This is a genomic window from Bariatricus sp. TF06-38A (assembly GCF_027690675.1).
GTDB classification, from domain to species: domain Bacteria; phylum Bacillota; class Clostridia; order Lachnospirales; family Lachnospiraceae; genus Allocoprococcus; species Allocoprococcus comes.
The window spans coordinates 173,015-230,685 of record NZ_JAQFCE010000002.1 but is presented as its reverse complement, the minus strand read 5'-3'; the positions used below and the strand labels follow the sequence as shown (position 1 = coordinate 230,685).

General features: G+C 43.6%; 58 protein-coding genes, 1 tRNA gene and 1 other RNA gene (2 of these 60 running past the window's edge). 7 read left to right on the top strand and 53 right to left on the bottom strand.

Features of this window, described 5'->3' with window-relative positions; translation table 11 throughout:
- From PG418_RS03295 to PG418_RS03285, 3 genes are all read right to left on the bottom strand, one after another.
- Positions 1–28, bottom strand: partial view of an alanyl-tRNA editing protein gene (locus tag PG418_RS03295; protein ID WP_055155608.1) — the 5' end (the start) only. 1,118 nt of this gene lie to the left of the window's left edge; the window shows 28 of its 1,146 coding nt (coding positions 1–28); the start codon lies at positions 26–28; its stop codon lies beyond the left edge, outside the window.
- 51 nt (positions 29–79) lie between these two features.
- Positions 80–1,846 carry an arginine--tRNA ligase gene (argS, locus tag PG418_RS03290; RefSeq protein WP_055155681.1) on the bottom strand — a complete coding sequence of 589 codons (1,767 nt, stop codon included), beginning with the start codon at positions 1,844–1,846 and terminating at the stop codon, positions 80–82.
- A 252-nt stretch (positions 1,847–2,098) separates the two neighbouring features.
- Complete coding sequence (locus PG418_RS03285) at positions 2,099–2,722, bottom strand: hypothetical protein (RefSeq protein ID WP_195412866.1); 624 nt, start codon at positions 2,720–2,722, stop codon at positions 2,099–2,101.
- Between the two features lie 258 nt (positions 2,723–2,980).
- Here PG418_RS03285 and PG418_RS03280 point away from each other — a divergent pair.
- Positions 2,981–3,052 (top strand) — tRNA-Arg (locus tag PG418_RS03280).
- A 19-nt stretch (positions 3,053–3,071) separates the two neighbouring features.
- On the opposite strand, the gene PG418_RS03275 is transcribed toward PG418_RS03280, so the two are convergent.
- From PG418_RS03275 to PG418_RS03205, 15 genes are all read right to left on the bottom strand, one after another.
- Positions 3,072–3,236: a hypothetical protein gene (locus PG418_RS03275; protein WP_498837046.1), complete on the bottom strand. Its 165-nt coding sequence runs from the start codon at positions 3,234–3,236 to the stop codon at positions 3,072–3,074.
- Between the two features lie 92 nt (positions 3,237–3,328).
- Positions 3,329–5,071 carry an FtsX-like permease family protein gene (locus tag PG418_RS03270; protein ID WP_498837045.1) on the bottom strand — a complete coding sequence of 581 codons (1,743 nt, stop codon included), beginning with the start codon at positions 5,069–5,071 and terminating at the stop codon, positions 3,329–3,331.
- The gene (locus tag PG418_RS03265) at positions 5,043–5,519 is read right to left on the bottom strand and encodes a hypothetical protein (protein ID WP_498837044.1); all 477 of its coding nucleotides are present in this window, start codon (positions 5,517–5,519) and stop codon (positions 5,043–5,045) included. Before PG418_RS03265 ends, PG418_RS03270 begins: the two co-directional genes overlap by 29 nt.
- Complete coding sequence (locus PG418_RS03260) at positions 5,516–6,181, bottom strand: ABC transporter ATP-binding protein (protein WP_117556084.1); 666 nt, start codon at positions 6,179–6,181, stop codon at positions 5,516–5,518. The genes PG418_RS03265 and PG418_RS03260 overlap by 4 nt, the downstream gene beginning before the upstream one ends.
- A gap of 69 nt (positions 6,182–6,250) precedes the next feature.
- On the bottom strand, positions 6,251–7,411 hold the full coding sequence (locus PG418_RS03255) for a sensor histidine kinase (RefSeq protein WP_498837043.1): 1,161 nt from the start codon (positions 7,409–7,411) through the stop codon (positions 6,251–6,253).
- A complete protein-coding gene (locus PG418_RS03250) occupies positions 7,398–8,111 on the bottom strand; it encodes a response regulator transcription factor (protein ID WP_498837042.1) in 714 nt (237 codons plus the stop codon). Before PG418_RS03250 ends, PG418_RS03255 begins: the two co-directional genes overlap by 14 nt.
- Positions 8,112–8,458: 347 nt before the next feature.
- Positions 8,459–8,836 (bottom strand): PBECR2 nuclease fold domain-containing protein, encoded by a 378-nt coding sequence (locus PG418_RS03245; RefSeq protein ID WP_055155615.1) that lies wholly within the window; start codon positions 8,834–8,836, stop codon positions 8,459–8,461.
- A gap of 15 nt (positions 8,837–8,851) precedes the next feature.
- On the bottom strand, positions 8,852–9,685 hold the full coding sequence (locus tag PG418_RS03240; protein ID WP_008375058.1) for a DUF5688 family protein: 834 nt from the start codon (positions 9,683–9,685) through the stop codon (positions 8,852–8,854).
- 251 nt (positions 9,686–9,936) lie between these two features.
- Complete coding sequence (efp, locus tag PG418_RS03235) at positions 9,937–10,494, bottom strand: elongation factor P (protein ID WP_022220387.1); 558 nt, start codon at positions 10,492–10,494, stop codon at positions 9,937–9,939.
- Positions 10,495–10,636: 142 nt separating this feature from the next.
- Complete coding sequence (locus PG418_RS03230) at positions 10,637–11,644, bottom strand: TRAP transporter substrate-binding protein (RefSeq protein ID WP_055297273.1); 1,008 nt, start codon at positions 11,642–11,644, stop codon at positions 10,637–10,639.
- Positions 11,645–11,655: 11 nt separating this feature from the next.
- Positions 11,656–12,945, bottom strand: coding sequence for a TRAP transporter large permease (locus PG418_RS03225; RefSeq protein ID WP_498837041.1), 1,290 nt, complete (start codon positions 12,943–12,945; stop codon positions 11,656–11,658).
- Positions 12,930–13,445 (bottom strand): TRAP transporter small permease, encoded by a 516-nt coding sequence (locus PG418_RS03220; RefSeq protein WP_022220386.1) that lies wholly within the window; start codon positions 13,443–13,445, stop codon positions 12,930–12,932. Before PG418_RS03220 ends, PG418_RS03225 begins: the two co-directional genes overlap by 16 nt.
- 283 nt (positions 13,446–13,728) lie before the next feature.
- Entirely contained in the window at positions 13,729–14,493 is a 765-nt protein-coding gene (gene aroD, locus PG418_RS03215; RefSeq protein WP_498837040.1) for a type I 3-dehydroquinate dehydratase, read from the bottom strand.
- 19 nt (positions 14,494–14,512) lie between these two features.
- Positions 14,513–15,727 (bottom strand): MFS transporter, encoded by a 1,215-nt coding sequence (locus PG418_RS03210; RefSeq protein ID WP_173687769.1) that lies wholly within the window; start codon positions 15,725–15,727, stop codon positions 14,513–14,515.
- A 72-nt stretch (positions 15,728–15,799) separates the two neighbouring features.
- The gene (locus PG418_RS03205) at positions 15,800–16,678 is read right to left on the bottom strand and encodes a shikimate dehydrogenase (protein WP_008375048.1); all 879 of its coding nucleotides are present in this window, start codon (positions 16,676–16,678) and stop codon (positions 15,800–15,802) included.
- Between the two features lie 223 nt (positions 16,679–16,901).
- Between PG418_RS03205 and PG418_RS03200 the strand changes: the two genes are divergently transcribed.
- Complete coding sequence (locus PG418_RS03200) at positions 16,902–17,786, top strand: LysR family transcriptional regulator (RefSeq protein ID WP_055297277.1); 885 nt, start codon at positions 16,902–16,904, stop codon at positions 17,784–17,786.
- Here the strand turns inward: PG418_RS03200 and PG418_RS03195 are convergent.
- Positions 17,783–18,673 (bottom strand): LysR family transcriptional regulator, encoded by an 891-nt coding sequence (locus tag PG418_RS03195; RefSeq protein WP_022220385.1) that lies wholly within the window; start codon positions 18,671–18,673, stop codon positions 17,783–17,785. The two genes, PG418_RS03200 and PG418_RS03195, sit on opposite strands and share 4 nt — an antisense overlap.
- 396 nt (positions 18,674–19,069) lie before the next feature.
- Between PG418_RS03195 and PG418_RS03190 the strand changes: the two genes are divergently transcribed.
- Positions 19,070–21,070, top strand: coding sequence for an oxidoreductase (locus PG418_RS03190; protein WP_498837039.1), 2,001 nt, complete (start codon positions 19,070–19,072; stop codon positions 21,068–21,070).
- 225 nt (positions 21,071–21,295) lie between these two features.
- Here PG418_RS03190 and PG418_RS03185 read toward each other — a convergent pair whose 3' ends face one another.
- The 14 genes from PG418_RS03185 to PG418_RS03120 form a co-directional block, all read right to left on the bottom strand.
- Positions 21,296–21,811 carry a YqeG family HAD IIIA-type phosphatase gene (locus PG418_RS03185; RefSeq protein ID WP_008375043.1) on the bottom strand — a complete coding sequence of 172 codons (516 nt, stop codon included), beginning with the start codon at positions 21,809–21,811 and terminating at the stop codon, positions 21,296–21,298.
- Positions 21,804–22,595: a shikimate kinase gene (locus PG418_RS03180; protein WP_498837038.1), complete on the bottom strand. Its 792-nt coding sequence runs from the start codon at positions 22,593–22,595 to the stop codon at positions 21,804–21,806. The genes PG418_RS03185 and PG418_RS03180 overlap by 8 nt, the downstream gene beginning before the upstream one ends.
- A 106-nt stretch (positions 22,596–22,701) precedes the next feature.
- Entirely contained in the window at positions 22,702–23,430 is a 729-nt protein-coding gene (locus PG418_RS03175) for a peptidoglycan recognition protein family protein (RefSeq protein ID WP_055260590.1), read from the bottom strand.
- 434 nt (positions 23,431–23,864) lie between these two features.
- Complete coding sequence (gene guaB / locus PG418_RS03170) at positions 23,865–25,319, bottom strand: IMP dehydrogenase (protein ID WP_055155624.1); 1,455 nt, start codon at positions 25,317–25,319, stop codon at positions 23,865–23,867.
- 207 nt (positions 25,320–25,526) lie between these two features.
- Positions 25,527–26,018, bottom strand: coding sequence for a DUF6106 family protein (locus PG418_RS03165; RefSeq protein ID WP_055155625.1), 492 nt, complete (start codon positions 26,016–26,018; stop codon positions 25,527–25,529).
- A 100-nt stretch (positions 26,019–26,118) separates the two neighbouring features.
- Positions 26,119–27,744 (bottom strand): chaperonin GroEL, encoded by a 1,626-nt coding sequence (groL, locus tag PG418_RS03160; protein WP_008375030.1) that lies wholly within the window; start codon positions 27,742–27,744, stop codon positions 26,119–26,121.
- An 83-nt stretch (positions 27,745–27,827) separates the two neighbouring features.
- On the bottom strand, positions 27,828–28,112 hold the full coding sequence (locus PG418_RS03155) for a co-chaperone GroES (RefSeq protein WP_022220380.1): 285 nt from the start codon (positions 28,110–28,112) through the stop codon (positions 27,828–27,830).
- A 118-nt stretch (positions 28,113–28,230) separates the two neighbouring features.
- Positions 28,231–28,536: a hypothetical protein gene (locus PG418_RS03150; RefSeq protein WP_008375025.1), complete on the bottom strand. Its 306-nt coding sequence runs from the start codon at positions 28,534–28,536 to the stop codon at positions 28,231–28,233.
- 87 nt (positions 28,537–28,623) lie between these two features.
- Entirely contained in the window at positions 28,624–29,406 is a 783-nt protein-coding gene (gene codY, locus PG418_RS03145) for a GTP-sensing pleiotropic transcriptional regulator CodY (protein WP_022220379.1), read from the bottom strand.
- Between the two features lie 154 nt (positions 29,407–29,560).
- A complete protein-coding gene (gene topA / locus PG418_RS03140; RefSeq protein WP_055246879.1) occupies positions 29,561–31,648 on the bottom strand; it encodes a type I DNA topoisomerase in 2,088 nt (695 codons plus the stop codon).
- A gap of 32 nt (positions 31,649–31,680) precedes the next feature.
- Complete coding sequence (dprA, locus tag PG418_RS03135) at positions 31,681–32,778, bottom strand: DNA-processing protein DprA (RefSeq protein ID WP_346997181.1); 1,098 nt, start codon at positions 32,776–32,778, stop codon at positions 31,681–31,683.
- Between the two features lie 5 nt (positions 32,779–32,783).
- Positions 32,784–34,310, bottom strand: a complete 1,527-nt coding sequence (locus PG418_RS03130) for a YifB family Mg chelatase-like AAA ATPase (protein WP_055260589.1) — start codon at positions 34,308–34,310, stop codon at positions 32,784–32,786.
- A 342-nt stretch (positions 34,311–34,652) separates the two neighbouring features.
- Positions 34,653–35,387 carry a type 1 glutamine amidotransferase gene (locus tag PG418_RS03125; protein ID WP_207738557.1) on the bottom strand — a complete coding sequence of 245 codons (735 nt, stop codon included), beginning with the start codon at positions 35,385–35,387 and terminating at the stop codon, positions 34,653–34,655.
- A gap of 10 nt (positions 35,388–35,397) precedes the next feature.
- Positions 35,398–36,768, bottom strand: coding sequence for a Mur ligase family protein (locus PG418_RS03120; RefSeq protein WP_070098607.1), 1,371 nt, complete (start codon positions 36,766–36,768; stop codon positions 35,398–35,400).
- 182 nt (positions 36,769–36,950) lie between these two features.
- On the opposite strand from PG418_RS03120, the gene sigK reads away from it, so the two are divergent.
- Entirely contained in the window at positions 36,951–37,583 is a 633-nt protein-coding gene (gene sigK / locus PG418_RS03115; protein ID WP_055260587.1) for an RNA polymerase sporulation sigma factor SigK, read from the top strand.
- Positions 37,584–37,657: 74 nt separating this feature from the next.
- On the opposite strand, the gene PG418_RS03110 is transcribed toward sigK, so the two are convergent.
- From PG418_RS03110 to mtaB, 8 genes are all read right to left on the bottom strand, one after another.
- Entirely contained in the window at positions 37,658–38,569 is a 912-nt protein-coding gene (locus tag PG418_RS03110) for a CPBP family intramembrane glutamic endopeptidase (protein ID WP_349123056.1), read from the bottom strand.
- Entirely contained in the window at positions 38,562–39,797 is a 1,236-nt protein-coding gene (locus PG418_RS03105) for a peptidase U32 family protein (protein ID WP_008375008.1), read from the bottom strand. The genes PG418_RS03110 and PG418_RS03105 overlap by 8 nt, the downstream gene beginning before the upstream one ends.
- A 36-nt stretch (positions 39,798–39,833) precedes the next feature.
- Positions 39,834–40,481 (bottom strand): O-methyltransferase, encoded by a 648-nt coding sequence (locus PG418_RS03100; protein ID WP_195368403.1) that lies wholly within the window; start codon positions 40,479–40,481, stop codon positions 39,834–39,836.
- Between the two features lie 154 nt (positions 40,482–40,635).
- Positions 40,636–42,300 (bottom strand): ribonuclease J, encoded by a 1,665-nt coding sequence (locus tag PG418_RS03095; protein ID WP_022220372.1) that lies wholly within the window; start codon positions 42,298–42,300, stop codon positions 40,636–40,638.
- A 122-nt stretch (positions 42,301–42,422) separates the two neighbouring features.
- Positions 42,423–42,689, bottom strand: coding sequence for a DUF1292 domain-containing protein (locus tag PG418_RS03090; RefSeq protein WP_349123055.1), 267 nt, complete (start codon positions 42,687–42,689; stop codon positions 42,423–42,425).
- Between the two features lie 39 nt (positions 42,690–42,728).
- The gene (gene ruvX / locus PG418_RS03085; RefSeq protein WP_349123072.1) at positions 42,729–43,157 is read right to left on the bottom strand and encodes a Holliday junction resolvase RuvX; all 429 of its coding nucleotides are present in this window, start codon (positions 43,155–43,157) and stop codon (positions 42,729–42,731) included.
- A 12-nt stretch (positions 43,158–43,169) separates the two neighbouring features.
- The gene (locus tag PG418_RS03080; protein WP_008374998.1) at positions 43,170–43,427 is read right to left on the bottom strand and encodes an IreB family regulatory phosphoprotein; all 258 of its coding nucleotides are present in this window, start codon (positions 43,425–43,427) and stop codon (positions 43,170–43,172) included.
- 51 nt (positions 43,428–43,478) lie between these two features.
- The gene (gene mtaB / locus PG418_RS03075) at positions 43,479–44,804 is read right to left on the bottom strand and encodes a tRNA (N(6)-L-threonylcarbamoyladenosine(37)-C(2))-methylthiotransferase MtaB (protein WP_349123054.1); all 1,326 of its coding nucleotides are present in this window, start codon (positions 44,802–44,804) and stop codon (positions 43,479–43,481) included.
- Positions 44,805–44,938: 134 nt separating this feature from the next.
- On the opposite strand from mtaB, the gene PG418_RS03070 reads away from it, so the two are divergent.
- Positions 44,939–45,172, top strand: a complete 234-nt coding sequence (locus PG418_RS03070; protein ID WP_008374994.1) for an HPr family phosphocarrier protein — start codon at positions 44,939–44,941, stop codon at positions 45,170–45,172.
- Positions 45,173–45,264: 92 nt separating this feature from the next.
- On the opposite strand, the gene thiI is transcribed toward PG418_RS03070, so the two are convergent.
- The 6 genes from thiI to pheA are packed head-to-tail and all read right to left on the bottom strand — an operon-like array spanning position 45,265 to position 51,849.
- On the bottom strand, positions 45,265–46,446 hold the full coding sequence (gene thiI, locus PG418_RS03065) for a tRNA uracil 4-sulfurtransferase ThiI (protein WP_055155635.1): 1,182 nt from the start codon (positions 46,444–46,446) through the stop codon (positions 45,265–45,267).
- 9 nt (positions 46,447–46,455) lie between these two features.
- The gene (locus PG418_RS03060) at positions 46,456–47,613 is read right to left on the bottom strand and encodes a cysteine desulfurase family protein (protein ID WP_349123053.1); all 1,158 of its coding nucleotides are present in this window, start codon (positions 47,611–47,613) and stop codon (positions 46,456–46,458) included.
- 59 nt (positions 47,614–47,672) lie between these two features.
- A complete protein-coding gene (locus PG418_RS03055; RefSeq protein ID WP_349123052.1) occupies positions 47,673–48,410 on the bottom strand; it encodes a 16S rRNA (uracil(1498)-N(3))-methyltransferase in 738 nt (245 codons plus the stop codon).
- 19 nt (positions 48,411–48,429) lie between these two features.
- Entirely contained in the window at positions 48,430–49,392 is a 963-nt protein-coding gene (gene prmA / locus PG418_RS03050) for a 50S ribosomal protein L11 methyltransferase (RefSeq protein WP_008374985.1), read from the bottom strand.
- Positions 49,393–49,405: 13 nt separating this feature from the next.
- Positions 49,406–50,695, bottom strand: a complete 1,290-nt coding sequence (locus PG418_RS03045) for an ATP-binding protein (protein WP_022220371.1) — start codon at positions 50,693–50,695, stop codon at positions 49,406–49,408.
- Between the two features lie 23 nt (positions 50,696–50,718).
- Positions 50,719–51,849: a prephenate dehydratase gene (pheA, locus tag PG418_RS03040; protein ID WP_055155638.1), complete on the bottom strand. Its 1,131-nt coding sequence runs from the start codon at positions 51,847–51,849 to the stop codon at positions 50,719–50,721.
- 217 nt (positions 51,850–52,066) lie between these two features.
- On the opposite strand from pheA, the gene pyrB reads away from it, so the two are divergent.
- Positions 52,067–52,987: an aspartate carbamoyltransferase gene (gene pyrB / locus PG418_RS03035; protein WP_022220369.1), complete on the top strand. Its 921-nt coding sequence runs from the start codon at positions 52,067–52,069 to the stop codon at positions 52,985–52,987.
- Positions 52,988–53,001: 14 nt separating this feature from the next.
- On the top strand, positions 53,002–53,448 hold the full coding sequence (locus PG418_RS03030; RefSeq protein ID WP_008374977.1) for an aspartate carbamoyltransferase regulatory subunit: 447 nt from the start codon (positions 53,002–53,004) through the stop codon (positions 53,446–53,448).
- Positions 53,449–53,840: 392 nt separating this feature from the next.
- Here the strand turns inward: PG418_RS03030 and PG418_RS03025 are convergent, their stop codons facing one another.
- The 6 genes from PG418_RS03025 to spoIVA all read right to left on the bottom strand — a co-directional run.
- A complete protein-coding gene (locus PG418_RS03025; RefSeq protein ID WP_195250119.1) occupies positions 53,841–54,770 on the bottom strand; it encodes a hypothetical protein in 930 nt (309 codons plus the stop codon).
- A 229-nt stretch (positions 54,771–54,999) separates the two neighbouring features.
- Positions 55,000–55,347, bottom strand: an RNA gene (gene rnpB, locus PG418_RS03020) — RNase P RNA component class A.
- A 46-nt stretch (positions 55,348–55,393) separates the two neighbouring features.
- Positions 55,394–55,867: a ribonuclease HI gene (gene rnhA / locus PG418_RS03015; protein ID WP_117834045.1), complete on the bottom strand. Its 474-nt coding sequence runs from the start codon at positions 55,865–55,867 to the stop codon at positions 55,394–55,396.
- 11 nt (positions 55,868–55,878) lie between these two features.
- Entirely contained in the window at positions 55,879–56,568 is a 690-nt protein-coding gene (locus tag PG418_RS03010; protein WP_195255250.1) for an MBL fold metallo-hydrolase, read from the bottom strand.
- An 8-nt stretch (positions 56,569–56,576) separates the two neighbouring features.
- Positions 56,577–57,062, bottom strand: a complete 486-nt coding sequence (locus PG418_RS03005) for a MogA/MoaB family molybdenum cofactor biosynthesis protein (RefSeq protein WP_117834041.1) — start codon at positions 57,060–57,062, stop codon at positions 56,577–56,579.
- 164 nt (positions 57,063–57,226) lie between these two features.
- Positions 57,227–57,671, bottom strand: the final stretch of a protein-coding gene (gene spoIVA / locus PG418_RS03000; RefSeq protein ID WP_498837037.1) for a stage IV sporulation protein A. The gene runs 1,028 nt beyond the window's last position; only the last 445 of its 1,473 coding nucleotides appear in the window; the start codon falls outside the window, past its right edge; it ends in the stop codon at positions 57,227–57,229.

The window sequence follows — 57,671 nt, the reverse complement described above, 5'->3', positions numbered from 1 at the left end:
TGTCTGTGTAAAACAATTTCTCTGTCATATGTCCTCGCCTCTTTATCGTATTGTCATTACTTCTGATGCTTCTGCCTTTTTACATTCTTTCCGGTGCTTCAAATCCAAGCAGATCGATGCAGGTTGTCAAAATGTCTCTTGTCAGTGTAAGAAGGGCAATGTAGCTCTTCTGCTTCTGTTCATCCTCTTCTGCCAGGATCTTTGTCTCATGGTAGAAACGGTTAAATGCATTTGCAAGATCATAAATATATGCGCAGATCTTGTGTGGTGCAAGTTCTTCGTATACATTCTCCATCACACTGCCAAACTTCGCAGCTTCCAGCATCAGAGCCTTTTCGCTCTCACTTGTAGCCGAAAGGATCTTGATATCGTCCATACTCTTTCCTGATTCTTTGTACTTGTTCAGGATTGATTTGATACGAACGATGGTGTACAGGATGTACGGACCTGTATTTCCTTCAAAAGAAGTGAATCTGTCTACATCGAATACATAGTCTTTTGCTGCCTGGTTGGAGAGGTCTCCGTATTTGATCGCAGCCATTCCGACCATCTTCGCTGTTGCTTTTGCCTCTTCTTCCGATACGGTACGGTTCTCTGTGATCTTTTCATACATCTTTTCTGTGATCTCGCGGATCAGGTTCTCAAGACGCATAACGCCGCCTTCTCTGGTCTTGAACGGTTTTCCGTCTTTTCCGTTCATCGTACCAAATCCAAGGAAAGTAAGTTTTGTATCCTCTTTTACAATGCCGGTCTTCTTCGCGCAGCGGAATACCTGTACAAAATGCAGTTCCTGACGTTTGTCAACTACATAGATGACTTCGTTCGGCTGGAACAGTTCTTCACGCTCTACCAGTGTCGCAAGGTCTGTGGTATCATAAAGTGCTGCACCGTCGGACTTCAGGATCATACACGGTGGGATCTCTTTGGTATCGGTCTCTTCTTTGACATCTACCACGAGTGCTCCATTATCAATATGCGCATAGCCTTCCTTCTTCAGTCTTTCCACCATATCCGGGATGTATTTCTGTGCGTCAGATTCCCCTTTCCAGAGGTCAAATTCAACATTCAGGTTCGCATAGTTTTTCTTCAAGTCTGTCACAGACACATTCATAATGTGATCCCAGATTGCACGGTAACCGCGCTTTCCGCTCTGCAGCTGGAAGGTCGCATCCAGTGCTTCTTCTCTGTAATCATCATGCTCTTTTGCATAAGCGGACGCTGCCGGATAAATTTCCTCCAGGTCACTGATGGTAAATGGTGCTTCTTTTGGATATTCTCCGGTGAAATTATCATCAAAATACGGAAGATCCGGCTGGCGTTTCTTCAGTTCTGTGATAATCAGTCCCATCTGATATCCCCAGTCTCCAAGGTGGATATCACCAACCACTTTATTGCCCATAAAACGGGTGATTCTCTTTACGCTTTCTCCGATGATCGCGGAGCGGAGATGCCCAACGTGAAGCGGTTTTGCCACATTCGGTCCGCCGTAATCAATGACGATTGTCTTTGGATTTTCTACTTCTTCCGCGCCGAGCTTTTCGTCTGCTTCCATCTGGTTCAGATAATCTGCGACTGCTGCCGGGTTGGTCTTCAGGTTGATGAAACCTGGCTTAACTGCTTCTGCTCCGCTGATATATCCGTTCTCCGGAATCTTTGCCACAACTTCTTCTGCGATCATGATCGGTGCTTTGTGGTACTTTTTTGCACCTGCCATCGCACCATTGCACTGATATTCACATAAATCCGGGCGGTTGGAAAGTGTAACACGCGCCAGTTCTTTCTCGTATCCGGCATCTGCAAATGCCTGTTCCATTTCTTCTGTAATCAGATCCAGGATCTTCTTCATAGTATCGATCGTTCCTCTCTTTTTCATCATAAACGTTAGCGCAGACTCTTTGCCTGCGCCGCTTTATTTATTATATCTGAATCCTTATGTAAGCGCAATAGAAAATCGCAATCCGGAGACTGGATGTTGCCTGAAATTCTGCATTCTTTATGAATTTTTAGCAAGACAGCATCCACTTCTGCTGACGCACAACATTTTTTCATAGACTTTACCGCTTTTTTCAGACGTTACTGGCTCGCTGTATTTACAGTGTTACTGATCCACTGCATTTTTCAGATCTTCCACCGCCTGTGCGAGCATTGCATCTGAACCAAGTGCCTGTTCATAATCCGCTTCTACCTGTGCAAACAGCTCCTGCACATCTGTCTGTGCGGAAACTTCTTCAATTATCGTCTGAATCTGCTCGTCAGAGATCTCTGCCTGAATATCGAATTTTCCATCTTTGTCCTTGACCGCATATAAGGTTTCAAGTCCCGGTACTTCAGTGTAAATTCCACGGATCTTCATATTGTACCGTACATACAGGATCCTGCTGCCTTTTGCTTTGCCGTCTTTCGTGTAAATCGCAATCCCATCGTATGCTTCGGCATAGGCTTCTTTTCCGGAAAGTTCCTGATAGTATGCTTCTACTGCACCCGCAAGCTCTTCGTCCCGGTTCTCCAGAAGTGGATTGGTTTCCATCGCTGCGTACCCGGTATTTACTTTTGGCTCTTCTGTAACAACTGCACTTACTTCTTTTACCTCATCTTTTTTCTCTTTCGTAAGAAAAACGGTGACTCCCGCCGTCATAAAGCAGACCAGCAGATACACAAGACCAGTGTAGAAAATCTGCTTCTTTTGGCCTGTAAGGACGGGCATCCTTTTTTCTTCCGACATGGCATTTCCTCCTTTGCCACCTATCATACGCAATGCCCGCTTTTGCGTCAATAGCGAAGGAAGACTTGTTTTGACTGGTTTTGTCGAAGCGATTATTTATTCTTTTTCTGCATTAAAATTGCTTTATGCTGATGCCCACTCTGTGTATCAAATCACTTTCAAATGGTATTTCGGCTGCTATTTTGTTCATCCCGTTTTACTTGTCCTGTTCGAAATTTCTTCTTGATTTTTTTCTGGGCAAGTGCTATATTAGTAAATGTCCTTGTAGCTCAGTGGATAGAGCACCGCCCTCCGGAGGCGGGTGCGTCAGTTCGATTCTGATCAGGGACGTGAAAAGACTGTGAAGCTTTTATGGCTTGACAGTCTTTTTTATTGCCACTAATCCAATTCCCACCTGAATCCGTTCTTTTGCTTCTATACGCTTTGCCTGAATCAGCAGAACACCAATAATGAGCAACACGATTCCAACCGGATTGGAAATACACTTAAATCCCCATTCCGATAAATCCGTCATTATTCTCCGGTGCAAACCATTTGAACGGCATTAGAATAACGCTGATTATGCAGCAATATAGGATATAGGTTTTCTTCATCTTGAAGCCTCCTCTATATCAGTCGGCAAGCACCCCATAACGTAAGAACTCCAATCACTCCTGCGCATCCCGTCATCCAAAGAACTTCTATCCGATGCATTTTCTTCAGGAACTTTTCTTCCATTCCAAGCGACTGTAAGATTTCCCCTTCTCTTTTTTCTTCCTGCTTCTCCGCAAGAAACATCTGATACAAAACTATGGAAATCAGAATCATGTAAAACACTGCAAAAATGCTGTACATTCCTATAAAGGAATATAATTCCTGACGTATTTTCTTATACTCTTCATGGTTATTCTGCACATTTACAGCTGTTCCCTGTTTTAAAATACTTAGAATATGCCCTTCCGTATCATACGCATCCGCATCATCCGATACCAGAATTTTTACAATCTGATCATATTCCATAATTCTGTTTTTCCCAAATTTCTTCCAGAAATTCTTTCCAACAATCATCGATATACCAGATCCACCTATCTGTGGATTCCGCACATCTTCTTCCTTCATGCCACGTAAAATCGCTGTTACTGGAATCGGATTTTCGTTTCTACTTCCATTCTCATTCAATGTATAAACCGGAAGTTCATCACCAACCTGTACCGTATCTTCTGATATTCCTTGTCCGTCCGGGCTGAATGCGCTCAGATATTTTCCGTCATATTCCTGCAACTCTGTAAGATCCAGAATGCAAAAATCTCCCTGTTCAAATTCTTCTTTTGTCAGGCTGCCTTCATCCAGATTTCTCAGAAAACGCTGTATATCCTGCCATCTGTCTATTGTAAGCAAAGACAATCTTACTTTCTCAATAGATATCTTTTCCTTTATTGATGTCTCATTCAGATATGCCACCAATGTTTCGACTACTTTCTGAAAATACTCGCTTTCAGCATATTCTGACAGATCAATCCAGAACTCCTCTTTTTCATTGTTATGATATTGTTCTACAGAAGTTACTCCGGCAACCTGTTCCAGTTTATCAACTGTCTGCCTGGAAATTCCCGGAGAATTCGTAATCTCCATTGTACTCAAATAGTATCCATTTCCTGTCAGCCTTTGATATACTTTCAGTTCTTCCTGTCTGGTTGATATTTCCATCTTTCCAAATCCCACGATCAGCAAAGCACTTGCCAGAAGAACAATTTCTACACTCTTACGCACACGATGCATCTGCCATTTATGAAGTAAAACTCTTCCTGGCGTGAACCGGACGATCTTCCTGTACTTTCCCCTTCTTTTCTGAACTTTCTTCTTTTTTTCTTTCAGAAGTATGCGAAGCTGTACTGCACTGAGTCCATAACTTGCAGCAATACATAAGATACTGAAGCCAGTTCCAAAAAGGACTCCTTCCCATGCAATCGCCTGTGGTAATGTCTGCTCGGTTATCTTTTCAAAAGCAGGGATAACCAGCTGGTAAATCCCAATCCCTGCAAGATTTCCAACAAAAACAGCTCCTGCACCAAACAGAACTGCTTCCCAGAAAATAATCTGGTACATCTGCCCTCTTCTCATTCCAAGTGCATCCAGGAACCTCCAGAACTGTTCTCTTGAGATAATCGAACGCGATACCGTAAGAAACAGGATACAGATCGACGCACCACCAATCAGCAAACGGATATTTTCCAGAAAATCCATATACGGAAGACTTACATCAGAAAGTTTGTCCTGTTCCATATTGTCATCCATGCCGCAGGTAAATTCTTCGCTGTCTTTCAGATCTTTATAAACACTTTCACTGCCTTCTTTCGCTTTTACAAGCATATGCATATCCAAGTGAGCGAAGTGTACTGTATTCCATTACGATCTCATGCTCATTTTCCGGCAGGCGTCCTTCTTTCATTTCCAGTCTGCCAAGCTTCCACGCCGTCTCGTCCATTGTCCCGATATTCATCTGACGGTTTTCCAGATAATCTCCGGCGATCGCCCCATAGATACTTATTTTCCCGGTCTGTGCAAGAAATGGATTCTCTTCTGCTACTTTTACCGAGCTTTCATCCATATCCAAAAATACCTGTTCCCACTCCCCATATACTGCTTTACGATTCTCGATATATGCGGCTTTCAGTCCTTCCGACATCTGGAAGCCAATCTGGACCAGTGTGCAGGTAAGAAGCAGGACGAAGACAATAAGGATGCTGTATTTCTTCTGGCTGCGGATTCTTTTTATACTGAGTTCCCGTTCAATTCCATGTTTTTTCTCTCTTTTCATCGCAATGCACCATCTTCCATATACACAATCCTGTCCGCATAATTGGCACTGTCCATATCATGTGTCACCATGACAATTGTCTGACGGTAAAGTTCTCTGGATGCGCAGATCAGCTTCATGATCTCCTGTCCGGTCTGGTAGTCCAGATTCCCGGTCGGTTCATCCGCAAGGATCACTCCCGGCTTTGCCGCCATTGCACGGGCAATTGCCACTCTCTGCTGTTCTCCACCGGATAACTGATCGGGGTAATCTCCGTTCCTGTCCCATAATCCGACCTTTTCAAGAAGCTGTCGGATATAAGCTTTATCCGGTACCGTATGCGCGATATAAAGCGGCATGCATACATTATCCCAGATCGTATACTCCGGCAGTAACTGATACTGTTGGAAAATAAACCCGATTTTCTTCTGCCGGATCTTGCAGATCTTCTTTTGGGAAAGCCCGTTAATCTGTATTCCATTCAGGAAGACTGCTCCGGTATCTGGCTTTTCCAGTGTTCCTGCAATCTTAAGAAAAGTAGATTTCCCGGATCCGCTTCGTCCCATCACTGCCACAAATTCACCGCTTTTCACTTCAAAAGAAAACTCCTTTAATGCTGTGATTTTCTTTTCACCAAGGGTATAGCTTTTGCTTACCTTGTCCAGTCTGATTACGGTTTTCATCTTCTGCCACCTCCTTCATTTGTTAGTCTTACTATATCAGATCAGTCTTTCGATTCACTTACCCTAATCTTACGAAATCGTAAGATTTATTTCTTCCTGTGCATGATCTTTTGCGATCATCTTCGGCAGTATAAACTGGAAGGTTGTCGCCCCCTCCAAGCCGCTTCGATCCACAACCTTCAGTGTTCCCTGATGGAGCGTGACAATTTCCCTTGCCAGATGCAGACCAATTCCGATTCCACTTCCCTGTTCCATCTGGTAGAAACGGTCAAAAATCAGCTCTCTTTTCTCTTCTTCAATCCGTTTTCCCCGATTGGTGATATACAGCTTATAATAGTCCGTATCTTCTTTCAGCAGAATCTGAATCAGGCTTCCTGTATCTGCATATTCTACGGCATTTTTCAGTACATTTTCCATTGCCTCTTTCAGCCAGAATCCGTCGCAGGAAAGCAGGCATTCTTTTGGAACATCCATTTCAAATCCAACTCCTTTTTCTTCCGCTAAAGGCTGTGTTCTGTCTATACATTCTTCGATCAGTCCGGTCAGATTTTCTTTTTTCCGCTTCATCCAGATTTTCCCGGAATCAATCTGCGCAAGCCTAAGAAGCACGATCGTCATATCGGACATCCATTGCACCTTTTTCACACAGTCTTCCAGCTTCTGATACCGTTTTTCATCCTCTTCTGTCACAAGAAGCACCTCCAGATTCAGAAGTGTTCCCGCAATCGGTGTTTTTAGCTGATGGGAAATATTTTCCATGTAAGTTCCCATTTTCTGCCGGTCACGATGCAGAAATTCTTTTTCTTCCGCCAGCTTTGCTTCCAGTTCCCTGTCTTTTTCTGCCAATTGATTATCCAGTGCTTTTTTCCGTCTTTTCTCCATGTGCAGTTCTGTCAGCAGACCAACAATGCAGATGATGCCGATCGCAGCCACAAACACACCTATTCCGTAACTTCGGATTCTCTTTTCCAGCCAGATTTTTCCTGTCTCTTCATACCCTTCCTCTTTCAATGCCTCGCAGCCCTTCTGATATGCTTCTTCATCCGGTTCTGTAAAGGCAGAAACCGTTCTGTCTTTTTCTGTCTGTCCGATCCAGGAAACAACCTGTCTTTCATAATTTTCTGCAAGAATATTCTGGTATCCATAAAAAGCCAGCAATATCAAAAGAAAAATCAGAGTCCATTTTCCCGGTATTCTCCATTTCTCCGTCTTTCTCTCAGATCTCATCATACACATCCTCAGCTTTCAGCGTCCATGCATAACCGACTCCACGCTTTGTCTCAATCGGATCCTGCTCATTTTCTGCAGTCAGCTTCTTTCTCAGCCGGTTCATATGTACAGACAAGGTATTGTCATCGATATAATTTTCATTGAAATCCCAGATAGTGTCCAACAGGAACTCCCTCGCAACAAGATTCGGTGCGTTTGCAAGAAGGCTGCACAGAATCTGATATTCGGTCCTTGTAAGATCGATTCGGACACCATCCTTCTGCAAAATCTGCTTCTGCAAATCCAGTTCATATTCTCCGCTTTTGATTCCTTTTTTCACTTTCTTGCCGTTTTGCATACCGGTACGTCGCAGCAAAGCCTTGATTCTCGCAACAAATTCAAATGTGCGGAAAGGCTTGATCACATAGTCATTTGCTCCCGCTTCAAATCCTTCTACGATAAATTCTTCACTGTCATAGGCTGATAAGAAAAGAATGGGATTGTCTGTATATCTGCGGATCTCCCTGCAGAGCATGATTCCGTTCCCGTCTGGCAGCTTCATATCCAGTACATACAGCATATATTCTTCTCCTCGAATCCTTACGAGTGCTTCGCTACAAGACTTCGCTGCAACCGCATTCCATCCCTTTAGTTCCAGGATGTCTACGATTCCCTGTCTTACCAGGTCGTCATCTTCAATTACTAAAATTTCTGTGTTCATGCTCGGAATTCCTTTCTTTATTTCTATTGTATGATTACGTAAGCTGACTCCTACTTGATTCGTATACTTTGTACACCATCTCGCTTAACAGCCAGGTGATGTACATTCGCAAAATACAGATTCTTGTGCAAGCACAAATCTGCACTTGGCTCATCGTATACACAAAAAGGTGCCGCAAACCTGCGACACCTCTTTAAGTCTTCTTCAAATGATTATCCAGCAGGCGTGCGCTTCTCCTGCATCTCTCAGGTTTCCCCTGTCTATACCATCGGCGTGTGGATCGCACGAAATCTTCCACCTTAGATAATCATATGAATGAATTTTTCTCTACATTCAGTATATCAATATTATTCTCTTTTGTAAAGAATTTTCTTGTTGCGCAACAGCCTGTTCCATTCCTTATCATCTATTTTCATAAATGTGATAATTGAATTTTTGTAGTCCAGATTATCCTTTGATGTAATCAAACGTAAAACCATTTTAAATACTTCTTTAACGTCCTTAATTTCTTTTAGTATCAACGCTGTATTGGGTTTCTTCGCTTCAATTATATAATCCGGATCCCGTATTATCTCGTCAAAGTATGTAGAAAAAAGTTCATAATCATTGGGATGTCTTTCCCGAATATGCATAATCTGCACAACAGTTATAATAACTTCATCTGTTACTATATCCTCTGCTATACAATGGTATATTTCCCTGTCAATTTTCCCTACTCTATACACGTTTATAATCTATCCCTACTTCGCCACGATCCGAATCTCCTCCCCATCAAAGTAATACACAGAATCCGAAAGTACTTCCTCCGGTGCCACTCCGGTCTGATTGATCTCTTTTACCATTTCCTGCATCCGCTCCGGCTCCAGTCCAAAGCTTTCCGGCACCAGTATCACTTCATGGATACTGCTTGGCAGGATATAGAAATCCCCTCTGATCATCCCCCTGACCTTTTCCCGGAAATCCGGATACCGCATCACTGCTGCCCCCAGACTGCACTGCTCGTTCGTCGCCACATACATAAAGCGCACAATCTGCCGGATCTGCACCGGATAGATCCGCGGTGTATTCTTCTCGGCAAGACGGCGGATCTCTTCCTTTTCCACACGCCAGTACCGCAGATGCTCGTTGCGGATCTGGATCGCCGCCGAACCAAAGCGTGTGTTGTCTATCTGGATATAATAGACCACTGCCAGATCCAAGAACGGCTCATAAGGAATCTGCTTTAACAGTTCTTCGTTGGCATCCCGCCGGATCAGTTTGTACACGATATGCTCTTTTACATGATTAAAATCAAACAGATTCTGACAATCACAGGTCTTCTTCACCCGTATCTCCTGATAAATACTGCAAATGGAATCCGCCAGATCCGGTACCTGCTGCCCCTTCAGATACTTCTGGTAAAATTCCTCCAGATAGATCGTCGGTGCAAGGTTGCTGTCCTCCTGCTTAAAAAGAATCCCTGTTCTTCTGGTTCCATTATTCTTCGTCACGGTGTACAACTCCGTCCTCACCTGCGCATCTACCTGTCCTCTGATCTCGCATAACATAGCATTCATAAATTCTGTATAATTCATCCGTTCTCCTTCCAGAAAGCCATGCGCCGCAAAGAACCTTTTCTGCCATCTTAAGGCAGCTTATGATTTGAATATCACCTGCATTCAAGCAGGTGTGTACTGCCAATTATATCTACCCTTTTTTCAGATTACAAGAACATTCTTTTCCTCTCCAAAATGGCATTGACATGCAAAAAAGCCGAAAGCATGAGGACTTGCCTCTGCTTTCGGCTTTTATCTCTGTCTTAATTTTGTGAATTATGACGAAAGGATTATGCTCTTGAACTGTACTCTCCTGTACGGGTATCAATTTTGATCTTGTCACCCTGGTTAACGAAAAGCGGTACAAGAACACTTGCTCCGGTCTCAACGATAGCCGGTTTGGTAGCACCTGTAGCTGTATCACCTTTTACTCCCGGCTCTGTCTCTGTAACTTCAAGTTCCACACTGATCGGCGGCTCTACTGAGAATACGTTACCTTCATGTGAACATACTTTAACCATCTCGTTCTCTTTTACAAACTTGAGGGAATCTCCTACTGTATCTCCATCAACTGCGATCTGGTCGAATGTCTCAACATCCATAAAGTGATAGAGTTCACCATCAGAATACAGATACTGCATATCTTTTCTGTCGATATGAGCGGTATCGAATTTCTCTGTCGGACGGAAAGTCTTTTCTACTACACCACCACTGATGATGTTTTTAAGTTTTGTTCTAACGAAAGCTGCTCCCTTTCCCGGTTTTACATGCTGGAATTCCAGAATCTGATAAATGTTACCTTCGATCAGTACTGTAAGACCATTTCTAAAATCGCCTGCTGAAATCATTGTAATATCCTCCTTATATATGCCCTGGGGCATTCCTTTTACTTTTTATATACATTACTTATAATTCTATAATAAAAAACTCTATTTTTCAACAAAAAATTTCAATCAATTACAGATTTCCCTGATTTTCCGTATTTTTTTGCTATTTCATATAGGCATTATAGAGTTTTTTATCCACATTTTTCTCGATTTCATCGTAAACCGGCTGCACTGCCTCACGGATTTCTGCTCTCAGTTCATCACTAAGTGTAACAATCTGTGTTCCACTGTCCTCAATTACTTTGATCTTGTCTGCAATCCGGTCATCCGATGCCTGGCGAGCCTCTTCTTTGGCGATCTCAGCAGCTTCTACAAGGATTGCCTGCTTATCTTCCGGCAGATCCTGAAAAAATTCATCACTGACGATCAGAGAGATCAGATGCGGCAGGTGATTGGTTTCCACCACATAATCCTGCTGTTCATAAAGCTTGTTGGATACGATAACCTCGTATGGATTCTCCTGGGCATCAATGGTTCCCTGCTGCAGCCCGATATACACCTCACTGAAACTCATCGGTGTCGGAGATGCTTTCAGTTTTTTCCAGAAATCCATATGGTAGGAATTCTCCATGGTACGGATCTTCTGTCCTTTAAAATCAGCCAATGATTCGACCATTTTATTCGTTGACATGACACGGAATCCCTGGTCTGCATAGCCAAGGAGCTTATACCCGCCATTCTCATAGACATCCTCCAGAAGCCCATAGAACTCCGGATCATCTACCTTTTCACGTACTTCATCAATCGTACTGAATCGGCACGGAATATCAAACACCGCAAGGTCCGGCATGAAGGTTACCTGCGGTGCGGTATTCTGGATCACAAACGGAATGTCCCCATCCTTACAGCTCTCCAGAAGCTCCCTGTCCCCTCCGATCGTACCGTTCGGATAGACCTGGATCTTCATCTTGCCATCACTTAATTCTTCTACTTCTTCCGCAAATTTTTCTGCATAGATCTGTGTTACGGTATCCTCCGGACTTGCCGTTGCAAGCGGCCATGCATATCGCTGTACTTCATCATCCGCAACCGTCTTTTTCTGACACCCCGCACTGAGTGCAAGTGCCGCACACATTCCTGCCGCTACTGCCATTCTTACTGCTTTCTTCATGCTGCTACCTCCTATATCAGTGCCAGGCTGATCGCTGGGATAAATGTAATTAACAAAAGCGCAACAAGGAAGTAGCCGATCATTGGCATCGCATGTTTGGAAATCCGCATGATCGGGATATCTGTAAGCGAGCTTGCCACAAACAGATTGACTCCGATCGGCGGTGTTACAAATCCGATTGCAAGGTTGACAACCATCATGATTCCAAAGTGGATCGGATTCATACCGACTGCTGTTACGATCGGCAGAAGGATCGGTGTCAGGATCAGGATTGCCGGTGTGGTATCCATGACCATTCCCACGATCAGAAGGAATACATTGATCACCAGAAGCAGAACGATCTTATTGGTAAAGTGCGTCAGGATCCAGGTGCTTACCATCTGTGGGATCTGCATCAGAGTCAGAACTCTTGAAAATGCAATCGATGCTGCAAGGATAAACATGATCGGTGCATAGGTGCGCACGCCTTCCACCAGTGCCGGCCAGATATCTTTAAACGTCATCGTCTTATAAATAAACAGGCTGACGATCAGTGCATAAAATACCGAAATGACTGCCGCTTCTGTCGGCGATGCGATTCCGGAATAGATGCATCCCAGAATGATAACCGGACTCAAAAGTGCCCAGAAGCTTTCTTTTAAAACCTTCAGAAGTCCTTTCTCATGAAGTTCCCCGACTACTTTCCGGATCTTTTCTTTGTCCTCTCCATTCTTTTTACAGTAATAAACTGCATAAACCATCAGAAGTCCGCCGATCAGAAGTCCCGGAATGATTCCTGCGATAAACAGGTCACTTACTGATTCACCGGAAGCACTTCCGAACATAATAAACGGAATACTTGGTGGAATAATAACTCCAAGACCACCTGCCACAGCTACGATCGCCGCGGAAAAATCCTTATCGTATCCAAGCTCGATCAGAATCGGGATCGTCATACTTCCGACTGCTGCAACCGTCGCCGGTCCGGAGCCTGAGATTGCACCATAAAACAGACAGGTTACAATGACCGCGCACGGCAGACCCGCTGTCAGATTTCCAAGAAAATAGGAAAATACATCAAATAATTTTTTGGAAATGCCGCCTCTTGCCATGATGATTCCGGAAAGTACGAACATCGGAACCGCAAGGAGCGGAAAGCTGTCAATTCCTCCCAGCATAGAACGGATCACAAACTGTCCGCTGGCTGTGAAGGATGGATCAAAAGCACCCGGAAGGACCGATGCGATTGCAAGTGCGATCGATACCGGAATGGCAATGATCAGACAGATTACAAATAAGATAAATACTACTGCTGCCGGCATGCTTTTTCTCCTTTCTCATCTTTTTCTCTTACTACTTTTAATTCTGCAAACCATCGCTGGATAATACGGATCGCTACCAGGATAAAACTTGCAAGCGGTGCTGCCTGCACATAATACATCGGGATGTGGCACGCCGGACTTACCTGTCCGCTCTCTACTGCTGACATCATATACTTAAACGCAAACGGTATCAGGTAAAGAAATACCATCAGTTCAAAGGTATGGTTAACCAGTTTAAAAAGTGCCTTCCCTCTTCGTGGGAAAATTGACACAAACTGTTCGATCTTAATGGAAATACATTTTTTTGTGCAATAGCTGACGCTCAAAAATCCCGACCATACAAACAGGTAACGGGTAATCTCCTCCGACCAGGACGGCGCTGAGCCGAGTACATATCTGGAAAACACCTGGATCCCCATGATCACTGTCATCAGAATCAGGCTTATCACCATAAAAAATTCTTCCAGATAGTTATCCAGCCAGATTACTGTTTTCTTCATTCGCATTTGCCCTCCATTCATGTAATCATACAAAAATGATATCAATTACCGAAGAATTTGTCTATTTTTTTCTATTTGCTTTTATCTCTTTAAATAGCAAAATTTTCTATAATTTTTTCACTTTCAGAAATCGGTTAGTTTTTTAACAAAACCAGAATATGATAAAGGCCCGCAATCCACCGGAATCCCCGGTATGACTGCGGGTCTTTATCCTGCCTTTTTCACTCTTCATTCAGGTTAAACATAACGGATCCGCCATAGGACTTCTCCGGATGTTTCTTCACTAGATGCTCTTATCGATCAGAGTCAGGATTTCTCTTAAATCTGATGCATTCATCTGTCCAGGTGCAGAAGCTTTTCCTACTGCCCCGAAAGTAAGTGCTGAACCGAATACTTCACCGCACAGGCGACTGATCAGTCCGGTACCTGCCATAGACATTGTAATGATCGGACGGTCTGCATGTTCTTCTGCCATTTCACGTGTTGCTTCAAGAAGTGTAAGTACATCCTTTTTGCACTGTGGCATTACTGCAATTTTCGGGATATCTGCGTCGAGTTCCTGCATTTTCACAAGGCGTCCTACGATATCGTCTTTGTCCGGTGTCTTATCGAAGTCATGGTTGGATGCAACAACTTTTACGCCGTGTGCATGCGCGCCTTCGATGATATCTTTCACAACTTCGTCACCTGTAAATACTTCTACATCCACAAGGTCAACCAGTCCGGTTGCTGCTGCTTTCTTGTTCAGTTCTGCATATTCGTCTGCTTCGATTGCTTTTTCGCCGCCTTCTTTCGAAGTACGGAATGTGAAAAGAATCGGAGTTTCGCCAAGTGCCGGACGAAGATCTTTTAATACATCTTCAACCTGCGTAAAATCAAACACACCTTCGAACCAGTCTACACGCCATTCTACAACGTCAAGTGCAACATCCTCAAAAGATTTTGCTGCTGCAAGAATTTCTTCTTTTGTCTTTCCAACGATCGGTACACAAATTTTCGGAACACCTTCGCCGATTTTAACGCCACGAACTTCTACATATTTACTCATGTCTATTTTCTCCTTTTTCTTAGTTGTCAGCCTGTGCCTGTTCTACCATCTTAGTATAACGTAAGTTTACGAATAATCCAAGCAGTACTCCGACTGCTGTGAGAACAATATTCATAACCATAACCTGTGCCGGCTGCATTTTGGATGCTGCGGTAAGGATAGTATAGTTGCACAGGGAAGATGCGATCATAACAAGTGCTGTTACGGTTCCTTTGATTTTCGGGAACAGCATGTTGCATACAGAAGTTGCGATCTGAAGAAGTCCGCCTGCTCCTGCCCATCCGATCAGGAATGCACCTGCAATCATAAGTGTCTGGCTCTTTCCAACCAGAACAGCGATCATTGTTACAAGACAGATTACCGGGTATCCCAGGATAAATCTTACGTCTTTGATCTTTCTTGTTAAAAGTGCAGTTACAACGAGTGCAAGCATTGTTCCTGCTGAATAGTATGTCTGCATGATGGACGGATCAGCCCAGCCAACATTCTCTTTTGCAAAGTTCTGTGCACAGTTCAACCATAACTGGAAGGTACCTGTACATGTGAATCCGATCAGGATCATTGCGATGGATTCTACAGAGAAATGGGTATGCTTTAAGCTGTCGATCAGGCCTTCTTTCTTTCCCGCTGCTTTCTGATCTGTATCCGGGAGTGGGAAGATCATAACCAGTACCAGAAGTACAAGATAAGCGATTCCACATGCATAGAACAGTGTGTTGTAAGAGGTTGCTCCTGTTGCTGTTGTAGCGACAGTTACACCAAGTACGAACGGTAAAAGCATCTGCGATACAGAAATAAAGAATTTGATCCCCATAGTTGCAACGCCCGGTGCTTTGTAAATGATTTCTGAAACAGCCGGGTAAATTCCTGTATCCAGGAAAGAGTTTGCGATACCACCAACGATTGCACAGATATATGCGATCTGGTATCCGCCATTTGTTCCTGCATTAAATGCAAGTGCAAGTCCGATCAGGTAGATTGCATAGGATCCACTACCGATCGCTGTTGAAATACGACGTCCGAGTTTGTCAGAAAGCGGTCCGGCGAACGGAAGCGCGATCAGACGTCCAAGTCCGAGTGCTGCTGAAATTGCAGTGATTGCCATAACTTCTACGCCCCAGGAAGCGGCAAGTGCTTCCTTGATGACTGCCTGTCCAAGGATGGAACATCCGACACCGTGGATAAAGTAGTTTAAATAAAGGATCAGGGCGCTGGGTATGTATTTCTTATTCATCTCTTTTCCTCACATTCCTGTTTTTCAAATTTTTTCGATTTCTTCTTATATTCAATACAAGCCTGCCGGGTATTAATCATCGTATCTGATGTTTAATACTTCTTTCATGTGTTCGATCGGCATTTCTTTTCCTGTCCAGAGTTTGAATGCTGCTGCTCCCTGGAATAACATCATTCCAAGACCGTTCATTGTCTTACATCCAACTTCTTTTGCCATAGAACGCATCTTTGTTTCCAGTGGTGAGTAAGGAACATCAATAACAATAAGTTCCGGACGGAAGAATGATTTATCCGGTACAACTGACATTCCTTCCAGTGGTTTCATACCAACACCTGTTCCGTTTACGAAGATGTATGAATCGTTCATTTCTTCTCTTAATTTTTCTTTGTCATCCAGATCGTAAAGAGTAGCTTTGCAATTTGTCTTTTCATTGATCTTTCTTACTGTTTCTTCAGCGTTTGCCCAGAATTTATCATGAATGTTGAAAATAGAGATTTCTTTTACACCGTCAAGTGCAGCCTGGATTTCAATTGCTGTAGCAGCTCCGCCTGCGCCTGCGATTGTCATCTTCTTTCCGATCACATCGATATCGTTATCTTTTAATGCCTGCATGAATCCGATACCATCTGTGATGTGTCCTGTTAAAACACCATCTTCATTTACGATTGTGTTAACTGCTCCACAAAGCTCTGCTGCCGGAGATAATTTGTCCAGATACTGTCCAACAACTGTTTTATTTGGCATAGACACGTTAGATCCTACCATTTTCAGAGCACGAAGTCCTTTTACTGCATCTTCCAGTGTGCTGTTGTCAACTTCAAATGCAAGGTAAGCATAATCCAGTCCAAGGTAAGCAAATGCTTCATTATGCATTGCCGGTGAACTTGAATGTCTGATTGGATAAGCCATAAGTCCGATAAGTTCTGTGTGTCCTGTAATTCTCTCTGCCATGATTTGTTCTCCTTTTCTTCTTCCATCGAAATTTATTTCTTTGTTCTTTGAGAATGTTTTTAACGTTTGCCCAATTTTTGTTAATTTTTAAACAACCTCTTGATAGTTAAATTATAGACGATATCATTTGATAGTTCAAATATATCTTATGTGTGTTTTTGATAGCTTTTTGGCATCAGTTATGGTATGATTATTTTATATAATATAGAAAGGATTTTTTACCATGACGCTAAATCAGCTTGAATATTTCCAAAAAGTAGCAACCCTGCAGCATTTCCGACAGGCTGCAGAAGTACTTAAGATCTCCCAGCCAAGCCTCAGCCGGTCCATGTCGCTTCTGGAAGAAGAACTTGGACTGATGCTTTTTGAACATCAGGGACGCAATGTTGTCCTCACCAAATCCGGCCGCGTCTTCCTGGAACATGTCAACCGGATCCTAGAGGAGGTACATATTGCCGAGCATAAGATGAAGCAGCTTGCCGGAAGCGGTGGACATATTGATATCGCCTATGTATTTCCGCTGGCAAACTACTATATTCCGCATACAGTGCGATCCTTCCTGGATATAGACCGCAACAAGCATGTAACCTTCAATTTTAACCAAACGCACACTGCAGATATGATCCAGGGGCTCAAATCCGACCGCCACGATGTGATCTTTGGTTCTTTCGTTGCGGATGAACCGGATATTTCCTTTGTACCCATTTTGAACCAGAATATGGTTGTAATTACTCCAAAAGAACATCCTCTTGTCCAGAAAGAATCCGTCTGTTACAGTGACCTTACTGACTATCCTCTGATCGGGTATGACCGCTATTCCGGACTCGGTGGCTTCACCCGTAACTTCTATAAAGAAAAGAAGCTGAAGGTAAACATCGTCTGTGAGTGTCCGGATGAAAACGCAATTGCTGCCCTGGTTGCCGAAGATTTCGGAATCGCCCTGGTTGCCAGGGTCGATGCGGTTGATCAGGCAAATGTAACCGTACTCCCGCTTGCCGATGCAGACCTTACCCACACCGTTTATATGGGATACATCCGCGACAAATACCAGATTCCCGCTGTCAAACGTTTCATCCAGTTTGTCAAAAGAGATGGGAAGGCCTATTAAAGTGCCTTCCCATTGCTTTCTTTTACATATTCAATAAATTCTTTTACAACCGGCGCCAGATATTTTTCCTTCAGCTTCGCCAGATATATATAACGTTCGTATGGTGGATTCTCAATATCCAGTACATCTACATTCAGATTTTTAAGTATAGGAATCTCCGGCATTACCGCAATTCCAAAATTTTCTGCCACAAGACCTGCCATCGATGCATCTTCCAGAATCTCATATGCTATCTTCGGTGTCCCTCCGGTCTGTTCAAACAACTGGTCGATCACCGGTCTGAGCCCGCTGTTCTTGGTGAAATATACCTGGGGATAAGGAAGTGTTTCCTTCAGATCAACAGATCCTCTTCCGGCAAGCTCATGGTCTCTTGGAACAACAACAACCAATTTTTCCTTAGCGATCGGTACAAAATCAATCCCGGATTCTTTTTCTTTTCGCGAGCAGAGAGCGATGTCATACTTCTCCTCTTTCAACCCCTGTATAATCTCTGTCGTATTTCCGACAGAAAAACGGAAATTCACATCCCAGTCTTCGTGTTCCTTCAAAAAACCGCCTACAAGCTGTGGAACAAATACACTTCCAAGCGTAAAAATATATGCGAGATCGATCACCCCGCCGGTGTCACTTGTCAACGCCCTTGTCTTTTTTACACCACTGTCCAGAATCTTTAAAGCTTCTTCTACATATTCCAGAAATACTTTTCCGTACTTTGTCAGTACAACGTTACGCCCTCTTTTTTCAAACAGGTTTGTCTCAAGCTCCTGCTCCAGCATACTGATGGCATGGCTGAGACTTGGCTGCGTAATGGACAGCATTTCCGCCGCTCTGGTATAGTGTTCTATATGTGCTAGTGTCACAAAGTAATGCAACTGATTCAGATTCATAAAACCATCACCCTCTTTCCTGTTCTTATATTAAACATAGCATAAATTATTTAATTATTCTATAGTTTTGTTTAAATTGTCTATCTTTTTCCATTTCCCGTCTTCCTGGTATAATTTTATTTTTATCTTTTTCTCTGTTTCTATAGTTATATTCTATTATTTTTCTATGTATTTTCAATTTGTATTTTTCAGTTTTTTGTGATTATAATGGATTTAACAAAAACCGGTACGCCCAAGCCGGTATAAGACAACCTCGTGTGACTAAGATTTTTTGAGGATTGCAGGAATTGCATAGCAATGGAGCAATCCGATTACATCAGTGAGTGGCAAAATTTACTTTTGACACTCACATCATTTTATTTTGATTATTAAGTCATTTTTACGGAGGAATTTCTAATGAAAAGCAAATACAAACACATTTTCGAGCCATTTACCATCAAACATATGACGGTCAAGAACCGTATCGTCATGACTCCAATGGGAACCAACTACGGTGAACAGAATGGTGAAATGAGTTTTCTTCATATCAATTATTACGAGCAGCGTGCAAAAGGCGGTACAGGACTTCTCATCGTAGAGAACGCCAGCGTTGATTCTCCACAGGGATCTAACGGAACCACACAGCTTCGTATCGATCAGGATAACTACATTCCAAGACTTTTCAAACTTTGCGAAACAGTACACAAACATGGATCCTGCATTGCAATCCAGATCAATCATGCCGGTGCTTCTGCACAGTCAGCACGTATCAATATGCAGCCGGTTTCTGCTTCTGATGTTCCTTCAAAAGCAGGCGGTGAAATCCCGCGTCCACTGGAAAAAGATGAAATCATGCATATTGTAAAAAAATACGGTGAAGCCGCAAAACGTGCTCAGATCGCAGGGTTTGACGCTGTAGAAATCCACGCAGGACATTCTTACCTTATAAGCCAGTTCCTTTCACCTCTTACAAATAAGAGAACAGACGAATTCGGCGGATCTCCGGAAAACCGTGCAAGACTTGCAAAACTTGTTATTGAAGAAGTTAGAAGACAGGTTGGACCATTCTTCCCTATCTTTGTTCGTATCAGTGCGGATGAATTTATGGAAGGCGGAAATACTTTGGATGACTGTCTTGATTACCTTCAGTACTTCCAGGAAGAAGTTGACGTATTCGACGTATCTGCCGGTCTGAACGGATCCATCCAGTACCAGATTGATGCCAATTACCTTCCGGATGGATGGCGTTCTTATATGGCAAAAGCTGTAAAAGAACGTTACGGCAAACCATGTATGACAATGGGTAACATCCGTAACCCACAGGTTGCTGAAGATATTCTTGCAAAAGGCGATGCTGACCTGATCGGTATGGGACGTGGACTGATCGCTGATCCGGAATGGGTAAATAAAGTAGAATTCGGTGATGAATGTGATATCCGTAAATGTATTTCTTGTAACATCGGATGTGCAGGACACCGTATCGGAATCAACCGTCCGATCCGTTGTACTGTTAACCCATCTGTAAATGGCGGCGAAGATTACAAAAAGCAGAAAATCAACAAGCCTTGCAATGTTGTTGTGATCGGTGGTGGTACTGCCGGACTGGAAGCTGCATGTACAGCTGCCGAGGTTGGATGCACTACTTTCCTGATCGAGAAGAAACCGGAACTCGGCGGACTTGCCGCCCTGATCTCCAAGATCCCGGATAAGAAGAGACTTGCTGACTTCCCGAACTATCTGATCCATCGCGCAAGCAAGCTGAAAAACCTGTTCATCTTCAAGAACACGGAAGCTACGATTGAAATGATCAGAAGCATGAACCCGAACATTATTGTAAATGCTACCGGTTCTAATCCGCTCCTTCCACCGATCAAGGGTCTTCATGAGAATATTGACAAAGAGGGCGGAAAAGTTTCTTCTATTACAAATATGATCAACCATGTTATGGAATATCCAGAAGATCTGAAAGGTAAAAAAGTCGTTGTTATCGGTGGAGGTGCCGTAGGTCTTGACGTAGTAGAATTCTTTGCTCCACGTGGCGCTGATGTAAGCATTGTGGAAATGATGCCGGTAATCGGTAACGGAATTGATCCGGTATCCAAAGTCGGAACCTTTGCACTGATGGATAAATATGGTGTAAAACAGTGTCCGAATACTGCTCTTCTTGAAGTTAAAGCAGATTCCTTCCTTGTTAAAACGCCAGAAGGAAATGAAAAAGAAATGCTATTCGATTATGGATTTGTATGTCTTGGTATGAGAGCAAACGCTCCGATCCTCGATGCAGTCCGTAAAGAATTCGAAGATGAAGATGTTGAAATCATGAACATCGGTGACAGTGTACGTGCCCGCCGTATCATCGAAGGTACAGAAGAAGGACGTAACATCCTGAATGTTCTTGCCAAACATGACTACTTATAAGATTTTGTAAATATAATATTCCCCCTGATGTCCCCTGGTTCTCGTTATGAGAACCGGGGGGATTTCTATTTACTTTACTAAAAAGAATGTGCCAAGGCACATTTTCGCGCCGAGCGCAGTCGCTTGCGACATTCTTCATCTTCGTGCGAGTGCACATCTTTGGCACGCAGTGCCTTTTATTTGATAGGAAGTTCCTTCGGAATTTCCTATCAAAAAATGCCCTGCCTACTTGCAGGACATTCTCTTTTCGTTCTCTTTTTTATAGAAATGTAATACAATCTTCTCCAGATATCTTTTCAGCACAATCTGGATCTCTTCTTTTGGATTGATCGGCTTCACCAGAATACTCTTCATCCCGGTACGCTTCGCTCCCCACACATCCGTAAAAAGCTGATCTCCGATAAATACAGTGTTTCCTCTATCCGTTTGCATCAGCTCCATGGCTTTTATATAATTCTTCGTGGAAGGCTTATGCGCGTTAAACACATACTTGCTCTGCACCTTTTCGGCAAAAGGCTTTACACGTGGTTCCTGGTTATTGGAAATCAGGCATGTATCAAACCCGATGCTGCGCAGCCTGTCAAAAAGACAGATTGCTCTCTCATCTGCCGGTGCTCCATGCGGAACCAGCGTATTGTCAATGTCAAATACCAGTCCACGACAGCCTTCCCGATACATTTTTTCAAAATCCAGTACATAAGTGGACGCTACATATTCGTCCGGATAAAAGGTCTTAAACATGATTCTCATCCATTTCCAGAAGCTTCTGAATCAGATCTTCACAGATCTGCAGAACCGTCTTGTTATCTGTATCTACAACGATATCTGCAGCCGCCTCGTATTTTTCTCTTCTTGCTTCCATCAGCTGCTCGATATATTCTACATTCTTGTGTCCATTGAGCAGCGGTCTGTCGTCACTGTCTTTTACACGGTCAAGAATGGTCTGTGGATGTGCAGTAAGGAGTACTACACGACCATTTTTCTTCATCTCTGCGACATTGCGTTCACGCATTGCCACACCACCACCACAGGAAATGATCACATTCTTCTTCTCCTGCATCTCGATCAGAAGATTGGTTTCCATATTACGGAAGTATTCCTCCCCATAGGTTTCAAAAATATCGGAAATACTCATGCCTTCGCGTTCTGCAATCAGCTGGTCCATCTCAACCACTTCCATGGCAAACATGGTGCTAAGATAATCAGAGATCGTACTTTTTCCAGCTCCCATAAACCCGATCAGGACAATGTTGTAATCAAAAAGCTTTCTAGCCTGGATCTTCTTACTGTTGCGCTGGATACGCTCAAATACATCATAAATCTCGTCTCTGTGCTTATCATTGTGAAGGCGGAACATCAGTCTCTTCTTCTGCTTTTCTTCCTGTTCCGGCTGCAGGATCGGCATACCATACTCTTCTTTGTATGCCATGATCTTTTCAATGATCGCATATCTTTCTTTTAATGCCTCTGTGATCTTCGCATCACAGTTTGCAAGCTCTTCACGGTATAATTCCAAATCGTTCATCTATCAATTCCTCGTTTCTCACTCTACTGCTTTCCGGGTGCCTTCAATTGCCCGTTGTATTAAAACATTATAGCAGACACTTTGGAAGTGAATCAATAGATATTTTTTATTTTGCGTTATCCAGGACCGCTTTTACATCACTTTTAAACTGATTCCAAGCATCTTCATTTTCGACAAAGTATTTCGGACAGATTTTCCCTGTAATATCATAATGTCGGATCACATCTTCTTCTGTCAGCGAAAACTTTTCACACAGCCATGCTGTAAGTTGTACCATGCTCTTATAAGTTGCCTCGTTGAACTTTCCGGTCTCATCCGGATGACAACACTCAATGGACACCGTATCAAAATTCCGTGTATTGGACGCATATGCAACCTCCCAGGTTGGTACGCACTGTACGATTTCCCCGTCCAGTCCTACTACAAAATTACTGCTTGCCTGCGTAATGTGACTGTCCTTCAGTCCCTCAAAATAGTCTCTGTTCTCCATCGCTGTCGAACCAGGATTGGCAGTGTAATGAATGACTATTCCGGTAATCTCATTGGTTGAAAGTCCCGGTCTTGAATATTCATTCACAGTTAACAGTTCTACATCAATATCCGGCTTTTGGGCACTGATCACTTCATCAGAAAGCTCACTGTATGCTCTCTGTGCAAAGATTCCTCTTCCACTGATCTTCATAATAGAAAGTGCAAGAAGCAGTGTGATCAGGATCGTACTCCCCACCTTTATATAACGGCTCATTCTGCGCCTCTTATTCGCCTCATAATAGCTTTTTCCATCGCCACCCCTGTACAGGTTGGCTCTGGTGTTTTTCTTCTTTCTTCGGTTCATTTCGTCATCTCAATCTTTTGTGTTTTTTGCAAATTTTCTGTTGGAATCCCAACTATATCCAGACTATCATAAAATGGTGAGAAATTGTTGAAAAAATTATTATTTTTTTATTAAGGTGGTGGGAAGGGGACGTGTACATCTGCGGAAAATCAATTGCTGCCGGATTCCGTTGTGCAAACCATTCCGATGAACCACTTAGGGCGAAAATCGTGTTCAGCAGAGGCTTCCACGATTTTTGTGTTTCATCTCCATTGCACAACAATCGAATCCAACGGCAATTGTTTTTTCTCCGGCGCACACTGATTCTCCCTTTCTCCGGTGATTCAGTTGACTGTTGAAGGTTTGGGTGAAGTTTGAAAATAGTTGGATAATGTAAGAGAGAAGAATCGTCTCTCTTACGGAAATGATTCTTCTCTCTTGATTAATTTTGCATCTTATTCATCTACGCTGTAGTTTGGTGCTTCTTTTGTGATGTGAATGTCGTGTGGATGGCTTTCTTTGAGGGATGCGGAAGAAATTTTTACGAAACGTCCTGTTGTCTTGAGAGTTTCGATGTCTGGTGCTCCACAATAACCCATTCCGGAACGGAGACCGCCCATTAACTGGAATACAGTATCTTCTACAGATCCTTTATAGGCAACTCGTCCTTCTACGCCTTCCGGTACAAGCTTCTTCGCATCTGTCTGGAAGTATCTGTCTTTACTTCCGTTCTCCATTGCTGCGATAGATCCCATTCCACGATATACTTTGTATTTTCTTCCCTGATAGAGTTCGAATGTTCCCGGGCTCTCATCGCATCCTGCGAAGATACTTCCCATCATACATACGTTGGCTCCGGCTGCGATCGCCTTTGTCATATCACCTGAGTACTTAATACCACCATCTGCAATAATCGGAATTCCCGACTCTTTTGCTGCTTCGTAGCAGTCCATAACAGCTGTGATCTGTGGTACACCGATACCGGCTACGATACGGGTTGTACAGATGGATCCAGGTCCGATACCAACCTTTACTGCATCAACACCTGCATCGATCAGTGCTTTTGTTGCTTCTCCTGTTGCAACGTTACCTGCGATCACCTGAAGATCCGGGAATGCATCCTTGATCATTCTTACGGTACGAAGTACATTTGCTGAATGTCCGTGTGCCGAATCAAGTACTACTACATCAACTTTTGCTTTTACAAGAGCTTCTGCTCTTTCAAGACAGTTCGCTGTAATACCGATCGCTGCACCACACAGAAGTCTTCCCTGCGCGTCTTTTGCTGACAGTGGGTATTTGATCTGTTTCTCAATATCTTTAATTGTGATCAGACCTTTTAAGTTAAAGTCTTTGTCTACGATTGGAAGTTTTTCTTTTCTTGCTTTTGCGAGGATCTTCTTTGCTTCTTCCAGGGTGATACCTTCCTGTGCTGTTACAAGACCTTCGCTTGTCATGGATTCTTTGATCTTCTTGGAGAAATCTTCTTCAAACTTGAGGTCACGGTTCGTAATGATACCTACCAGCTTTCTTCCCTCTGTGATCGGAACTCCGGAAATACGGAATTTCGCCATCAGTTCATTAGCATCTGCCAGTGTATGCTCCGGCGACAGATAGAATGGATCTGTAATAACACCATTCTCAGAACGCTTAACCTTGTCTACTTCTTCTGCCTGCTGTTCAATCGACATATTCTTGTGAATAATACCGATACCTCCCTGGCGTGCCATAGCGATCGCCATACGATGTTCGGTAACAGTGTCCATTCCCGCACTCATCATCGGTATGTTAAGCTTAATGCCCTTTGTAAGATAAGTTGATAAATCAACCTGATTTGGAATTACTTCTGAATAAGAAGGTACCAGAAGTACATCATCGAAGGTGATTCCTTCTCCAATAATCTTTCCCATGATTTTTCTTCCTTTCTCTCTCGTCTGTAATTTTGATTATCTGCTATGATAACGCATAAATCTATGCTATGTCAAGTCCTTTATCGAGTACATTCGTCCGTCCGTGACAATCACATTTCTACAGATCACTGATAATTTTACGTAACCGTCTTTCTGGATGCAATTGTACCCCGGAACCTGCAAGCTTTTCTGCACGTCTTTCGGGAATTATTTACAAAATACTTTTCTTGGTGCCAGCATCTTCAGTCCTTCACAAACTGTCTTATTTGGCTCAAAAATAATTTTTTTCTTTTCCCCGTTATTTACAACGATCAGCTCATATGTATCTGCCCCCGGCATACCTGAACTGTAATCGGTTCCTTTCAGTCCTTGATAAGGTCTGAGTTCCGGCGAACCGGAAGGTGCCATCATCTCAAGATCCGTCATCTCCATGGAAAACATATTTTTCCGACGGGATTTTGCCATAATCTTATCAATATCAAGACTCCCATTCACAAATAAATACTCATATTCAACATCCATACTCCGGAACAAAAAAACATCCAGTGCGATCATGATCACCGGACCAATTATTCCGAATGGGATCATAAATATAAGTACGACCGACAGAACAGTAAGTATGATAAGTATTGCTTTGATCAGCGTCGTCGAAGATGCTTTCTGCCTCTTCACCAGCTGTTCTGTGTAAAAATCACCCATATCCTAACCTCCAAATTTATATATTAGAACTATTGTAACACTTTTATAATAAAAAGAAAACTCCTCTTCTGAGGAGTTTTCTAAAAATCATATTTTTAGCTTACATCATGCCCATTCCCGGAGCTCCACCTGCCGGCATAGCCGGTGCATCTTCTTTGATGTTAGCAACAACGGATTCTGTTGTAAGGAGTGTAGATGCAACACTTGTAGCGTTCTGCAGTGCGCTTCTTGTTACTTTTGCAGGATCAAGAATACCTGCTTTCACCATATCTACATATTCTTCATTGTAAGCATCAAAGCCATTTCCCGGTTCAGCTTCTCTTACCTTGTTGATGATAACTGCGCCTTCAAGACCTGCGTTAGCTGAAATATGGAATAATGGTGCTTCCAGAGCTTTGAGGACTACTTTTGCCCCTGTCTTTTCATCACCTTCCAGAGTTTCTGCAAGTTTGGCAACTTCTTTTGATGCATGGATGTATGCTGATCCACCACCTGCAATGATTCCTTCTTCTACTGCTGCTCTTGTTGCATTAAGAGCATCTTCCATACGGAGTTTTGCTTCTTTCATCTCTGTCTCAGTAGCAGCACCTACACGGATAACTGCAACTCCGCCGGCGAGTTTTGCAAGTCTTTCCTGAAGTTTTTCTTTATCAAAATCAGATGTTGTCTCTTCGATCTGAGCTTTAATCTGTCCGATTCTGGCTTCCAGAGCAGCCTTATCACCCATACCATCAACGATGACTGTATTCTCTTTCTGAACTTTTACAGATTTTGCACGTCCAAGCTGTGCCATTGTTGTATCTTTCAGTTCCAGACCAAGTTCTTCTGAGATTACCTGTCCGCCTGTTAAGATTGCAATATCTTCCAGCATAGCTTTTCTTCTGTCACCATATCCAGGTGCTTTTACTGCAACTACATTGAATGTTCCACGCAGTTTGTTGACGATCAGAGTTGTAAGAGCTTCTCCTTCGATATCTTCTGCTACGATAAGAAGTTTTGCTCCTGACTGTACGATCTGTTCCAGCAATGGAAGGATTTCCTGAATATTAGAAATCTTCTTGTCTGTGATCAGGATATATGGATCGTCAAGATTTGCTTCCATCTTTTCCATATCAGTGCACATATATGCTGAAATATATCCACGGTCGAATTGCATACCTTCTACAAGGTCAAGCTCTGTCTTCATTGTCTTTGACTCTTCAATTGTGATAACGCCATCGTTGGAAACTTTGTCCATAGCTTCTGCTACCATCTCACCAACACTGTCATCACTTGCTGAGATAGCTGCTACTCTTGCAATCTGCTCTCTTCCTGTAACTTTGCTGCTCATCTTCTTGATAGCTTCTACAGCACAGTCTGTTGCTTTCTTCATACCTTTTCTTAATACGATCGGGTTTGCACCTGCTTCCAGGTTCTTCATTCCTTCGTGTACCATAGCCTGTGCAAGAACAGTTGCTGTTGTTGTACCATCACCTGCAACATCGTTGGTCTTAGATGCAACTTCACGGATCAGCTGTGCTCCCATATTTTCAAATGCATCTTCCAGTTCGATTTCTTTTGCGATTGTTACACCGTCATTTGTGATAAGCGGTGCTCCGAATGATTTATCCAGAACTACGTTTCTTCCTTTTGGTCCGATTGTTACTCTTACTGTATCAGCAAGTTTGTTGACACCTGCTTCCAGTGCCTTTCTTGCGTCTGCTCCGTATTTAATTTCCTTTGCCATTTCTATCACTCCTGATTCTTAAAAATAAAATTCTGTTCTAATCTGAAAATCTGATTTTTATCTGTATATGATATCCTGCCGGATTATCTGATCACTGCAAGAATATCATTCTGTTTTACAATGATGTATTCTTCATCATCGAGTTCTACTTCTGTACCTGCATATTTGGAATAGATAACTTTATCACCTACTGAAACATTCATCGTAACTTCTTTTCCATCAACAACTCCGCCAGGTCCTACAGCAACAACTTCTGCCTGCTGTGGTTTTTCCTTTGACTGTCCAGGAAGTACGATTCCTGATTTGGTAGTCTCCTCTGCAACTAACTGTTTTAATACAACTCTGTCAGCTAATGGTTCTAATTTCATTATAATTCCTCCTAACTCTATCTTGTTAGCACTCAACAAAATCGAGTGCTAAAAACTTTCTAGGTATAAGATAGCACTCTCTTTCTATTTTGTCAACATTCGATTTTGAATTTTATAATTACTTTAGATTTATTTCATAAAATCCATTCGTCACCTGCAGGACCAGAATCATACCTGCACGGTTCTCATAACGCTCCTTTATCATCCCTGTACACACAGTCTCACAAGTGATCGTCCGGATCCGGCATTCATATACTGCATCCAGTGAAATATCAGAAAGACTGCCTGAGCGCAGGATCAGATGTACCTGCTCCATCTCCTTCTGATATTCTATGACTGTTGCCTCATAAATATTCTCATCTTTTTCCTTATCTTCTTTCAGATACTGTACCATCGTAAGTACAGCTTTATCTCCATCATACATGCTCTCTTCTCTCCTTTTTACAAATATAATTCCCCGTTAAAGAAAAGGGCATCAGATTTGTCTGATACCCCTCTTTTACTTTTATCCTTAATTCATTTTTTCTTTTTTGATCTTATCCAGTTCTTTGAACACGTAATCATTCACAACCTTGATGTAAGTTCCTTTCATACCGGATGAACGGGATTCGATCACACCCGCACTCTCAAATTTGCGGAGTGCATTGACAATTACAGAACGGGTGATTCCCACACGGTCTGCAATCTTGCTTGCCACCAGAATCCCTTCCATTCCGTTAAGTTCATCAAAAATATGGATGATTGCTTCCAGCTCAGAGAAAGAAAGGGTGCTGATCGCAGATTGTACGATCTGTTCTTTTCTGGTCTCTTCTGCACTCTCTTCATTAACAGAGCGGAGCATCTCAAGTCCCACGACAGTGGTTCCGTACTCACTCAAAATGATGTCATCAATTTCGTACATGGACTCTTTTCTGTATAAAAACAGAGTTCCAAGTCTCTCTCCTGCAATGTTGATCGGAGTAATGATCGCCTGATATCCCTGGGATACATCAGCTGTAAATCCAAGTGTCTGCAGATTAACATTCTCTTTTGTGGAAAGAATACTTAGAAGACGTTCATTTAACATCGGATCAATATGTTCTCCCACTTCGTCCTGCAAAAGCTCATGGATCTCCGGGACTCCTTCGCATGTGCTGACACCGAGTACCTTTCCTTTCTTACTGACTACCAGTACATTCGATGCCAGAATCTCTGTCAGAACTTCACAGATATCTGTAAACACAACTTTGCTTGAATTATTATTGTGCAACAGTTTGTTAATTTTTCTTGTTTTATCCAATAGTTGTACGCTCATATCTGCCTCCATATATTTTTATTAAAAATGTGCGTTTCCGGTCGCATTTTTCACGAATATGAAATATTGTTGAAATTATGCACACAAATTAGTCAAAAAAATGTGTACACAAATATATTATCATACAATTCTGAATAGTTCAATGAAATTTGATTTATTTTTCATCTTTCTCTTTATTTTTAACAAACCCACACTGTTCATTACCGCAGACAAGTTTATTTCCCTTTTCTACCATATAACTTCCGCATTTCGGACATTTTTCTTCTGACGGCTTCTGCCATGACATAAAATCACATTCCGGATTATCCTCACATCCATAATAACGTCTGCCTTTCTTTGTCTTGCGCAATACAATGTCTTTTCCACATTTCGGGCAGGCAACTCCGATTTTCTCCAGATACGGTTTGGTGTTGCGGCATTCCGGGAATCCGGGACATGCAAGGAACTTTCCATGGGGACCGTATTTGATAACCATATTTCTTCCACATTCTTCGCAGACTACATCGGTTACCTCATCCTCGATTTTAACTGTTTCCAGCTCTTTTTCTGCTTTTTCAACCGCTTCTTTCAGATCCGGATAGAAATTGCTGATAACCGATTTCCACTCTACCTTTCCTTCTGCGATCATATCCAGAAGTCCTTCCATATAAGCGGTAAAGTTGACATCAACAATGCTTGCGAAAGACTGCTTCATAATATTATTGACCACTTCACCAAGCTCTGTCATATAAAGATTCTTGTTCTCTTTTGCAACGTATCTTCTTGTAATGATCGTAGAGATTGTTGGTGCATAGGTACTCGGACGTCCGATTCCAAGTTCTTCCAGTGTCTTTACAAGAGATGCCTCGGTGTAATGTGCAGGTGGCTGTGTGAAATGCTGCTTATAGTCAAAGGATTCTTTCGTCAGTTCTGAATCTTTATCGATACTATTGACCATTACATTTCCACTCTGTTTTTCCTCATCGCTTTCCACATATGCCAGACGGAAACCTTCAAATATAATCTTAGATGCCGATACCGTAAAACGGTAATCATCTGCTCCAATTTTAACAGAAGTTGTCTCATATTTTGCCGGCTGCATTCTGCTCGCCACAAAACGCTTCCAGATCAGCTGATACAGACGGAACTGGTCTCTTGTAAGAGATTCTTTGATTTCTGCCGGAACACGGGTAACATCTGACGGACGGATGGCTTCGTGTGCATCCTGAATATTTTTCCCGTCATTTTTCTGCTTCTGTTCCGATGCAGTCTCTGCCACATACTCTTCTCCGTAGGCTTTTCCAACATAGGCTCTTGCATTTGCATCCGCCTCCTCAGAAATACGGGTCGAATCCGTACGCAGGTAAGTGATCAGACCAACCGTTCCACTTCCTTTAATATCCACACCTTCATAAAGCTGCTGTGCGATACGCATCGTCTTTGAAGTTGCAAAATTCAGTGCTTTGGATGCCTCCTGCTGAAGGGTACTGGTCGTAAACGGAAGCGGTGCTTTTTTACTTCTCTCTCCGCGTTTTACATCGACCACTTCATATTCTGCCTCTTCCAGATCTGCAAGAATCTTATGCAGTTCTTCTTCGTTATGGATGGTGATCTTCTCATCTTTTGTTCCATAGAATTTTGCTGTAAGAGGCTTCTTTTCTCCCTTTACCTTGAAATTGGCGTCCAGTGACCAGTATTCTTCCGGAATAAACGCTGCGATCTCATCTTCCCGGTCTGCAATGATGCGAAGCGCCACAGACTGCACACGACCGGCACTAAGTCCTCTTTTTACTTTTGCCCAGAGAACCGGACTGATCTTATATCCCACGATACGATCCAGCACACGACGCGCCTGCTGCGCATCTACCAGATCCATGTCGATATCACGTGCATTTTTCAGGGATGCCTTTACCGCACTTTTAGTGATCTCGTTAAAGCTGATCCGGTATACTTTCTTTCCTTCCAGCTTAAGTGCTTTCATCAAGTGCCAGGAAATTGCTTCTCCTTCGCGGTCCGGGTCAGTTGCAAGATAAATCTTATCTGCTTTTTTTACTTCTTTTCTAAGTCCTGCAAGGATCTCACCTTTTCCTCTGATTGTAATGTATTTCGGCTCAAAGTCATGCTCCAGGTCTACTCCCATCTGACTTTTCGGCAAATCTCTTACATGTCCGTTTGATGCCATTACCACGTAATTGCTGCCGAGAAATTTCTTTATGGTCTTCACTTTTGTCGGTGACTCTACAATCACAAGATAACGTGCCATATATTATATTCCTCCATATTAATAGTGTCAGATCATTTAACTCTGACATAATAATTTTTTGATCTTTCCTGAATGCATCCTTTCAACTGAAGAGATACACAGATTCCCATCACCTCCTGTGGAGTAAGTCCGGTTTCTCTCTGTAAATCATCCAGCCCCCGCGGATACAAACCGAGCTTACTATACACCAAATTTTCTTTCGTTTCAAGCTTTATTTTATTTTTCGTGTCTGATATAATTGCGATTTTCTTCTTTAGCAGCCCTTTTATAACCAATTCTTCCAACAAATCTTCTTCATTCAGAAGAATCCCTGCTCCCTGCCGGATCAGGCGGTTACAACCACAGCTCAGCGGCTCTGTCACCATCCCCGGGAGAGCATAAATATCTCTTCCTTGTTCAAGAGCCATGTCTGCTGTAATCAGGGATCCGCTCTTTTCTTTTGCCTCCATAACAAGTACCACATCGGCAAGTCCGCTGATCAGACGGTTTCTTGCCGGAAAATGCCAGGCAACCGGTGGAGTTCCCGGTGGCTGTTCAGACAGTATGCCTCCCCGCTTTATTAAATCTTTATAGAGTCCTTTATGTGCCGCAGGATAACATACATCTGCTCCGCCTCCCAGAACCGCAAATGTTTTCCCTCCGACATTTAATGCAGCCCGGTGTGCCATTCCGTCAATTCCCAGTGCCATTCCACTGATAATCTGGATTCCGCTCTCCGCAAGTCTTTCAACAAAGCGAAGCGTCATTTTCTCACCATAGCTGCTACATCTTCTGGCACCCACCACTGCCACCGACGGCATTCCCTCCCGTGGCATCTCCCCGATAAAAAAGAGTGCATACGGCATTCCCGCAAGTTCTTCAAACCGTTTCGGATAATTGTTCTGTCCCCGAACTGCCATCTGAATTCCCCGATCCACCACTTTTTGATACGCTTCCCTCCAATTCCTTTTTTTCTTACTTTCTTTCAGGATCCCCCACTCTTTTTCTGTAATTATCTGTTCTCTGATCCCTTTTTCTTCTATATAATATACTGCTTCCGCAGATCCGTTCTTTCTGCATAATTCACACTTTCTGTCACCTGTGATTCCTTCCACACACGCCAGCCAGTATGTATACCACATTTCACTCATTTCTCTTATCCCCAGTATTCTTTATCCATAACCCGATAACCCAGTGCCTCTCGGAGTGTCACAAGATCGATCTCCTCTTTTTCCTCCATATCTGCGATTGTCCGTGCCACCTTCAACACTTTATGATAGCTTCTCACCGTCAGCTTCATCACTTCATAAGCCTGGCGCATCATCCGTTCTTCCTCTTTCCCAAGACGACAGTATTTTTCAATTTCATTTTGCCCCATCTGTGCATTTTTTGTCAGCTTTTCTTCTCGAAAACGATCCATCTGACGCATTCTTGCAAGCATCACTTTTCCTCGCATGGTTCTGGAATCCATCCCTGTTCCCTTTCCGGTCAGTTCTTCATATTCGACCTTGGGTGCCTCCATGCAGATATCAATCCGATCCAGAAACGGCTGGCTCAACTTTCCCTGATAATTCCGGATCTGCCCGGGCGTACAGGTACATTGGGGACCAGGAGCCATTCCGCAGGGACATGGATTTGTTGCAGCAACCAACATAAAGTCTGCCGGAAAAATATAAGCTCCCTGCTGCCTTGCCAGATGAATGCATTTTTCTTCTAACGGCTGCCTGAGCACTTCCAGAACACCTCTCGGAAACTCCGCCAGCTCATCCAGAAAAAGGACACCTCCATGCGCAAGTGTTGCTTCTCCCGGCGATGGAATTCGTCCGCCTCCGATGAGCGCTGCCCGTGTCACAGTATGATGGACCTCCCGGAACGGTCTCTGCCAGATCAGCGGATTCTTTCTTTTAAGCAGTCCAGCCGTACTGTAAATCCCCGTGATCTCCAGACTTTCTTCCCGGTCAAGCGGTGGTAGGATCGTCGGGATCCGTTTGGCAAGCATCGTCTTTCCGGAACCAGGCGGACCGACATAAAGCAGGTTATGTCCTCCTGCCACCGCCACCATCGTCGCTCTTTTTACTGCTTCCTGTCCCTGAATATCACTATAATCTATGTCCCATTCTTCCGTTCCATGAGCCTCTTCCTGGTCAGGTTTCTCCATCTGAGGCATATACTCACCCTTCAGCCATCTGCATACCTCCTCCAGAGTCTCTGCCCCAAAAATCTGTATTCCCTGCGCCAGCCTTCCCTCATCCTCATTTGACTTTGGAATCACACAACACCTAAAACCAGCCTTCTTTGCTTCCAGAACAATCGGAAGGATTCCCTCTACCGGCTGCAGCTTTCCATCCAGTCCGAGCTCTCCTGCAAGTAAAATATCCTCCACTGCTTTTTCCGGGAAAATCCCCATTGCCCCGAGTACTGCAACTGCAATTGGAAGATCAAATACCGATCCCTTCTTGCGGACACATGCCGGCGACAGATTGATTACAATCTTTTTCGCCGGCATGATATAACCGGCATTACGCATGGCAGTTCTTACCCGTTCTGCGGCTTCCTTTACCTCAGAAGACAGATATCCCACCATATGAAACATTGGAAGTCCGTTCCCTGCATCTGCCTCTACCTGCACAAATTCTACTTTCAGCCCCAGAATCGTTGCCGAATGTACCTTATAAAATCCCATATTAAATTCACCCTTGCCTTTCCCCGGCAAAAGTTCAGAAGTTTTATTTCAGAAAATGTATGGCGAAATGCCATGAGTGATTTGCTAAAAGAAAACCGATATCTTTTAGAAAATGTATCCTTATGATAGTATGGGTAGGGGATTTTGTCAAGATGATTGGGAGGGGAAATTTGTGGGAGTAGGTTGTGAGGTCATCGTGGGAGAATCATCTCTTTTGATTCTCCCACGATGACCGCCGTACTTTACTGGCAAAGTTTTGCCTTGCTGTATCATAGATGGGACAAAATGCCACTGCACAGGTGGGATGGACCCCTGTGTGCAGTGGCATTTTCTAAATAAGCATTATTTACTTAATCTTTGTTTCATGTATTCGTTGGCGTTTAATTCCAGGGTGTCGTCCAGTGGCGCAAGTGGTTCTATTTGACCGTATTTGCGTTCTAGGGCAGTTTGTAATATAAAATCGCAGAGTACCGGGTTCTTTGGTAAAAGGGAGCCGTGCGAATAGGTTCCGAAGACATTTTTGTAGCGGGCTCCTTCGGTTTGGTCTTCTCCGTTGTTGCCATAGCCTTTGAGCATTTTGCCGAGTGGTGATACGCCTTCACCCAGGTAGGTCTTGCCGGAATGATTTTCAAAGCCGACTACGACAGCTCCACTGCTCTCCGGGAGGGTCTCAAACATATAATTGCCGATCATACGCTCTTTTGATCCAACGGTATGAATGTTGATCGCGCCGGTAAAATCGAGCTGGACACCATCCCAGGTCTTATAATACTGGCCAAGCATCTGATAGCCTCCGCAGATTGCGAGGAAGGTCTTTTCATCTTCCACAGCCGCGCGGATCTCTGCTGCTTTTCCGTTCCCCAGGTCTTTCAGAAGGACTTCCTGTTCAAAATCCTGACCTCCGCCAATGAAGAAGATATCATAGCGGTTTGCATCCAGCGTTTCTCCGATCGAGCAGCCTTCTACATTGACCTTGATTCCCCGCTCCTCCATACGACGTTTCATTGTGATGATATTGCCCCGGTCTCCATACAGATTAAGGATGTCCGGATAGAGATGACAGATATTCAGTTCCATAATTCCCTCCTTATTCGTAAAATGCCTTGATATCGGTATGCTTGCTGATCTCGCCGCGCAGATCAAACATAGCGGTATAAGTCGGCATAATAAATGTCGGTGTCTCATCCGCTCCGATTGCTTCTAAAAGGTTCTCATAGTCACGGATCACTTCAATCCGTCCAGTGTCAAATCCTGCATATTTCAGGCGGAGCGCCATATCATCTGCACGGACTCCGGATACCAGAATACGGGTAAAGCGTGCGCTCTGGCGGGCAAGTGCTTCAAAATCCACATCCCAGATCCAGCTGATATCGGTTCCATCTGCATAACGGTCGTTCAGAAGGAACGCAATCTTGCACTCTTCCTCATCATTAGAGATCTGGTTGATGACCTGATTGTACCCTGCCGGGTTCTTGACAAGCATCATACGTGCTTTAGACTTGCCAAGTTCAAACTGTTCCGCACGTCCGAAACCACACTCAAATCTGCTGAGTGCATCAACTGCTGTGTCTTCATCGATTCCAACAATCTCCGCAGCCGCAACACAGGCTGCCGCATTGTAAATATTGTAACCTCCCGGAAGATTAATGTGCACATCATGGCTATGCCCGAATGCATTTAACACGATATCCGAAGAATCTGCTCCGGTACGCACTACCTGCGTCACGCCAACCTGCGGTGTCTGCCGGTGATATCCACATTTTGGACAGCGGAAACCGCCAAGATGGCTGTAAGTTCTGTAATCGTATTCATATTCTGTCTTACAATGAATACAGTACACTGCATCAGACAATTCAAACGCTGTCTCTTTGTAAATCGGCACATCCACCCCGAACCATACAACCTTATTCGGTACATCATCTGCAAGAGATGACGTCAATGAACAGTCCGCGTTCAGGCACAGGGTTGCATCCGGTACGTGGGTAATTCCTTCGCGGATTGCATTCAACGTGTGGGTGATCTCCCCATATCTGTCCAACTGGTCACGGAAAATATTGTTGACTACCAGACACTCTACCGGCAGCATCTCACTGGTCTTGCGGAACGCTGCCTCATCGCACTCGATCAGTGCGTGTGTGTAGGAACACTTGCCAGAAAGACTACAGTGCTGTGCAAACACCGTAATGATCCCGGTCAGAAGATTGGCACCGGATTTATTTGCGAAGTACTTATATCCGGCTTCTTCAAATGCCTGCTCGATCATACGGGACGTGGTCGTCTTTCCATTGGTTCCGGTCACTACCGTAACCTTCACCCCACGTGATAATTCCTTTAAAATATCTTTGTCAATTTTTAATGCGATCTTGCCCGGCAGGTTCGTTCCGCCTCGTCCCATCCGCCGCAGGACTGCATTGGATGTCTTACAGGCAAGTACCGCTAATCTTGTCCTTATTCCCATAATTTTTTCCTTTTCTCTCGTAATCTCATTTCTTTTGTAAACCATATCTGCTACTACATGATTCAACGCTCATTATAACGCATTTTCAGACGTACCACAAGCGCAAAATAACCCGAATGGAAAAGCACAGAACATTTCACTTTTACATACAATGTTAGTAACTCTATTTTGAGGTAATCGTATTGAAATCCTTTCCTCCGCCTCTTACTCCAAAAGAGGAATCCGAGCTTCTGAGACGCAGTGCAGACGGTGACAATGAGGCCCGTCATATTCTGATCGAGCGCAATCTCCGTCTGGTCGCTCATGTCATAAAAAAATATCAGCATCTGGAGGACGATACAGAAGATCTTCTGTCCATCGGAACCATCGGCCTTATCAAAGCAGTTTCCACCTTTAACCCGGACAAAAAAGCCCGGCTTGCCACCTACGCCTGCCGCTGCATCGAAAATGAACTTCTGATGATGCTGCGCACCAAGCGGAAGAGTAACCGGGAAACCTCCCTATACGAACCGATCGGTACAGACCGGGAAGGGAACGAGATCCGCCTGTATGATGTTATCGAATCTGATGAAGAAGATGCCTGTATGCAGCTTGCCTTGAAAAATGATATTTCTCTTCTCTATGAAAAACTGGAATCCGTTCTCACCGACCGCGAACAGCTGGTACTGAAAAAACGCTACGGTCTTTATGGTGAAAAAGAATATACCCAGAAAGAAGTTGCAGCTTCTCTTGGCATCTCACGTTCCTATGTTTCGCGAATTGAAAAAGGGGCGATTCAAAAACTCCGCCCCTGCTTTCTTCCTTCTCATTTTTAATTTTTGCCGGTCTAGATCCTGTCTGTCCATTTTAAAATTCATGATGCTTCTTTCACACCGGCAGACAGGACACTCTACTCAAACATTCCTATACCAAAAAGCAGAATGCCAAGTCCCAGAAAGACGCTACTTACAAGCACAAGCCCCAGCAGAGTTTTCTTTTTCTCTCTTGGCAGAAGTCCCCTGTCGTATCCCGGCTGTCCTTTATGGATCAGGTAATTCCCCGCATAAATCAGAAACGGTCCTGCCGAAGCATAAATAAAATACACCGCCACCGTCACAAGCAAAATGCCTGTCGATGCCATAGCTTCTGCACTTTCCATCTGCTCTGAAGTCACACTGGAAGTAAGCTGTAAAAGCAATGTCGGTAACGCATTATTGATTAGATGGAAGAACATGTTATAAAACATGTTATCCGTCTCGGCAAGCAGATATCCCATGGCGATTCCAAGCATCGCTGTCGGCACAAACCGCCAGAAGCTTCCGTGAAATGCACCGAACACTGCTGCACTGATCAGAATTGCCGGCCATGGACTCCTAAAGCCACGAAAACAGCTGAAAAGCCCGCCTCTGAATGCTATTTCCTCAAAAATCGCCGGCGTGACACAGATCAGAAGAAATGCAAGTCCAAACGGCAGTCCGCCGGATAATTCACTCACACTTTCTGTAGCCCCACTCATCTGCTCCGGAAATACATAAAGCAGGATCGATGTCGGAATCATCGTGATCAGAAGGGTTCCGATCCACATCAGCAATGTTCCGACAGTCTTTGCGATCGTCGGTCTGTGAAATGGAAATGCACGCTTTACGTCTTCCCTGAAAAGCACTACTATTCCAAGTGCCAGCACCGCAAGAAGGCCCTCATACATTGGAATTCCCCACTCACCAAAATAATAGACACAAAATCCGGAAAGCCAGAATATATCCACGCCGTACAGAAGGATCAGTACGATCGCCACATATGGCTTCCACGTTTTTTTATTCATCTGCTTCCTCTTTTCTTCTGAGAATATCGTACTTGTCAGCCCTACCGGACAGTTCTACATACAGTACCTGCTTCGGATGTGGTGCACTCTCCTGTTCTTCTCCTTCTTCATTTACGATCCGTTTTACCTGAACCTCCACGTTATCTCCGTTCGGTTTCATGATCTCAATCGTCTCGCCCACCGAAAATTTATTTCTCTGTTCGATCTTCACCATACCGTCTTTAATCTCTTCTGTGATTCCAAGATATGTGTACTCCCGGATATAGGTGTTGCTGTCATAAATCTGTGCCTCTTCCGATGGTTTTCCAAAGAAAAATCCAGTTGTAAACTGCCGATAGGTACAATTCGAGATCTGGTCCAGATACCACGGCATATTCTTCCTGTAAAGCTCCGGATCTTTCTGATAATCATCAATTGCTTTCCGGTATGTTCTCGCTACAGTTGCCACATACAGAGCCGTTTTCATTCTTCCTTCGATCTTGAAGCTGTCAATCCCCGCATCGATAAGCTCCGGAATATGTTCGATCATACAGAGGTCTTTTGAATTGAAAATATACGTTCCTCTCTCATTTTCATAAACCGGCATATATTCTCCCGGACGGGTTTCTTCCACAACAGAATATTTCCAGCGGCACGGATGGGTGCATGCGCCATGGTTTGCATCCCTGCCTGTAAAGAAATTACTGAGCAGACATCTTCCGGAATAAGAAATACACATTGCACCGTGTACGAATGTCTCAATCTCCAGATCATCCGGGATATGTGCACGGATTTCTTTGATCTCACGCATGGAAAGTTCTCTTGCAGATACAACTCTGCTCGCCCCTTGTCTGTACCAGAACATATAAGTTGCATAATTTGTATTATTGGCCTGTGTACTCACATGTCTTTCAATTTCCGGACATACTTCTTTTGCGATCTCAAATACACCCGGATCAGCAATGATCAATGCATCCGGTTTTATTTCCTTTAACTCTTTAAAATATTCCCGCACGCCTTCCAGATCGTAGTTATGTGCCAGAATATTTGCAGTTACATATACTTTTACATCATGCTCATGTGCAAACCGGATTCCTTCCATCATATCTTCTTTGGAAAAGTTCTTTGCCTTTGCACGAAGTCCAAATGCTTCTCCTCCAATATAAACTGCATCTGCTCCAAATACGACTGCAGTCTTCAACACTTCCAGGCTGCTTGCCGGTATCAATAATTCAGGATGTCTTGCCATTATTTTTTTCCTTTCTGTTACTGTTATCTCCTGTTTTTATTTTCGCACGCTCAGTGCCACTCCATCTCCCAGCGGAAGAATAGATGTCTCAAGCTCAGGATGATGTTTCAGAGTATACAGATACTCCCTCATCCGGCTATGGATCGTGCGGTCTCTTCTTTCCACCGCAAACCGTGACTCAATAATATCTCCGTCCTGCAACACATTATCCGTGATCAGGATCCCTCCCGGCACAAGGAAACGCATCACCTGTTCTAAATATGCCGGATATTGTCCCTTTGCGGCATCCATAAACACAAAATCAAATCCTGCATCATCCGGCATACCTTTCATGATCTCCAGTGCATCGCCTTCAAGCAGCGTAATTTTCTGTTCCATACCTGCTCTGGCGAAATTATCTCTGGCAATTGGAATCCTTTTTTCGTAATTTTCGATTGTTGTAATGTGACATTCCTCCGGAGAATATTTTCCCATCAGAATTGCCGAAAATCCAACTGCTGTCCCAATTTCAAGAATCTTTACCGGACGTTTGATCTCCAGCATTACTTTCAGAAAACTTTTTGTCTCTTTGCGGATGATCGGAACCATGTCCGCAAGGGCTTCCTGTTCGATCTCATCGAGAACGGGAATGTCCGCGCTTTCCAGAGAATGGAGGTAAGTCGTAAGTCGTTCTTCTACTATCATATCTTCCTCTTTTCTTCCAAGGGAATTCTTATCCTATACATTTATCATAGAAGCGCAGACAAAGTTTATTTTCTTTTCAACTCTGACTGCGCTTCTTTATGCAGATATCTTCGCATCTGCTTATTTTCATAAAAATGCCACAGGCATCTTTATATTATACATCCATAATGATCGGAAGGATCATTGGTTTTCTCTTGGTTCTTTTCCAGATAAAGTCATTCATTGTGTCGCGGATCACAAGCTTAATCTTGCTCCAGTCAGCATGACGGCTCATCAGACATTTTTCAACCGCTTCCGTAACAACCTTCCGTGCCTCTTCCATCAGGCTTTCAGATTCACGTACATAAACAAATCCACGGGATACGATATCAGGTCCGGCAAGAAGCTGGTTGGTACGCTTTTCCAGTGTCAGAACAACAATCAGGATTCCGTCTTCTGCCAGATGCTGACGATCACGCAGTACAATATTACCGACATCACCAACACCGAGTCCATCTACCAGGATTTCTCCTGTGTGTACCTTATCTAAAACTTCTGCACTTTCATCATCCAGTGCGAGTACATCGCCTGACTTGAGGATAAAAATGTTGTCCTTCGGAATCCCAAGAGATTTTGCAATACCTGCGTTCGCTTTCAGATGACGGTATTCTCCGTGAACCGGAATTGCATATTTTGGTTTTACCAGTGAATAGATCAGCTTCAGCTCTTCCTGGCACGCATGTCCGGATACGTGCGTATCCTGGAAAATAACATTCGCTCCCTTTTCAGAAAGTTCATTGATGATATTCGATACCGCTTTTTCATTACCCGGGATCGGATTAGAGCTTAAAATGATCGTGTCACCCGGCATGATCGAGATCTTCTTATGGATATCTGCTGCCATACGTGACAGAGCCGCCATAGATTCTCCCTGGCTTCCGGTTGTGATGATCGTTGTCTTCTCTCTTGGATAGTTTTTCAACTGATCTGTCTCGATCAGCGTATTCTCCGGCACATTCAAATAGCCAAGCTCTGATGCAACCGAAATGATATTTACCATACTGCGGCCTTCTACAACTACTTTACGTCCATACTTGTAAGACGTATTGATGATCTGCTGTACACGGTCTACATTCGAAGCGAAGGTTGCTACAATAATTCTTGTATTGGAGTGTTCGGCAAAAAGCCGGTCAAATGTAGCTCCCACTGTCCTTTCTGACTGTGTAAAACCAGGTCTCTCTGCATTGGTACTGTCTGACATCAATGCCAGTACCCCTTTCTTGCCAATTTCTGCAAAACGCTGCAGATCAATCGCATCACCAAATACCGGTGTATAATCTACCTTAAAGTCTCCGGTATGCACAACAATACCTGCCGGCGAATAGATTGCCAGTGCCGATGCATCCTGGATACTGTGGTTCGTCTTGATAAATTCAATTCTGAATTTTCCAAGATTGATCGACTGTCCATGGCGCACTACTTTTCTTTTAGTTGAGCGGAGAAGATTGTGCTCTGTGAGCTTTTTCTCGATAATTCCCATAGTCAGCTTTGTTGTATAAATCGGCAGATTAATCTCTTTAAGCACATAAGGAAGCGCTCCAATGTGATCCTCATGTCCATGTGTGATCACAAAACCCTTCACCTTATCCGCATTGCTCTTAAGGTAACTGATATCCGGAATTACAAGATCGATTCCCAGCATATCATCTTCCGGGAACGACAATCCGCAATCCACTACAATAATACTGTCTTCATATTCAAAGGCAGTGATATTCATTCCGATCTTTTCAAGGCCTCCAAGCGGAATGATCTTAAGTTTTGAGTTGCTTTTTTTCTTCAATCTCACACCTCCATATATTTTATGTATCTCATCCGTACATTTAATTATCGTAAAATTCGGAGTCCGCCTCTGTGTGCGAACCCCGTTCTTATCTGTCAGAAATATTCTTTTGACAGTTCCGTCTACACTTCAATCTCCACATCCTCCAGAAGCTCTTCGAACACCTTGAGTACGGCATTAAGCTCTACTTCCTCTTCTACCATCTCATAAACGCTGTCCTTCTCTTCCGGCGCACTTGTATCCTTCAAGATCAGGCACTCTGCATCATCCTCTTCTGAATCTGCAACCAGAAGGTAAGTCACTCCATTCAGTCTGGTCTGCTCCACAACAAATAATTCTTCTGCTTCGCCGCCTTCTCCGCATGTAAACGTTAATTTTTCATTCTTCATATACTTTCCCCTTATCGTCTGATTGTATTCCAAAGCCTGTTACTTTTGCATACCCAGAGAGTCCAGATATCCCTGCAATATAAATACAGCCGCGATCTGATCCACATACTGCTTGCGGTTCTCCCGTCTTACACCGGATTCCATAAGTGTCCGTTCCGCTTCCACCGTTGTAAGGCGCTCATCCCACATCACGATCTCAATGCCGGTACGCCGCTTCAGCATCTCTCCAAATTCCAGTGCCTTCTCTGCCCGTTCTCCGATATCATTATTCATATGTTTCGGAAAACCGATCACAAACTTCTCTACTCCATATTCGGTTGCAAGGCTCTCAATCCTTGCCAGTGTCTTCCGAAGCTTGTTCTCGTCCTTCCTCGTAACCGTCTCCACTGACTGTGCCGTAATCCCCAGAGGATCACTTACAGCAACACCTACGGTCTTCGTACCATAATCAAGTCCCATTATCCGCATCATATCTTCAACCTACAGTTCATGTCTGATATAAGCTTTTAATAATTCTTCTACTATCTCATCCCGCTCAACCTTCATCACAAGGCTTCTTGCTCCGTTATAGCTGGTAATGTATGTAGGATCACCGGACATAATGTATCCTACAATCTGATTCACCGGATTATATCCTTTTTCCACCAGAGCATTATATACAATTTCCAGAATATCTTTTGCCTGGATCTGTGGTCCTGTCTCTACCTGAAAAAATTGTGTATTCGTTATATCTTTCATCTTACGACCTCCAATACTTCATATTCATTTTAATATAATCTATACAAAAATTCAATGCATAATTTGTGAAAGTGAAGTAAGTTCTATCTCTTTTAACTGATTGATCCACCGGTCTGCCTGTTCCGGTTCGCATGGAACCCCAATCCGCAGATATTCCTTGGTGTGCCCTGTGACATAATTTTTCCCATCACGTTCTGTCATCTCTTCAAATAGAACTTCCACCTTTTTTCCAAGCCATCCTTCTTCATAGCGCTGCATTTTTTTTCGGTTCAGCTCCAGCATGATATTGCTTCTTCGCGTTTTTTCATGTTCCGGGATCTGCCCGTCCATCTTCGCAGCCTTCGTTCCCTGGCGCTTTGAATACTTAAATATATGAGTCTCATAAAAATTGATGCTGTCTACAAAGTCCCGGGAGGCTTCAAATTCTTCCTCTGATTCCTGCGGAAATCCTACGATCACATCGGTTGTCAATGCCGGATTTTCAAAATACTTCCGGAGAAGCTCACATTTTTCCCGATATTCTGCCGCATCATATCTGCGGTTCATCCGTTTCAGGGTTGCATCACATCCGCTCTGCAGAGACAGGTGAAAATGCGGACATATCTTCGGCAGGCAAGACAGTTCTTTTGCAAATTCTTCTGTCACGATACGCGGTTCCAGAGAACCCAGACGGATCCTTTTGATCCCTTCAACTCCATGTACCGCGCGGATCAGATCCAGGAGTCCTTCTGTCTGCTTTCCATTTTCATCTTTCCATTCCAGTCCGTAAGAACTGAGATGGATTCCGGTAAGTACCACTTCCTGATACCCATGCTCCGCAAGTGTACGCACCTCTTCCACTACATCTTCTTTTTTCCTGCTGCGCACGCGTCCTCTCGCATAAGGAATGATGCAGTAGGTACAGAACTGGTTGCAGCCATCCTGCACTTTCAGATATGCCCTTGTATGCTCTGCTGTCCGGGAAAGATGGAGGCTCTCATACTCGAAGGTATGGTTAATGTCAATGACCTCCTGCATCTGTTCCGAAATGTCTTCTTTAAAATATTCTTCCAGAAGGCGGATCAGATCCTTTTTTTTATTATTCCCGATTACAATATCTATATTCTCATCCAGCTCACCCATATCCGCCTGCGCCTGCACATAACAGCCGGCCGCTACGATCACTGCATCAGGATTCTGTTTTCGGGCACGATGGATCATCTGTCTGGACTTGCGATCTGCCATATTCGTCACCGAGCAGGTATTGATCACATAAACATCTGCCAGATCATGAAACGGTACGATCTCATATCCGTTCTTTTCCAGCAGTTCCTGCATCGCTTCTGTTTCATAAGCATTTACCTTACAGCCCAGGTTGTGTAATGCTGCTTTTTTCATAAATTCATCCTACTTTCAATATTTATAACATTTAACGAAAATTTCATTCATTCTTCGGCGTTTTGTTCCTTGACTTTTTTATGTATAACTTTTAATATAACTATAGAAAATGAAATCAAGGAGGTGTGTTTTCAATGAAAACCGTACAAATTTCTTTAAATTCTATCGACAAAGTAAAATCATTCGTAAACGAAATCACAAAATACGATTACGATTTTGACCTGGTATCCGGAAGATATGTGATTGATGCAAAATCTATCATGGGTATCTTTAGTCTTGATCTTTCTAAACCGATCGATCTGAACATCCATGCTGAGAACCAGGATGCTGATAACATCATCGAACTTCTGAAACCATACTTAGTATAATAGAATGCGAAGTATCAGGACGCAGTACATTTTCTGTACTGCGTCCTTTCTTTTTTTGAGGAGAGCCTGAAAAAGCTCCCCTTTTTCTTTTATTATTTTACGATGATCGTCTCCACAGTATTCACTGCTTCTGCAAACAGTTCATCAATCTTTTCACTTAAGTTTTCTTCTGATTTGCGGATCACTTCTACATTCGGTTTGGTTACCGGATGTTTTGCCACGAAGATCGTACAACAGTCTTCGTATGGAAGAATGGAAGTCTCATAGGTTCCGATCTTCTCTGAAATATCTACGATCTCCTGCTTGTCAAATCCGATCAGTGGCCGATATACCGGCAATGTACATACATCGTTGGTTGCCATCAGGCTCTGCATGGTCTGGCTTGCCACCTGTCCGATACTTTCACCGGTAATAAGTCCCAGGCATCCGTCTTCTTTTGCAAAATGCTCTGCAATCCGCATCATATAACGGCGCATGATGATCGTCAGTTCATCATGTGGGCATTTTTCATAGATATAAAGCTGGATATCGGTAAAGTTGACTACATGCAGCTTGATCGGTCCTGTATATTTGGAAACCTGCTTTGCAAGATCCACTACCTTCTGTTTGGCCCTCTCGCTGGTGTACGGCGGTGCATGGAAATAGGTTGCCTCCAGTCCGACGCCACGTTTGGAGATCATATAACCTGCAACCGGACTGTCGATTCCACCAGAAAGCAGAAGCATCGCGGTTCCATTGGTCCCGATCGGCATACCGCCAGGTCCCGGAATGATCTCGGAATAGATATAAATCTCTTCTCTTACCTCTACATGAAGCAGTACATCCGGATGGTGCACATCTACCCGGATTTCCGGGAATGCATACAGAATAGCTTCTCCAAGGTCATAATTGATCTCCATTGATTTCTTCGGATAGGTTTTCTTTGCGCGACGGGACTCTACCTTAAATGTGATATTCTTATCCGGATAAACCTCATCCATGTATGCGATCACATCTTTTTTCAGTTCTTCAAATCCTTTATCTTCTACGCGGACAACCGGACAGATCCCTACAATTCCGAATACTCTTTTCAGAGCTTCTACCACTTCATCTCCGTCATAATCTCCGTCACAGTCCACATAAACTCTTCCCTGTGCTTTATAAGTATGGAATAATCCATCCAGGTCTTTTAACGAATGCCTGATCTGTCTTACCAGTGCATCCTCGAACATATAACGGTTCTTTCCTTTGATTCCGATTTCTCCATATTTTATCAAATAAGTCTGAAACTTCATTCTTTCCTCCTAATGGCGTGTGTACTTTCTAAGCATCGGTACACAATTATATAATGTTTCCAGCGTATAGTCAATTTCTTCTTCTGTAGTAAATTCTGACATACTAAATCTGAGCGTTGCGTCCAAATATTCTTTTCCGGCTCCGATTCCCTTTAACACTCCGCTGATTGCCGGATGGTTGGATGCACATGCCGAACCGGATGATACATAAATCCCCTTCTCTTCCAGTGTATGAAGAAGAACCTCACTCCGGATTCCTGCAAATCCCACACTGATGATATGTGGTGCACTTGTTTCATCATAAAGCCCGTGGATCACAGTATGATCGATTTTCTGTACCCCTTCGATAAAGTGCTGTTTCAAGGCACGCATATGTGCCACCTTTTCATCCAGGTCTGTGTAAATCGTCTTTGCTGCCAGCCCGATTCCTGCAATCCCCGGTACATTTTCTGTTCCGGAACGCATGTTTTTCTGCTGCTCGCCTCCGAAAATGATCGGTTTTACTTTTGCTTTTTCATTGATATAGATAAAACCGATTCCCTTCGGTCCATGGATCTTATGTCCGCTTACAGAAAGCATATCGATTCCCATCTTTTTCGGGTAAATCTTATATTTTCCAAATCCCTGTACTGCATCCACATGGAACAGGATATTTTTATTATAAGCCTTTACGATCGCAGATGCTTCTGCAATCGGCTGAACCGATCCCACTTCGTTATTCACATACATGACCGATACCAGGATCGTCTCGTCACAGAGCGCTTCCTTTAACGCATCCAGGCGGATTCGTCCATACTCATCAACCGGAAGATAGGTCACACGATAGCCCTCCTCCTCTTCCAGGTAACGCATGGTATTGAGAATTGCCGGATGTTCAATCGAGCTGGTGATCAGATGCTTGCCGGCACGGCGATTGGCACGTGCACCTCCGATCAATGCAAGGTTGTCACTTTCTGTTCCACCGGATGTGAAATAAAGTTCCTTTTCCTGCACCTTCAGAATCTTTGCAAGTGTCTCCTTCGCCTCACGGACATACGCTTCTGCATCCACACCTTTTTTATGCATGGAGGATGGATTGCCGTAATCCTCACACATCACTTTTCCGACTATATCCCGAACACACTCATAGGCTCTCGTTGTTGCTGAATTATCCAGATAAACTTCCATTTTTCTTTGTCTCCCAAACACTTCTTCTCTTTATCTTATGCAGTTCTTTGCCTGCCGGTCTACTGTTCCAGTTCAAACATCAGTACAGCAAGCGTTGCAAGTCCGGCTGTCTCTGTCCGCAGGATCCGCCTGCCCAGGGTGATGACCTTCGCCCCCATACTGACTGCTGCATCAACTTCTTCCGGTTCAAATCCACCCTCTGGTCCGATAAAAATCCCAACAGACTGTCCACTTTTAATCTGGCGGATTACTTCTCTTGTCACTTCCATACCACCTGCAAGTTCATACGGAAGCAACGTTACATCAAGCTCTTCTGCCATTTTCAGTGCTTCTTTATAAGAAAGCGGCATGGTAACTTCCGGGATCCGGCTTCTTCCGGCCTGCTTTGCCGCACTTTCTGCGATGGAATTCCAACGGTCTACTTTTTTCTCTGCTTTCTTATCATCCAGACGAACAACAGAACGCTTCATCGCTACAGGAATCACCTGATACACGCCAAGCTCCACCGCTTTTTGCACGATCAGCTCCATCTTGTCGCTTTTAGGAAGCCCCTGGAAAAGATACAGCTTTGACGCCGGTTCCGTGTCCGCTTCCATCTCTTCCAGAATATGCAAAACCGCCACATCTTCTTCATAGGCTTCCACCTCGCACAAATAGGTTCTGCTTTCTCCGTCACTGATTTCAGCCTTTTCATGCAGCTTCATCCGGAGCACATTCTTCATATGATTAACATCTCCGCCTTCAATCCGGATCTTATCTCCGGAGATCTGCTGTGGTGTTACAAAAAAATGATGCATCTTTTCTGATCCTCTCTGCCTACGCTTTCGTTTCTTTTCTCGCTGTTACAGATACCCATTCTCCCTGATGATGAACCTCCAGGACCGTGAGTCCTGCTGCCTCTACCGCTGCTTTTACCGTTTCCTCCTTGTCTTCGATGATACCACTTGTCACGTAGATACCACCGTCTTTTAACTGGTTCACGATCACCGGTGTCAGCGGCACCAGTACGTCTGCAAGAATATTCGCCACAACGATATCATAGCATCCATAACCAACTTTATCCTGGACCGCTTTATCATCAATGATATTTCCGATCATTACTTCGTATTTATCCTTTGAAATACCGTTGACTTCCATATTTTCATAGGTTGCATCAATCGCACACGGATCCAGGTCTGTTCCTACAGAATACTTTGCACCGAACATCAGCGCCAGCATTCCAAGAATTCCACTTCCGCATCCTACATCCAGAATTCTGGTGTCCTCTGTCACATATTTGCGGAGCTGACGGATGCAGAGCTGTGTGGTCTCATGCATTCCCGTTCCGAATGCAGTTCCCGGATCGATATGCACGATCATCTTGCCTTCATCTTCCGGCTTTACTTCTTCCCAGGACGGAATGATCAGGATATCATCCACATAGAACTGGTGAAAATATTTTTTCCAGTTATTGACCCAGTCCACATCCTCTGTCTGGGATTCTTCTATCGTTCCTTCACCTACTTCCACATAGGCACGCATATCTTCCAGTTCATTTTTCACAGCTTCCAGAAGACTTTCTTTATCTTCATCTTCTTCCAGATAGAAACTGATATATGCGATGCCGTCATTGATTCCTGTCTCCGGAAGGATATCAACAAACATCTGCTCTTTTTCCGCCTGCGTCATCGGAATCTTATCCTCAATCTCGATTCCCTGTACACCAAGGTCCATCAGCATACTACTGACAATGTCTTCTGCCTCGGTTGTTGTCTTTAATCTGAATTTATTCCACTTCATATTGGTTCTCCTTTTATTGTTGTCCAAGCAAATAATCAATAAACTGCTGTGCAGTACGTCCGCTTAATCCACCATGGCTCAATTCCCATTTGTTTGCCTCCAGAAGAAGCTTTTCCTCTTCCATCTCGACACCGTAACGATCTGCAAGCGTGGTGACAATCTTCTGGAATTCTTTTTTATCCGGTTTTCCAAAATAAATGGTCACGCCGAATCTTGCTACCAGCGAAAGTTTCTCCTGTACGGTATCATTGGTGTGCAGTTCTTCATCTCTGTCAGCTTTATCTTTGAATGTCTCACGTACCAGATGTCTTCTGTTGGAAGTTGCATAGATCAGGATATTATCCGGTTTCTTCTCCAGACCGCCTTCGATCACCGCTTTCAGATATTTGTACTCAATCTCGAATTCTTCAAAAGAAAGATCATCCATATAAATAATAAATTTGTAATTCCGGTTCTTGATCTGTGCGATCACATCATTCAGGTCTTTGAACTGATGCTTGTACACTTCGATCATACGAAGTCCCTGGTCATAATACTGGTTCAGGATTGCCTTGATCGAAGAAGATTTACCGGTTCCGGCATCACCAAAAAGCAGACAGTTATTAGCTTTTTTACCCTTTACAAATGCCTCGGTATTATCGATCAGTTTCTTCTTGGCAATGTCATAACCCACCAAATCATCCAGATGGACGTGTGCAATCTTGGTGATCGGCACGATCTGTGCTCCTTCTTCCGTATGCTCAATACGGAATGCCTTGTGAAGTCCGAAAGTTCCCACTCCGAATTCTTTGTAGAACTGGGTTACAGTTGTCTTAAATTCTTCTGCATCATCTGTCTGCGCAAGAGCTTTGCTTAAGTCGCAGATCCGATCGCGAATCCTCTTGTTAAATACATGTCCCTTGGCATTGACCGGATGATAGTCCTCAATCAGTTCCAGGCTGTCTGTACCGAGCTTTTCACCCATCTCTTTCAGATCATATTCGAACAGTTCTTTGAAAATCTGAAAATCATGAAGGGCTGCTTTATTGACGCTTCCCTCTACCTCTCCTACCACTTCACAGGCTGTGCTGTAAGCATTCTCACTGTTGGCAAGCAGGAACGTCAGGAAGGTATGCCAGAGGTTCCCCTCGAATCCATAGTTTGCAGCCAGCTCGATCAGCTCATTTAAATTTTCGAAAAGAAGGCTCTTCAAATCCTCTTTGTTGTAATAATCATTATCTGCATTGTCGATCAGAAATGTCATGTCCCGAAGAAGATCTTCATGTTCCATATAACGATATAATATCAGTTCATTTGTTCTCATAGACGTGTCCTCTCTTTTTCAGTCTAATAATTTCCAAGGATTTTCAGGTTCAGTGCTTCTTCCCTCAGTCCACGGATCGCATTTTTCACTGCGGCATCTGCCAGATTTCCTTCAAAGTCCACAAAGAAACGATATTCCCAGCTTTTTCCTTCTACCGGCCGGGATTCGATCTTTGTCATGTTCAGGTCATTGTAAATAAAATGGGAAAGCAGATGGTACAACGATCCACTCTCATGCGGTATTTCAAAGCAAATACTGATCTTGGATGCATTTTTCAGGAATACCTTCTGGTTTGTGACAATGATAAATCTTGTACTGTTGTCAGATTCGTCATTGATCTCTCTTGCCAGGATATCCAGTCCGTAAAGCTCTGCTGCATATTCGTTGCAGACAGCTGCCTGCGTGGTATCCTGGTCTTCCATCATCTTCTTGGCCGCCATAGAAGTATTGGCAACACTGATCTGCTGCCAGGTCCCGTGTTCATCCAGAAAATGGGATGTCTGCATCAGTCCTTGTGGATGTGAATACACTCTTTCAATGCTGGAAAGTGTAGTTCCTTTCACTCCGGCAAGCATATGCTTAATCGGAAGGACCGTCTCTCCTACAATGTAATTTTCAAATTCCACCAGAAGGTCATACACCTGTGTCACCGGACCTGCGGAAGAATTTTCAATTGGAAGGACTGCATAATCTGCGCTTCCCTCTTCAATTGCTTCCATTGCATCACGGAATGACGGTACATGGAAGTTTTTCACATTTTTCCCAAAATATTTTAACATAGCTGCCTGATTGTTGGCTCCTTCCACTCCCTGGAAGACCACACGTGCACCATCAAGATCCAGCTGATCCAGTCCGATAAAGGGAAGTCTTCCCAGAACTCCTTCCTCAGAAAGACGCTGGTACTGCAGCTTTCTGCTCATGCTCATCAGCTGTTCAAAAAGTTCCCGGATCCCTTTTTTGTTAAAATCTGTGGACACCTTTTCTGCTACTGCTGCCAGTTTCTCGTTCTCTCTTGTCTTATCAAATACCTTTCGTCCGTTCTTTATCTTATATTCTGCAACTCCTTCGCAGACCTTCATACGTCTCTCATAAAGCGTGGTGATCTGGTCATCGATCACATCCAGCTCTTTTCTCATCTCTTCCAGACTCTGCATTGTCCCACTCCTTATCGTTTTATCCTTATGTCTTCTTACGCTGACGTTACTAATTTTTCATTATAATATATTTTTTCTGTAAAATCTACATTTCTTCGCAAACCCGATCAGAAAAAACATGTAAAACTTTGTTGAAATAACCATGTTTTTGTTATATTATAGATAAAGAATATATGAACCCGCACATATTTTGCGGTTATTTTTAAGGAGGTTTCTTATGAGACATTTAATGAGTCCTTTAGATTTTTCTGTGGAAGAGCTCGATAAGCTTATGGATCTTGCAGGTGATATCGAAGCTCATCCAGAAAAATATGCACATGCTTGCGCAGGCAAAAAGCTTGCCACTTTATTCTATGAGCCAAGTACCCGTACCCGACTGAGTCATGAAGCAGCAATGATGAATCTCGGTGGTAATGTACTTGGCTTTTCTTCGGCAGCTTCCAGCTCTGCTACCAAAGGGGAAAGCGTAGCAGATACGATCCGTATGGTTTCCTGCTATGCAGATATCTGTGCGATCAGACATCCAAAAGAAGGTGCACCGATGGTTGCAGCGCAGCACTCTTCAATCCCGGTGATCAACGCAGGTGATGGCGGACATCAGCATCCTACACAGACACTGACTGACCTTTTAACCATCCGTTCTTTAAAAGGACGTCTGAATAATCTGAAGATCGGACTCTGTGGAGACCTCAAATTCGGTCGTACCGTACATTCTCTGATCAATGCCCTGGTGCGTTATGAGAACATCGAGTTTGTACTTATTTCACCGGAGGAACTCCGTCTGCCAAGTTATGTACGCAAAGACGTACTGGATAAGAAAAATATCCCATATACAGAAGTAGAACGCCTGGAGGATGCCCTTCCGGATCTCGATATCCTTTATATGACACGTGTTCAGAAGGAACGTTTCTTCAACGAGGAAGATTATATCCGTATGAAAGATTTCTACATCCTGGACAAAGGGAAAATGGAACTTGCACCAAAAGATATGCTGGTTCTCCATCCACTTCCGCGTGTCAACGAAATTTCTGTTGAAGTTGATGATGATCCAAGAGCTGTTTATTTCAAGCAGGTACAGTATGGTGTCTATATCCGTATGGCACTGATCCTGACACTTTTGGATATTCATGTAGATTAAGGGAGGCGAAAGACATGGTTGAAAATACACTGAACATTGGGAAAATTTCAGAGGGCTTCGTACTGGATCACATCAAAGCAGGAAAAAGCATGGATATCTACAAATATCTGAAACTTGATCAGCTTGACTGCTGCGTAGCCATCATCAAGAATGCCAAAAGTAACAAGATGGGTAAAAAGGATATCATCAAGATTGAATGCCCGATCGATATCATTGATCTGGATATCCTTGGTTTTATCGATCATAATATCACGGTAAACATTATCGAAGATTCCAAGATTGTTGAAAAAAAAGAACTGAAACTGCCATCTGAAATCAAGAATGTGATCAGATGCCACAATCCGAGATGTATTACTTCGATTGAACAGGGACTGGATCATGTGTTTGTACTGACTGATCCGGAGAACGAAGTGTATAGATGTAAATACTGTGAAGAGAAATACAACAGAAAGCGGGGCTAGCGTCGGCTTGTTGGACTAGGCGGACAGGTGCCACGCAAAGGACGCATGAAAAAATTTTCTTTTTTCATGCGTCCTTTATTTTTTGTCTCCTTCGTACAGTAAGAAAGGAGATCTTGGTATTGCTCGTCCTGTTTTCTGCAGTATGTTTGTCCGGCACAGCATACAGTGGATATTGACAGAATGCAGTCATAGACTTGCAGGGACAAAGCACATCATCACTGCGGATCTTCCTATTTTCTTCAGTCCTGACAGATCCAACTCATACACATTCCAACAAGCAGGATCAGCGCAATACTTAATAACATAAAAAATACCTCCTATAGACGCAGAAAAACAAAAGCGATATGTCTTCGAAACTTCTGGTATTTGTCCATAAAAATCTTTCCCTTGATTTAAAACAAATCCAGCATATTATCCAGATACAATTCCTCTCTTACATGCAGCTGATATTCCGGCTTTGTCATATAATACAGCAGAAATTCCAGGATCAGCGCACTTCCAAGTCCTCTGCCTTCGATCTTAAAATTTGTAAATCCCATCGGCAAATAGATATTTTTGATATCATCTACACTGATAAATCCCGGATTTGTCATTGCTTTTGAAAAACGATAGCCTTCCTTTGCATTTGGCGCAGTACACCGGTGTTCCTCTCCATCTTCTCCGAGATTCTTCCGGCTCACATCCTCATAACAGGCTTTCCGGTCCCTGCAGCCGAACCAACAACACTCATTACACAGGAATTCAACTTTATCCTTCTGGCCTTCTGATAATGTATTCCATTTATCCAACATCTTATTCAGACGGAAATCCGGCACAACATATTGAAAATCTTCTCTCTGGATTTCCCGCAGACACTCCTGAAATTCGGTCAACACTTTCGTGGTAGATGAGACCAGATAGAACCCCGGATACTTCTTTTTCAGATAATCCACCAGCAACTCTGAGTGCACGATCACACCGTTTTTCACACCTGTGCTTTTCTCAAATAACTGACAAAGTATATTGCATCTCTGATCCGCAAGGTGCTCTTTCCTGAGCAGAGAATTACTAAAGGTCAGACGGGCAGAAATCCCGTACTTCTGTATAAGTGCAAGCACTTCTTCCGGCTCAGTTTCTCCTGCTTCCACACGTCCTCCGCCCCACAGGCAGTCTTCCGGGGCTCCATAAATGGAACCAATCTCACACCAGTCATAGAAATACTCCCTGTGTGTATAAAACAGCGGCAAAAAAAGTCTGTACAGTTCATAAAATTCAAACAAGCCCGGAAGATGGTAATATGCTACATTTCCTCTTTCCCGACTTTGAAAACGATTATTCCTCATTTGACACTCCTACATAACTTTAATCCTTCTAAAACTACCATATTTTTCAAACGATTGTCAAACGGATTATCACGTTTTTTTATTTTTCATTCCACTCAAAAAATCATTCACACAATACTACGATATCATAAAAACTAAAGTTTTTTAAAGAACACCGCAACAAAAAAAGAATCTATATCCTTCATGAATATGAATACAGATTCTTTTCAAAATTTGTTTTAAAAATAAAAAAGCAAGCAAAACGATAAGCCGGGTTATGTCGTGGACGTTCATCTATCCAGTTCTGCTGTTGCCAGCAGACTCAAGCGACCAACCTGAAGCATGACGGGCCGCCATACCACTTCTTTTCGGTCTTGCTTCGGATGGGGTTTACATATGCCCTGTGTGTTACCACCCAGGCGGTAGTCTCTTACACTGCCCTTCCAACCTTACCTGCATCTGCAGGCGGTATATTTCTGTTGCACTATCCTTAGAGTCACCTCTACCGGACGTTATCCGGCATCCTGCCCTGTGAAGCCCGGACTTTCCTCGTCTGCGGCCTTTCGGCACCTGCATCCGCGAACGTCTGTCTTACTTGCCTTAGATACTTTATCACATTTTTTTATCAGTGTAAAGGATTTCTTCTACACTCCCGGATCAACCTGCAGCTCATTTCCGTCTGCTGCCGTTGTCGCAAGAGTATCACAACGTTCATTCTGCGGGTGTCCATCATGCCCTTTTACCCAATTGAAGTTCACCTGGTGCGGCTTTTTCGCTTCCAGAAGACGCTTCCACAGGTCGGTATTCTTGACCGGCTCATTCTTCCCACGTTTCCAGCCCTTTTTGATCCATCCCTCAATCCAGTGCTGATTGAATGCATTGACCACATATTGGGAATCAGAAAAAAGCTCTACCTCGCAAGGTCTGTTGAGCGCTTCCAGCCCCCGGATGACAGCCATCAGCTCCATCCGGTTATTGGTTGTCCGCACATAGCCGCCGGAAAGCTCTTTAACGTGAAGTTCTCCCTTCGGGTCTACATATTCCAGAACGACTCCATAACCGCCCGGTCCGTCCGGATTACCTCTTGCCGCTCCATCTGTATAAATACTGACTTTCATAAATTGTCTCCTTATAGTTCAAATACCTGTCCCATTTCCCGAATCCGCATGATCTTCTCCCGGTATGGTTCTGATACTTCCATTCCGATAAGCCGATCCTGCACCTCGTACTGCTTCCACATATGCATCGGAAATACAATCTTCGTATCCGTATGCCGCATATACCAGTCAAAGCCCCAGTAAAACTGCTCTTCCTGTCTCGGGTCAAGCACGACAAATGCAAGATCGATCTTTTCACCGGTCAGCGTTTCAATCTCCTTTTGATAATCGCCGCGCATCATCCGGTTATACGCATCATCTTCCTCTTCCCAGTGCCACCAGTTCAGATCCCCTGCATGATAAATGATCCTGTCTTCGCATCTTACCAGAAAGGCAACCCCTTCATCGGTTGAGCGCAGACTTTTTACCTTTGTATCCCCGACAGTAATCTCATCCCTTTTTCGCATGAAATGTTCCGATTCACGCTGCTCCTTTTTCGCAATTCTGATATCCTTCGGGAAAATATATTCCACATCCGGATACACATCCGCAAGCTTCAGGATCTCTCTGTTAAAATGATCCGGATGGGAATGACTGGCAAACACCAACAGCTTCTTCGCTGGATCAAACTCCGGCATCGTTCCTTCATAATAGTCAAATAATAGAATATGGGATTCCAGTTCCACCGAAAATCCGCTGTGTCCGATATACGTCACCCTCATCTGTCTGCCTACTCCTCAACATCATCATGTTCACCGACTGCCGTCTCTGTCGCATAAACAATCTCCGGAAGAACATATTCCAGACACTCTTTAATGATCTTCGGACTTCCCGGAAGATTGACGATCAGGGATTTACCCCGGATACCTGCTGTTCCTCTCGTCAGCATTGCCCTTTTTCTGGTCCGTGTCATAAAAAGACGCATCGACTCTCCAATCCCCGGAATCTCCTTATCGACCACTGCCTTTGTCGCTTCCGGAACACAGTCCTCTTCTCTGCATCCGATTCCACCGATCGTAAGGATCAGATCTGCCATCTGTGCATCCGCGATCTTCGCAAGGATCTTGCGGATAACCTCCCTGTCATTTGGTACCGGCTGTACAAGCTCCGTCTTGAAGCTGACCTGATCGAGCACTCTTCGCACGATTGGCGAACACGTATCATCCTTCTGTTTTCTGTATATCATGGTGTCTGCTGATACAATTGCTACTTTCATAGATGTCCCTCTTTTCTTTTCTCCTCACGTATAGATTTCATGGTATCTTATATGACCATTCATTCCATGAAAATGTATCCCCTAACGTATAGACTTTAGTATAACATACTCTCGGATTGCCATGCAAGTTTCCTGCCGCCAATCGAATTGATTTAAGAAAAATTTTAGATAATGATGCAAACCATACCTCCGTTGCTGTCATTGACGATCTTCTGCATGGTGTCCTGCAGTTTTGCCTGACTCTCATCTCCGATCATGGCAATCTTGTTTCGCACGCCATCCATCACCAGCTCTTCGATCGATTTTCCGAAAATATTGGTTCCCCAGACTCCATCCGGGCTCTTTGCCGCCTCGTTGATATAATTTACCAGATCCTTTGCCTGCTGCTCACTCCCCACGATCGGTGCGATCTCGGTCTCAATGTTAGCTCGGATCATATGGATAGAAGGTGCTTCCGAACGGATCTTTACTCCGTATTTATTGCCCTGCCGGATTACCACTGGATCGTCCAGCCGGATTTCTTCTCTTGTCGCGCTGACTACACCGTAGCCTTTCATTTTAACTGAAGCAAGTGCATCTTTGACACTTTCATATTCTTTCTGGAGCATG

Bases quoted from the DNA above. Each gene is read 5' to 3' on its own strand.
- argS (WP_055155681.1), bottom strand. From the start codon at position 1,846: ATGAAGAAGATCCTGGATCTGATTACAGAAGAAATGGAACAGGCATTT.
- PG418_RS03285 (WP_195412866.1), bottom strand. From the start codon at position 2,722: ATGTCGGAAGAAAAAAGGATGCCCGTCCTTACAGGCCAAAAGAAGCAG.
- PG418_RS03275 (WP_498837046.1), bottom strand. From the start codon at position 3,236: ATGACGGATTTATCGGAATGGGGATTTAAGTGTATTTCCAATCCGGTT.
- PG418_RS03270 (WP_498837045.1), bottom strand. From the start codon at position 5,071: ATGCTTGTAAAAGCGAAAGAAGGCAGTGAAAGTGTTTATAAAGATCTG.
- PG418_RS03265 (WP_498837044.1), bottom strand. From the start codon at position 5,519: ATGAAAAGAGAGAAAAAACATGGAATTGAACGGGAACTCAGTATAAAA.
- PG418_RS03260 (WP_117556084.1), bottom strand. From the start codon at position 6,181: ATGAAAACCGTAATCAGACTGGACAAGGTAAGCAAAAGCTATACCCTT.
- PG418_RS03255 (WP_498837043.1), bottom strand. From the start codon at position 7,411: ATGATGAGATCTGAGAGAAAGACGGAGAAATGGAGAATACCGGGAAAA.
- PG418_RS03250 (WP_498837042.1), bottom strand. From the start codon at position 8,111: ATGAACACAGAAATTTTAGTAATTGAAGATGACGACCTGGTAAGACAG.
- PG418_RS03240 (WP_008375058.1), bottom strand. From the start codon at position 9,685: ATGAATTATACAGAATTTATGAATGCTATGTTATGCGAGATCAGAGGA.
- efp (WP_022220387.1), bottom strand. From the start codon at position 10,494: ATGATTTCAGCAGGCGATTTTAGAAATGGTCTTACAGTACTGATCGAA.
- PG418_RS03230 (WP_055297273.1), bottom strand. From the start codon at position 11,644: ATGAAGAAAGCAGTAAGAATGGCAGTAGCGGCAGGAATGTGTGCGGCA.
- PG418_RS03225 (WP_498837041.1), bottom strand. From the start codon at position 12,945: ATGCCGGCAGCAGTAGTATTTATCTTATTTGTAATCTGTCTGATCATT.
- PG418_RS03220 (WP_022220386.1), bottom strand. From the start codon at position 13,445: ATGAAGAAAACAGTAATCTGGCTGGATAACTATCTGGAAGAATTTTTT.
- aroD (WP_498837040.1), bottom strand. From the start codon at position 14,493: ATGAGTAAATATGTAGAAGTTCGTGGCGTTAAAATCGGCGAAGGTGTT.
- PG418_RS03210 (WP_173687769.1), bottom strand. From the start codon at position 15,727: ATGAATAAGAAATACATACCCAGCGCCCTGATCCTTTATTTAAACTAC.
- PG418_RS03205 (WP_008375048.1), bottom strand. From the start codon at position 16,678: ATGGCAGAGAGAATTACAGGACACACAGAACTTATCGGACTTATGGCT.
- PG418_RS03200 (WP_055297277.1), top strand. From the start codon at position 16,902: ATGACGCTAAATCAGCTTGAATATTTCCAAAAAGTAGCAACCCTGCAG.
- PG418_RS03195 (WP_022220385.1), bottom strand. From the start codon at position 18,673: ATGAATCTGAATCAGTTGCATTACTTTGTGACACTAGCACATATAGAA.
- PG418_RS03190 (WP_498837039.1), top strand. From the start codon at position 19,070: ATGAAAAGCAAATACAAACACATTTTCGAGCCATTTACCATCAAACAT.
- PG418_RS03185 (WP_008375043.1), bottom strand. From the start codon at position 21,811: ATGTTTAAGACCTTTTATCCGGACGAATATGTAGCGTCCACTTATGTA.
- PG418_RS03180 (WP_498837038.1), bottom strand. From the start codon at position 22,595: ATGAACGATTTGGAATTATACCGTGAAGAGCTTGCAAACTGTGATGCG.
- PG418_RS03175 (WP_055260590.1), bottom strand. From the start codon at position 23,430: ATGAACCGAAGAAAGAAGAAAAACACCAGAGCCAACCTGTACAGGGGT.
- guaB (WP_055155624.1), bottom strand. From the start codon at position 25,319: ATGGGAAAGATTATTGGAGAAGGAATCACCTTCGATGATGTACTTCTG.
- PG418_RS03165 (WP_055155625.1), bottom strand. From the start codon at position 26,018: ATGGGTGATTTTTACACAGAACAGCTGGTGAAGAGGCAGAAAGCATCT.
- groL (WP_008375030.1), bottom strand. From the start codon at position 27,744: ATGGCAAAGGAAATTAAATACGGAGCAGACGCAAGAAAGGCACTGGAA.
- PG418_RS03155 (WP_022220380.1), bottom strand. From the start codon at position 28,112: ATGAAATTAGAACCATTAGCTGACAGAGTTGTATTAAAACAGTTAGTT.
- PG418_RS03150 (WP_008375025.1), bottom strand. From the start codon at position 28,536: ATGTATGATGGAGATAAAGCTGTACTTACGATGGTACAGTATCTGAAA.
- codY (WP_022220379.1), bottom strand. From the start codon at position 29,406: ATGAGCGTACAACTATTGGATAAAACAAGAAAAATTAACAAACTGTTG.
- topA (WP_055246879.1), bottom strand. From the start codon at position 31,648: ATGGCACGTTATCTTGTGATTGTAGAGTCACCGACAAAAGTGAAGACC.
- dprA (WP_346997181.1), bottom strand. From the start codon at position 32,778: ATGAGTGAAATGTGGTATACATACTGGCTGGCGTGTGTGGAAGGAATC.
- PG418_RS03130 (WP_055260589.1), bottom strand. From the start codon at position 34,310: ATGGGATTTTATAAGGTACATTCGGCAACGATTCTGGGGCTGAAAGTA.
- PG418_RS03125 (WP_207738557.1), bottom strand. From the start codon at position 35,387: ATGGAACTGAATATCTGTCATCTCTATCCGGACATCCTTAATCTGTAT.
- PG418_RS03120 (WP_070098607.1), bottom strand. From the start codon at position 36,768: ATGGGAATAAGGACAAGATTAGCGGTACTTGCCTGTAAGACATCCAAT.
- PG418_RS03110 (WP_349123056.1), bottom strand. From the start codon at position 38,569: ATGAATAAAAAAACGTGGAAGCCATATGTGGCGATCGTACTGATCCTT.
- PG418_RS03105 (WP_008375008.1), bottom strand. From the start codon at position 39,797: ATGGCAAGACATCCTGAATTATTGATACCGGCAAGCAGCCTGGAAGTG.
- PG418_RS03100 (WP_195368403.1), bottom strand. From the start codon at position 40,481: ATGATAGTAGAAGAACGACTTACGACTTACCTCCATTCTCTGGAAAGC.
- PG418_RS03090 (WP_349123055.1), bottom strand. From the start codon at position 42,689: ATGAAGAATGAAAAATTAACGTTTACATGCGGAGAAGGCGGCGAAGCA.
- ruvX (WP_349123072.1), bottom strand. From the start codon at position 43,157: ATGCGGATAATGGGACTTGATTATGGTACGAAGACCGTAGGTGTTGCT.
- PG418_RS03080 (WP_008374998.1), bottom strand. From the start codon at position 43,427: ATGAAAGATATAACGAATACACAATTTTTTCAGGTAGAGACAGGACCA.
- mtaB (WP_349123054.1), bottom strand. From the start codon at position 44,804: ATGAAAAAAGCAGCATTACACAACCTGGGCTGTAAGGTAAATGCTTAT.
- PG418_RS03070 (WP_008374994.1), top strand. From the start codon at position 44,939: ATGAAAACCGTACAAATTTCTTTAAATTCTATCGACAAAGTAAAATCA.
- thiI (WP_055155635.1), bottom strand. From the start codon at position 46,446: ATGAAGTTTCAGACTTATTTGATAAAATATGGAGAAATCGGAATCAAA.
- PG418_RS03060 (WP_349123053.1), bottom strand. From the start codon at position 47,613: ATGGAAGTTTATCTGGATAATTCAGCAACAACGAGAGCCTATGAGTGT.
- PG418_RS03055 (WP_349123052.1), bottom strand. From the start codon at position 48,410: ATGCATCATTTTTTTGTAACACCACAGCAGATCTCCGGAGATAAGATC.
- prmA (WP_008374985.1), bottom strand. From the start codon at position 49,392: ATGAAGTGGAATAAATTCAGATTAAAGACAACAACCGAGGCAGAAGAC.
- PG418_RS03045 (WP_022220371.1), bottom strand. From the start codon at position 50,695: ATGAGAACAAATGAACTGATATTATATCGTTATATGGAACATGAAGAT.
- pheA (WP_055155638.1), bottom strand. From the start codon at position 51,849: ATGCAGAGTCTGGAAGAGATGAGAAAAGAGCTGGATGTGATCGATGAC.
- pyrB (WP_022220369.1), top strand. From the start codon at position 52,067: ATGAGACATTTAATGAGTCCTTTAGATTTTTCTGTGGAAGAGCTCGAT.
- PG418_RS03030 (WP_008374977.1), top strand. From the start codon at position 53,002: ATGGTTGAAAATACACTGAACATTGGGAAAATTTCAGAGGGCTTCGTA.
- PG418_RS03025 (WP_195250119.1), bottom strand. From the start codon at position 54,770: ATGAGGAATAATCGTTTTCAAAGTCGGGAAAGAGGAAATGTAGCATAT.
- rnhA (WP_117834045.1), bottom strand. From the start codon at position 55,867: ATGAAAGTCAGTATTTATACAGATGGAGCGGCAAGAGGTAATCCGGAC.
- PG418_RS03010 (WP_195255250.1), bottom strand. From the start codon at position 56,568: ATGAGGGTGACGTATATCGGACACAGCGGATTTTCGGTGGAACTGGAA.
- PG418_RS03005 (WP_117834041.1), bottom strand. From the start codon at position 57,062: ATGAAAGTAGCAATTGTATCAGCAGACACCATGATATACAGAAAACAG.